Origin of the sequence: Pseudoalteromonas sp. SS15 (assembly GCF_049257195.1) — a bacterium.
Taxonomy (GTDB): Bacteria; Pseudomonadota; Gammaproteobacteria; order Enterobacterales; family Alteromonadaceae; genus Pseudoalteromonas.
Map to the genome: position 1 here is coordinate 115,344 of NZ_JBMMUD010000001.1, position 57,671 is coordinate 173,014.

Here is a 57,671-nt window from a genome sequence, read left to right on the forward strand (position 1 = left end):
ATTCACATATTCTTGCGAGTGCTTCAACCACAGGTAAAAACACTTTACCTCGCGTTGCTGCACTACTAGATAAGTCGCAGATTTCTGAAATCATTGATGTTATTGATGCAGATACTTTCAAGCGACCAATTTATGCGGGTAACGCAATCGCAACGGTTAAGTCAGCAGAAGATAAAAAGATTATTACAGTGCGAGCAAGTGCATTTGATGCACAAGGTGAGCAGTCTGCAGTTGCAGTTTCATCTGTTGAAAGTAGTGCTGATAATATTCTTTCTGAGTTTGTTTCTGTTGAGCAAACTGAATCAGAACGCCCAGAATTAAATGCTGCACCTGTCGTGATTTCAGGTGGTCGCGGTATGCAAAATGGTGAAAACTTTGCCCTACTAAATGGCATCGCAGATAAGCTAGGTGCAGCTATTGGTGCATCTCGCGCCGCAGTTGATGCAGGCTTCGTACCAAATGACATGCAGGTAGGTCAAACAGGTAAGATTGTTGCGCCTGACTTATATATTGCAGTTGGTATCAGCGGTGCAATTCAGCACTTAGCAGGTATGAAAGACTCTAAAGTCATTGTTGCCATAAACAAAGATCCAGATGCACCAATTTTCCAAGTCGCTGACTATGGTTTAGTAGCCGACTTATTTGATGTGTTGCCTGAACTAGAAAACGCATTATAAAAACAACAATAGTTTCTGGTTGTAAAGCCGCGCTCCATCTAATGGTCGCGGCTTTTTTATTTGCTATTACACATTAAATTGACTGACTAGAGCTTTTAAGTGTGAGGCTTGTTTATCCAAAGACGCACCGGCATGACTGGTTTGCTCAACAAGCGAGTTGTTTTGTTGAACACTTTGGTCGATTTGTTTAATGGCAATATTGATTTGTGACACGCCATTTGACTGCTCACTACTTGATACTGCAATGTCATTCATAAGTTTAGACAGAGTTTGAATACTACTTACGATATCGCGTAAGGTATTACCTGATTGCTCAGCAAGCATCAAACCATTTTCAACCTTGTCGGCACTGTCTTTTAGCAAACCAGAGATTTCTTTAGCAGCATCTGAGCTTCGTTGTGCTAACTGACGCACTTCTGCGGCAACCACGGCAAAGCCTCGACCTTTTTCACCTGCTCTCGCGGCTTCAACGGCGGCATTGAGCGCAAGTAGATTAGTTTGAAATGCAATACCATTGATTACTTCAATGATATTAGAAATCTCATTTGAACTGTCACTAATGGCCTTCATTGCGATAACTGTATTATTAACTAATTCACCACCTTCGATGGCTTGTAGGTCGGCATTTTGTGCGTGTTCATTTGCGGTTTGTGCATGCTTGGTATTACTGGTGACTTTATCAGTTACTTCACCCATAGAGACGGTCGTTTCTTCAATAGAAGCCGCTTGCGATTCTGTAGACGAATTCAACTCTTGTGTTGATTGACTTATTTGCGCAGATGCGTTTGCAACGGTATTTGCTGTTTCATTAATTTCACTGACCATACCGGCAAGATTTTCAATGCTTTTGTTGACTGAGTCTTTGAGACTTGCAAAGTCACCTGAGTAGTTACCGTTGATTTTTTTAGTTAAATCGCCTTGCTCTAAGGCATTCATCACGGTGATACAAGACTGTAATGGGGTAGAGATAGCATCTAGTGTGTCGTTGATTGAAGAAACTATATCTCTATAAGCTCCTTGATGTAATTCACTATTTGCGCGCTTTGATAGCTCACCTAAATTAGCGGCTTTTGCTAGCATTGAGGTATCAGATAAAAGTTGCTCAATGGCATGCACGCTGGTTTCAAAGCTATTCAATATTTTTTCAAAATCACCTTTGAATTGTGTTTTATCTAGTTCGGGTAATTGCCCAATGGCAATATTATCAAGATAATTAGACGTGAGTTGTACAGGTTTAATAATTGCATCAAGCGTTTGATTGATACCGGTGATAATAGATTTAAATTCTCCATTATGTGCGTTGCTATCTGCACGGTTTGAAAGCTTGCCTGCTAAGGCTGAGTCTACTAAATACGTCGAGTCAGAAATTAATAAGTTAATCGCTTTAGCGCTTTGTTCTAAAGATTGTTTAATCTTTAAAAAGTCGCCTCTATAGCTCCCTTCAATTTTACTTGGTATTTCACCACGTGAAATAGCAGTAAGATATTTTTCTGTTTGCTGGACGGGCGAAACGATAGCATCAAGCAAGCGATTGATACCTTGGCTCAGTGTCATCATGAAGCCGTTTAGATTATGAAGCTCTAACCTGGCGTCTAATTGGCCTGCTACTGCAGCATTAATAATGTCGTCAACTTTATTTTCTGTGTTTCTCTGTTCGGTTAGATCATTGAGTTCAACGACCACACCAATGACTTCATTAGCATTATTTAAAACAGGGCTCGCTGTAACATCGAGATAAACATGCTCGACATTCATTTCGAATTGAACTTGTTGAGTTTTAGCTTGCTCAATATGTTGTTCATAGTTACTCGACAATATCTGAATAATATTAGACCCAATCAGTGTTGAAGGAGGGTTGATTAAACCTTGATAGCGATTGAATAGGGCGTTTGTTTCATAATTTGCATAAATAATTTCATTATTTTCTTTGTAAAGTAAAACTGGGGAAGAGGCGTTGTCTAATGCTTGTTTAATTCGGCCGCTTTCTTCTGCTTGTAATTTTTGCTGGAGCATTTGTTGGGTCAATTGCTCATTGGCTTCACGAATGTTGGTTTGCATCTTATCGAGGGAAGTAAGTAAAGCGCCAATCTCATCTTTACTAGTTGAGTTGATGCTGTTTTCTAAATTACCGTCAGATATTTCAGTTGCAACTTGTGACGCTATTTTTATAGGGCGAGTGATCCATCGCTGAATTAACAATGCCATGATCACGATTACAATAAATGAAACAACCAGGGTGATTACAGTACTTTCAAAGATCGCAGTTTCTTTTTCATCACGCAGTCTTTTTACTGCATTGTCAACATATTTATCTATGGATTGATTGAGTTCTTTTAGCTGAGTTGCAGCTGCTCTATCTATACCTTTAACGGCTTTGTCACCTGCTTGCGTATTGTAATTCGCATTTTCAAAATCAGACAAACCAATACGATATAATTCGCCAAGCTTATTATGCTCAGTTTTAAATTTATTAAGTTGTGACCGGATAGCTTCTGGCAAATAGGCTTTAGCCATAAGCTCAGAAGTTAGGTTTTGTACAACCTTTTCTTGTTCTGTAAATTGCTTTAAATATTTATCGAATTGTTCAGGGTTTTCACCACGAATAAGAATATTTTTCCACTCTTGGACCTGAGTTTTGAAAGTATTTAAGATGAGGTTAACTTTTAATTGTGCACTTAGCTCTTCTTCTATTAGAACATCATATTCTTGTGCAATATATTTAACAGAGTTAATCGCGAACATTGCACTGAGAAGTACTAAGGCTAATCCACCAAAAACTGTGCTGAGTAACTTGGCTTTAACAGTCTTCATCTTCATTCCCTAAATTTATTTCAGTATTATGAAGACTAGTGAAATATAATATTAATTCAATGTTTTGTAAGGAATAATATAAAAAAAGGCCAATAAATTGGCCTTTTTTTAGTGTGATTACTTTAAATTTAGAAGAATGCTCTAACACCTAATTTAAAGTTTCTGCCAGGAAGCGGTGCTTGCTCTTTAATTACAGAGGTATGTACGAAGCCTAATTCATCTGTTAAGTTATCGATATTAAAATAAGCCATTACATCATTACCGGCGATATCAAAATCATACTGCATGCTGAAATCAACCAACGTATAAGCGTCTGTTTTACTCTCGTAGGCAGTAATTTTATTTTGACTTGCGTAATGGGTAACAGTTACATCTGCAACTAAATTCTCTAGTGCGTATTCGTATTTAACACCAATTTTATTACTCGGAATACGAGGTAAATAACTTGAGTCTTTTAGTTTTGCTGTGATTGAATCTGCAAATAGTTTAATCGTGTTTTCATCGTTTAGCTTATAGTGCGTATCTAACTCAAAACCATATAGCTCAGCATCTTGGCTATTGAATTGGTATACAGGTAACGCGCCTTCATGCTCATGGTCAGCTTCTTCAATACCATGTTCAGAAGAGTAAATTAAACCAGTATTTTCTTGATAATAATAGTTTTCAACATCGTTATAGAAAAAGTTCAGTGTGTAACCAAAATCACCAGTGAATTTTCTAAAGCTGATGTCAAAGTTCGTAGAAACTTCTTGTTGAATATCTTCTGGTTCGAAGTGGGCTTCACCATTTTCTAAATGATAACCAAGCCCTAACTCATAAGTACTTGTTGCTATATGCGTACCGTTAGAAAGTAGTTCGGCGGTTAAAGGTGAACGTTCAGAGTGTGACAAGTTAACAGCTATGTTTTGTCCTTCAGCATAATCATATACACCACCAATAGAGTAGCTCATATTTGTTTGGTTTAACTCATATGCAAGTAAACGTTTTTCGTCATGCTCTTCGTGCTCGTGCTCGTGCTCGTGCTCGTGCTCATCATGCTCTTCGTGTGCTTCCTCAGTGATAACACTAGAAAGTTTGTAATCTTCAATTCTAGCACCAAGCTCAAGGGTAAAGTCACCAAACTTTTTTTCTTCTAAGACATAAAGCGCATGACTTCTTGTTTCAGTAGCAGGCGTAAATGCCTCTGCACCTTGAGCTTCATAATCACTATCAGAGAAATGATAGCCAATAATGCCATGCCAACCAGCAAGTTTATGCTCAACACTGGTTCTTAATTCAGACGTTTTATTTTTGAAAGTTGTGCCTACAGCGCCGCCTTCAATTTCACTGTGTTGATAATCTGTAAAACCTGCTTTCACATTAATATTTTCAATGTAATCGTTGTGAAGTGCGTAATTTAAAAGTGCTTGCCAACGGTCTTGTTTTACCCGTGCAAAAACACTTTCTTCATTATGACCTTCGTCTTCATGAGATTCATGTTCATCTTCTTCATGGCCTTCATGCTCGTGTTCTTCGTGCTCGTGTTCTTCGTGTTCGTGGTCATGATGAGCATGGCTATGAGCTGGAATACCATAATCTGTATCAATTCTGCCAAATGAAAATCCTAAAGTCAGATGGTCATTGACATAGCTGGTACCAAAATTAACCTGTTGAGAGTCGATGAATGTATTTGGTACAGATTTTAGTAGTGCTTCCTGTTCATCGTGCTCTTCATGCTCTTCGTGTGCTTCATGTTCACCGTGCTCTTCATGGGCTTCGTGTTCATCATGATCACTATGTTCTTCATAAGAAGGATATTCAGGTGTGTCATAATCTTTACCGTTTCTTACCACACCGTCAAAATGGAAATTGAATCCATCATTACCTGTTTCGAATAATGCAGCATAAGTATTCGTTTTAGACACAGTATCGAAGCTATATCCAACAGCACCCGTTGACGACTCAATGATGTCTGTGGGAATACGGTTATCTACAACGTTTACAACTCCACCTATTGCACCAGAGCCATAAAGTAGGGTTGCTGGGCCACGTAATACCTCTATTTGTTCTGCTGATAAACTTTCGTTACTAGTCGCATGGTCAGGACCAATACGAGAAGCGTCGCTACTATCTAAGCCATTTTGCGTGATTTTTACTCTTGGACCATCTAAGCCACGAATAATTGGGCTAGAAGATACTGGCCCGAAGTAGCTCGCATTAATACCAGGCTGACCTTTAAGTGTTTCGCCTAGAGTTGGCTTAGCTTGCTTTTTCAATTCATCGCCAGATAAAACTGAAACAGGTGATGCCATTTCTAAATTGTTTTTATGAAGGGCAGAGGCATAGACAACGATACTTTCAACTGAACTAGGCTCTAAAGACACTAGTACGTTACCTTGATCTGCTTTGATATCAATTCGCTGGTCGATGTAGTTGTTTTTAGTGATGTGTAGCTGACTATCAGAATCAGTGTTGATGCTAAATTTGCCAAACCTATCAGTAATAACAGATTGCTTTTTACCATGAAGGTGGACCTTTGCACCAGATATAGGTTGTTTGTTTGAGTCAATCACTTTACCAGTGATTTGAGCGGCATATGCATTGCCTGCAGAAAGAGCTGTTAGAATTGCAGTCGCAAGTATAGAGTGTTTTTTCATCTTAGTACTTCATAAGTGTTCTCAGTTATGGTTATGGTATAACAACACTGTGCCTGCGATCAACGAATGTTATACTGTAGCTTTGTTGAATTATCGCATTTTTGACCTAAAGTTTGTTTATTAGGGATAGGAGCATCTGATGAGCAAACCTTTTGTATTTAAAGCAAGGTTAAAAGTGGCGGATCTTTTTCACCATGCAAATCATATTGAAGTGTTTACAACTGCTGTTGCAAAAAGAGAAACTCTAGAGCACTTTCTACTTAGGATATTAGGGTTTTGTGCACTTTCCTATAACCAACGTACTTTTTTGAATCAAAAGTCAGATAAATCGTATCCGGATGTTTGGTGTGAAAACGATGAGCAAGAGATTGTTATAGCATTATATGTATCAGAGTTAGACATAAGCGAAATCAACAGGCTATGTAAACTTTACGATAAACTTTTGATTTTAACTATCGACGGTGAGGGCTGGTACGAAGAAGTATCACCACACTTAATACAGCATCACAATATTAGTATTTTCACCCTTAAAGCAAGCTTCATAGAAGAACTAAAAACAAACCTAACCAATAGTATGCACTGGAATATTCTAATTGAACAGAATTCGATGAGTGTGAGTGATAAGTCAGGTTACTACCAAACAGAAGTAAAACAACTTTTTTAAAACTAGAGTAATGTGATTGAAATATCAGTTAAAGGTTTAGAGCAACACATTAATACTTCACCATCTCTTACAAATGCTAACGGCTCTTGGTTGTAAATCACTTCACCTGAGTTAAGTTTGGCTCTACATGCACCACAAAAGCCTTCTCTACATTGATAAGTGACTTCGATATTTGCTTTTTCGAGTGCATCAAGTATGGAAGGGCACTGAGCCGCAAATGTAAGCGGCTCAGAATGTTCTTCAATAGATATTTTGGAACTAGGTTTCGAGTTCATTATAAATCGAAATCACCGAAGTCAGATGCATCGACCTGAGAGTCGATTTGGCCGACTAGGTAAGAGCTGATCTCAGCTTCTTGCGGAGCAACTTGAACGTTGTCTGATACTAACCAGGCATTGATCCAAGGGATTGGGTTACTCTTCGTTTCAAAGATAGGCTTTAAACCAACAGCTGACATACGAGTGTTCGTAATGTATTCAACATATTGGCAAAGAATGTCTTTGTTTAAACCAATCATGGAACCGTCTTTAAACAGATATTCAGCCCATTCTTTCTCTTGCTGTGCAGCTTCTTCGAACATACGAATTGCTTCGGCTTCACATTGCGCAGCAACAATAGACATCTCAGGATCGTCTTTACCTTCTTGCATAATATTTAGAATATGCTGAGTACCAGAAAGGTGAAGGGCTTCGTCACGGGCGATAAGCTTGATGATTTTTGCGTTACCTTCCATCAGTTCACGCTCTGCAAAAGCAAATGAACAAGCGAAGCTGACATAGAAGCGGATAGCTTCTAAAATGTTTACAGACATGATGCAAAGATAAAGCAGTTTCTTAAGTTCAAATAAGTTAATTCGAACTTCTTCGCCATTAATGACATGCTTGCCTTCACCGTAAAGGTTATAAATAGAAACCTTTTCGATTAATTCGTCATAATACTTAGTAACCGCGTCAGCACGCTCATTGATTTTATCGTTGCTTACGATGTCGTCAAAGATAACTTCAGGTGACTGCGTGACGTTACGAATAATATGTGTATATGAACGGCTGTGAATTGTTTCACTGAACGCCCAAGTTTCAATCCAAGTTTCAAGCTCAGGGATTGAAACGATAGGTAATAATGCAACGTTTGGCGAACGGCCTTGAACACTATCAAGCAATGTTTGATATTTCAAGTTGCTTAAGAAAATGTGCTTTTCATGTTCAGGCAACGCTTGGAAATCTAAGCGGTCTTTAGACACATCAACTTCTTCTGGACGCCAGAAAAACGAAAGCTGCTTTTCAATTAACTTTTCAAAAATAGGGTATTTCTGCTGGTCATAACGTGACACGTTTACAGTTTGACCAAAAAACATTGGTTCTTTTAACTGGTCGTTATGATTTCTGCTAAATGTAGAATAAGACATATTTAATAATACTCGATAACGCAAAAAAATGAGTAAGCACACTGCTTACTCACGTCTTAATTAAATTTTACACGCGCCGCCTTCGCAGCCATCATCTTCAATTTCTGGTTTTAATTCGTCTTGAGAGTCTGACGCACCATCACGTGTATTGTGATAATAAAGTGTCTTAACACCCAACTTATAAGCAGTAAGCAGGTCTTTAAGAAGCAACTTCATTGGTACTTTACCACCTTCAAAGCGGCTTGGATCATAATTTGTGTTTGCAGAGATAGTTTGGTCTATAAACTTCTGCATAATACCAACAAGACCAAGGTAACCGTCATTCGATGGGATGTCCCAAAGTAGCTCATATTGATCTTTTAGCTTTTCATACTCAGGCACTACCTGCTTCAAGATACCATCTTTACTTGCCTTAACACTGATATGGCCACGAGGTGGCTCAATACCATTTGTCGCATTTGAGATCTGTGAAGAGGTCTCTGATGGCATCAGAGCAGATACTGTCGAGTTACGCATACCGTGCTCTTGAATGCTTGCGCGTAGCGCATCCCAATCAAGACGAAGTTCTTCGCTACAAATGTTATCTAGGTCACGCTTGTATGTATCAATCGGCATAATACCTTTTGAATACGTTGTCTCATTGAACTTAGGACATGCACCACGCTCTTTCGCTAGTTCATTTGAAGCTTTCATTAGATAGTATTGAATCGCTTCAAATGTGCGGTGTGTTAGGTTATTTGCACTGCCATCAGAGTATTTTACGCCATTTTTCGCAAGATAATAAGCATAGTTAATTACACCAATACCTAGCGTACGACGACCCATAGTTGCAGTGTGAGCAGCAGGAACAGGGTAGTCTTGGAAATCTAATAGATTATCCAGTGCACGAACGGCAAGCTCGGCTAACTCTTCAAGTTCATCTAGAGATTCGATTGCGCCAAGGTTAAATGCTGATAGCGTACACAGCGCGATTTCACCTTCTGGGTCATTAATATGTGAAAGCGGCTTTGTCGGCAACGCAATTTCAAGACATAAGTTAGACTGACGAATAGGTGCAACTTTTGAATCAAACGGACTATGTGTATTACAGTGGTCAACGTTTTGTAAGTAAACGCGGCCTGTACTCGCACGCTCTTGCGCAAACATAGAGAATAATTCAATCGCTTTAATGCGCTTTTTACGAATAGACTCATCTTGCTCGTACTGCGTATATAAACGCTCGAACTCTTCTTGATCTTCAAAGAATGCATCATAAAGACCTGGCACATCAGACGGGCTGAATAGTGTGATGTAGTCGTCTTTGATAAGGCGAGCGTACATCGTTTTGTTGAACTGCACACCGTAATCTAGGTGACGAACACGGTTTTCTTCAACGCCACGGTTGTTTTTAAGTACCAGTAGGTTTTCTACTTCTAAATGCCAAAGCGGGTAGAATAAGGTCGCTGCACCACCGCGCACACCACCTTGGGAACAACTTTTAACAGCCGTTTGGAAATGCTTATAAAATGGAATACAACCTGTGTGGTAAGCTTCACCGTTACGAATTGGGCTGCCTAACGCGCGAATACGACCCGCATTAATACCGATACCAGCACGTTGGCTAACGTATTTAACGATAGCTGATGAAGTCGCATTGATTGAGTCTAAGCTATCACCCGTTTCAATTAATACACAAGAGCTGAATTGACGTGTTGGTGTACGAACACCAGCCATGATAGGTGTAGGTAATGAAATCTTGAATAAAGAAACCGCATCATAGAAACGTTTGATGTAATCAAGACGAGTTTCTTTAGGGTAATCAGAGAATAAACTTGCAGCAACAAGAATGTATAAAAACTGAGCGCTCTCATAGATTTCGCCAGTTACACGGTTTTGTACAAGGTACTTACCTTCTAACTGTTTCACAGCTGCATAGCTAAAGTTTAAGTCGCGGCTATGATCTAAGTAGTTATCAAGCTCGTCAATTTCTTGCTCGGTGTAATCGATAAGAAGGTGTTGATCATAACGCTTTTGTTCAACCAGCTTTGTAATGTGATCGTATAAACGTGGCGGCTCAAACTGGCCATATGCTTTTTTGCGTAAGTGGAAAATAGCTAAACGCGCAGCAAGGTACTGGTAATCTGGAGAGTCTTTATCGATCAAATCGGCAGCAGCTTTAATGATAGTTTCATGAATATCTTCAGTACGGATCCCATCATAAAATTGAATGTGTGACTTTAATTCAACCTGAGAAACTGAAACATTATCTAGGCCTTCTGCAGCCCAAGTAATGACGCGGTGAATTTTATCGAGATCGAGCGGCTCTTTGCGGCCGTTTCTTTTACTGACAGATAACTGTTGGTTCATAGCTGTGCCTGTAATCCTTCGGATTGAATATTTAAAAAATAATTGGCGAAAAATAGCTCAGGTTTTGACCACTATATATGGTGGTTCTTCTGATTGGGATCACAAGATAGTGGGGTTCAATTTAATTTGCAATAGCAAGGTAAATGCACAAATGTGGATAAGTTTGGGATAAATAAAAAGTGTTAGTAACTATTAACCTTTTGAGGTTTGACGCAAGTAACCTCAGCAGGAAATCAATAAAAATGATGCGATTTTTAAAGAAAATAAAAAAATTTTTAGAGTGTTTTCTTAATGAGCAGCTTGTGGCGATGAAAGAGCCAAAACACTAGATATAGTGTTCTGGCGTAAATATGAGCACTAGATATGGTCTAGTACTAAAAGTGGGTTAGTTAAATTTAGATCTGCTTGCCAACTGTAGGCGTCTTCAAGACTAGGGATGTATCCCCATAACGCACAGGCAGAAGTCATACCAGCCGCTTTTGCTGCTTGAATATCTCGTTGTGCATCACCGACATAAAGGCATTCGGATGAGCTAGTGCCTAATTGTTCCGCTGCATATAATAATGGTTTAGGTGAAGGCTTAGCTTCATCTAATGTGTCTCCACAAACAATAACTTCAATTTCTTTAAGTGCTGAAATTTGTCCAACAAGAGGTAAAGTCAGGAATGTGGGCTTATTTGTCATGATAGCGACTTTTATATCATCATCATGCAAAGACTGAATTAATTCTGGTACACCGTCAAAGCAACTAGTATGCACTGCAATATTGGCTTCATAACGATCAAGTACATCTTGTCTTAAGCGAGCTAAATCAAATTCAGCGAGCCTACTACCAAAGCCAACTTCTAAAAGTGCTTTTACGCCGTCAGAAATAGCAGGGCTATATACTTCTCGAGATACAGCAGCAAGGCCATTTATTTCAAGAACGTGGTTTAAAGCTGCCCCCAAGTCGTCAGTGGTGTCGAGTAGGGTGCCATCTAAATCGAATATGACAGCCTTCATTAATCAAGTTTCTCGAAATGTAGTAAGTAATTCACACTGACATCATCAGTCAAGGTGAATGTTTTATTGATTGGGTTGTAATTGATCCCCGCACTGGCGCGAACTTTAAGACCTGCTTTTTCAGCCCAGCCGATTAAAACAGAAGGGCGAATAAACTTATCGTGCTCATGTGTACCCTCAGGTACCATTTTTAGAATTTTTTCAGCACCGACGATAGCAAGCAAATACGCTTTAATGGTTTTGTTTAACGTTGAAAAGAACACACTTGCGCCAGGCTTTGCCATTTGTGCAGCAGCTTGAATAATAGATTCAGGATCTGGGACGTGCTCAAGCATTTCCATGCATGTTACTACATCAAATTTCTCAGTATTGTTTGCGGCAAATTCTTCTGCGGGTACTTTTATATAGTCAACTTTTACACCCACTTCTAAAGCGTGCAGTTTGGCAACATTGAGTGGCTCTTGGCCTAAGTCTATACCGGTCGCTTTGGCTCCAAGTTTCGCCATGCTTTCAGTTAAAATACCGCCACCACAGCCGATATCGACAACTTGTTTATTAAATAAACCATTAGATTTGTCATTAATAAAATCGAGACGTAACGGATTAATATCATGAAGGGGTTTAAATTCTCCTTCTGTATCCCACCATCTTTCTGCGATGCTCTCAAATTTCGCAATTTCTTGTGGATCTACATTCTGATGCTCGGTCATAAAAAACTTCCTCGTGAATCTGAGCGCATTTAAATTGGATTATTTCAAAATCACACGGATTTTGCGCCTGTAATAATAATAAATCTGTGTTAGCATGGGCGTTGATATTAATAATAACTTAATCTCTAGGGCACTTGATAGTGCTAATAGAGATAGACTCTGAAGGAAAGTGCAATCAATGACTGATCTCGCCAATGAAATCCTCCCGGTCAATATCGAAGACGAGTTAAAAAATTCATACCTAGATTACGCGATGAGTGTAATCGTAGGTCGTGCATTACCAGACGTACGTGACGGTCTAAAGCCTGTTCACCGTCGTGTATTATTTGCCATGAATGAGCTTCGTAACGACTGGAATAAGCCTTATAAGAAGTCGGCTCGTGTTGTCGGTGATGTTATCGGTAAATACCACCCACATGGTGACAGTGCTGTATACGACACGATTGTTCGTATGGCTCAGCCTTTCTCTCTACGTTATATGCTGGTTGACGGTCAAGGTAACTTCGGTTCTGTTGACGGTGACTCAGCAGCTGCGATGCGTTATACCGAAGTGCGTATGGCGAAAATGTCGCATGAACTGCTTGCCGATCTTGAAAAAGAAACCGTTGACTATGTACCAAACTATGATGGTACAGAGCAAATCCCTGATGTATTACCAACTAAAGTACCTAACTTACTAGTGAATGGTTCTTCAGGTATTGCTGTAGGTATGGCAACAAACATTCCACCTCATAACTTAACTGAGGTGATCAATGGCTGTTTAGCGCTTATTCAAAACCCTGATTTAACGATTGAAGAGTTAATCGAATATATCCCAGGTCCAGATTTCCCAACTGCCGCGATCATTAACGGTAAGAAGGGCATCGAACAAGCATACAAAACGGGTCGTGGTAAGATTTACATTCGTGCGCGTGCTGAAATTGAAGTGGATGAAAAAACAGGTCGTGAGACTATTATCGTCCATGAAATTCCATATCAAGTTAACAAAGCGCGTTTAATCGAAAAAATCGCTGAGCTTGTAAAAGATAAGAAAATCGAAGGCATTAGTGCACTTCGTGACGAATCTGACAAAGACGGTATGCGTATCGTTATTGAGGTTAAGCGTGGTGAAGTGGGTGAAGTTCTATTAAATAACCTTTACGCACAAACACAAATGCAAACTGTATTCGGTATGAATATGGTTGCGCTAGATAATAACCAACCTAAGTGTTTCAACCTAAAAGAAATGCTTGATGCGTTTATTATCCACCGTCGTGAAGTTGTTACTCGTCGTACGGTATTCGATTTACGTAAAGCCCGTGATAGAGCGCATACACTTGAAGGTTTAGCAATTGCACTTGCGAATATCGACCCCATTATTGAGTTAATTCGTAAGTCTCCAACGCCTTCTGAAGCGAAACAAGCGCTTGTTGCTCGTCCTTGGGAGTTGGGTACAGTTAAAGCCATGCTTGAAAAGGCTGGTGAAGACAATGTTGCACGTCCTGATTGGTTAGCTGCTGAGCTAGGTATTCGCGATGGTCAGTACTATTTATCTGAACAACAAGCACAAGCTATTCTTGATTTACGCTTACACAAGCTAACAGGCCTTGAACACGAGAAGATCCTTGGTGAATATCAGGAGTTATTAGACCTAATTGCTGAACTGCTTTATATCCTTTCTTCACCAGATAGATTAATGGAAGTTATCCGTGATGAGCTTGTTGAAATCAAAGAGCAATATGGTGATGAGCGTCGTACTGAGATCAGTGCTGCTGCCCACGATATTAGCCTTGAAGATCTGATTAATGAAGAAGATGTTGTTGTGACACTTTCTCACGAAGGCTATGTAAAGTATCAACCATTATCTGATTACGAAGCGCAGCGTCGTGGTGGTAAAGGCAAAGCAGCTACTAAGATGAAAGATGAAGACTTCATCGAACGTTTGTTAGTTGCAAATACACATGACACCATTTTGTGTTTCTCAACAGCTGGTAGAATGTACTGGTTGAAAGTGTATCAATTACCTCTAGCTTCTCGTCAAGCACGCGGTAAGCCAATCGTTAACTTGTTACCGTTAGAAGCGGATGAGCGTATCACGACCATTTTACCAGTTCGTGAATATGAAGATGACAAGTATGTATTGATGGCAACGGCAAACGGTACTGTTAAGAAGACACCTTTAACAGCGTATAGCCGTCAACGCGCAAGCGGTATTATTGCAATCAACCTTAACGAAGGTGATAACTTGATCGGCGCTGACATCACAGATGGTAGCAACGATATCATGCTATTCACTGATCACGGTAAAGTAGTTCGATTCAACGAAAAGCTTCGTGATTCAGAAACAGGTGAAGTTAAAATTGACCCTGAAACTGGCGAAGAAATGCTGGCCTTACGTCCTATGGGCCGTACAGCAACCGGTGTTCGCGGTATTAAGATGCCTGACGGTGTTAAAGTTGTATCATTGATCGTGCCTAAGAATGACGGTGCAATCTTGACCGTTACTGAAAATGGTTATGGTAAACGTACACCACTAGAAGACTACCCAGCGAAGAGCCGTGCAACACAAGGTGTTGTATCAATTAAGGTATCGGAGCGTAACGGTAACGTAGTCGGTGCGGTGCAAGTTGAAGATAACCATGAAATCATGATTATCTCAAACCGCGGCACGCTTGTGCGTACCCGTGTTAACGAAGTTTCTACAGTAGGTCGTAACACACAAGGTGTTATTTTGATAAGAACTATTGACGAAGAACAAGTAGTTGGTTTACAACGTATCGAGGAAATCGAAGTTGATGAATTACCTGAAGACGGTTCTGAAGCAGTAGTGCAAGATAACCCAGAAGGTACACAAGAGAGTAGCGAAGATACTCCGAGTGAATAAATCTTAAAAAGCGGCTTCGGCCGCTTTTTTTAACTCTAAAAAGCGTGAAGTTATTTATAACGATAACTCAATGTGTTCACAAATATACAGTTTAGGAATGAGGAAATGACGGTATATAACTTTTGTGCTGGTCCGGCAATGTTGCCACCAGAAGTAATGAAAAAAGCACAACAAGAATTTTTAAATTGGCAGAACCTAGGTGTATCTGTCATGGAAGTGAGCCACAGAGCTCAGCCTTACCTAGAAATGGTAAAAGAGTGCGAAGCAAGCCTTCGTCGTTTAATGAATATTTCAGATGAATTTGAAGTTTTATTTATGCATGGCGGTGGTCGTGGACAATTTGCTGCTGTGCCTTTAAATCTTCACCTAGATGATGCTCCTGGTGTTTATGTTGAGAATGGTATTTGGTCTAGTGGCGCGACGACAGAAGGTGCAAAATTTACTGAAGTAGAAGGCATTAATATTCGCACTGATGTAGATGGTCAATTCGATATTCAGCCAGTTGCACAGTGGAACTTGCCAGAGAAAGCATCGTTTATTCATTATTGTCCTAACGAAACAATCGACGGTATTGAGATATACGATGTACCAAAGCACGATGCACCGATCGTGGCAGATATGTCTTCAATGATCTTGTCACGTGAAATCAATGTAGATGATTTTGATTTAATTTATGCTGGTGCTCAGAAAAATATCGGCCCTTCAGGTTTATGTATTGTTATCGTGCGTAAAACCTTGTTAAAGCGAGAAGGCTTACCACGTCCAGCTATACTTGACTATGCGATTGAAGCTAAACAAGGCAGTATGTATAACACGCCGCCAACTTTTGCTTGGTATTTAGCAAATGAAGTATTTCAATACCTAGAGTCAATCGGTGGTGTTAAAGCAATGGAAGCGCATAATAAGAAAAAAGCAGCGATCCTATATGACTATATTGACAGCTCAGACTTCTATTCTAATAAAGTTGCTACACACTGTCGCTCATTGATGAATGTCCCATTCTGGTTAAAAGATGATGCTTTAAATGATAAGTTCTTAGCTGAAGCTGAAAACGCAGGATTGTTAGCTCTTGAAGGACATAGGTTTGTTGGCGGTATGCGTGCAAGTATTTATAACGCAATGCCAGTAGAAGGTATTGAAGCTCTAGTCGCGTTTATGGATAAATTTGCACAGGAAAATAGTTAATGGAACAACTTACCTTAAAGCCAATTAAAAAGGTAAGCGGTTCAGTAACCTTACCTGGCTCAAAAAGCCTTTCAAACCGAATTTTGCTCCTTGCAGCACTTGCTGATGGTGTGACGCAAGTCACTAACTTGCTTGATAGCGATGACATAAGACACATGCTAAAAGCACTTGGACAGTTAGGTGTTAAAGTTGAACTTAACGAAGACAAGACCATTGCAACAGTGCATGGTGTTTCAGGCAAATTTAAAACGCCAGATGAACCGCTATTTTTAGGTAATGCTGGTACTGCATATCGTCCTCTGACAGCTGTTTTAGCCGCTATTGAAGGCAATTATGAGCTCATTGGCGAGCCTAGAATGGAGGAGCGCCCGATAGGTCATTTAGTTGATGCATTAGATTCTATTGATGCAGATATTACTTACCTTAAAAATAAAGATTATCCACCATTAAAAATCCTTGGTAAAAAGCTAGCAGGCGGACATGTAGGAATTGATGGCAGTATTTCAAGTCAGTTTTTGACAGCGATTTTAATGGCTGCCCCTTTATTCGGTGGAGATTTAAATATCTCTATAAAAGGTGAACTAGTTTCAAAACCCTATATCGATATTACAATAGGTGTGATGGCAAAATTTGGTGTGCATGTAGAAAATGACAATTACCAGCATTTTGTTGTTAAAGCAGGTCAAGGCTATCAGTCACCAAAGAGCATTATGGTAGAAGGGGATGCCTCATCTGCGTCTTACTTTATTGCTGCTGCAGCCATCAATGGTGGTGAAATAGAAATTAATGGCGTCGGCAAGGCAAGTGTGCAGGGAGATATTGGTTTTGCAACAGTCATGGAGCAAGTTGGCGCGAAGATCGATTGGTATGATGAAAAACTGGTCGTTCGCAAAGGCGAATTAAAGGGCGTTGATATCAATGCCAATGCAATTCCTGATGCTGCTATGACTTTAGCGACAGTGGCACTGTTTGCCAAAGGTAAAACGGCTATTAGAGATATATACAATTGGCGTGTAAAAGAAACAGATCGACTACATGCTATGGCAACTGAATTAAAAAAATTAGGTGCTGAAGTTGTTGAAGGTAATGACTTTATTGAAGTTACACCACCTGAAACATTGAACTTAGTTGATATTGATACTTATGATGATCATAGAATCGCCATGTGTTTTTCAATGGTCGCAGTGGGCGGCCAAGAAGTGATCATTAATGATCCAAAATGTACGGCGAAAACCTTCCCAACATACTTCGATGTACTTGCATCATTGAGCACTCATTAATCTCCCAAGATCTTGAAAAAGCAGGGTTATAACATTATAGCCCTGTACCTCAATTATATTATTTAACAAAAAGTTACAGCTAAAACAGGATCTATTCATAAAACATGATGTATAATGCCGCGGAATTTTTTGGTGAGCATTTCAGGAGGTTTAAATGCAGGCTGCAATGCCAGTTATCACCGTTGACGGTCCAAGTGGTTCAGGTAAAGGAACTGTTTGTCGTTTATTAGCTGAAAAATTGAATTGGGAAGTGTTAGATAGTGGGGCGATTTACCGCGTTTTAGCGCTTGCTGCAATTCATCACCACATAGAATTAGACAACGAAGAAGCATTAGTGCCTCTTGCTGCTAATCTTGATGTGCAATTTCCAATCGACCGTGAAACTAAATCATGTAAAGTGATTTTAGAAGGCGAAGACGTTAGTTTAACGATCCGAAATGAAGAAGTGGGCGCTGCTGCATCAAAAGTTGCTGCGTTACCACGAGTTCGTGAAGCTTTGTTGCGTCGCCAGCGTGCATTTAGAACCGAAGCAGGTTTAATTGCAGATGGTCGTGATATGGGCACAGTTGTATTTCCAAATGCAGAAGTTAAGATTTACCTTACAGCAAGCGCAGAAGAGCGTGCTCAACGTCGTTTCGACGAGTTGAATGGTCGTGGGTTAAATGTTACACTAAGTGGTCTTCTTGCTGATATTCAAGCGAGAGATGACAGAGATATGAATCGTAAGGTAGCGCCGCTAGTGCCTGCTGAAGATGCCATTGTAATTGATACGACAACATTAAACGCTGAACAAGTGTTTAATGAAGTTCAAAACATTCTTGAACAAGCCGTCATTAATGGTAAGTTAAAACAATCTCTTATAGCATAGATTTTTAATGTACTGACAGGAAGTCGGTGCTTGTTAAACTACCCCATGCGGCATGGTTGCCAATTGGATTATTAAATATTTAGAGACGTATAATGTCAGAAAATTTTGCGCAGTTATTTGAAGAAAGCCTAAAGGGTTTTGAAGCAGAACAAGGTTCAATCGTTAAAGGTACTGTTATCTCAATCGAGAACAACATCGTTCTTGTTGACGCTGGCCTTAAATCTGAAAGTGCAATCCCTGCTGAGCAATTCAAAAATGCTGCTGGTGAACTAGAAGTTGCTGTTGGTGATGAAGTAGACGTAGCACTAGATGCTATCGAAGATGGTTTCGGTGAAACTATCCTTTCTCGTGAGAAAGCTAAGCGTCACGAAGCTTGGATCCGTCTTGAAAAAGCATGTGAAGAGCAAGAGACTGTTACTGGTATCATCAATGGTAAAGTTAAAGGCGGTTTCACTGTTGAAGTTGATTCAATCCGTGCATTCCTACCTGGTTCACTTGTTGATGTTCGTCCAGTACGTGACACAACTCACCTTGAAGGTAAAGAGTTAGAGTTCAAAGTAATCAAGCTTGACCAGAAGCGTAACAACGTTGTTGTTTCTCGTCGTGCAGTTATCGAGTCTGAAAACTCACAAGAGCGTGATGAACTACTTGCTAACCTTGTTGAAGGTCAAGAAGTTAAAGGTATCGTTAAGAACCTTACTGACTACGGTGCATTCGTAGACCTAGGTGGTGTTGATGGTCTTCTACACATCACTGACATGGCTTGGAAGCGCGTTAAGCACCCAAGTGAAATCGTTAACGTTGGTGACGAAATCGCAGTTAAAGTACTTAAGTTCGACAAAGAGAAGACACGTGTTTCTCTAGGTCTTAAGCAACTTGGCGAAGATCCATGGGCAGCTATCGCTGGTCGTTACCCTGAAGGTGCTAAGCTTTCAGGTCGTGTAACTAACCTAACTGACTACGGTTGTTTCGTTGAAATCGAAGAAGGTGTTGAAGGTCTAGTTCACGTTTCAGAAATGGATTGGACTAACAAAAACATCCACCCTTCAAAAGTTGTTTCACTAGGTGACACTGTTGAAGTTATGGTTCTTGAAATCGACGAAGAGCGTCGTCGTATTTCTCTAGGTCTTAAGCAGTGTATTGCTAACCCATGGCAAGAATTTGCTCGCCTACAGAACAAAGGCGACCAAGTTACTGGTAAGATCAAGTCTATCACTGACTTCGGTATCTTCATCGGTCTTGAAGGTGGTATCGACGGTCTTGTACACCTATCTGACATCTCTTGGAACACTCCAGGTGAAGAAGCGGTACGTGAGTACAAGAAAGGCGACGAAATCACTGCAATCGTACTTCAAGTTGACCCAGAGCGTGAGCGTATCTCACTAGGCGTTAAGCAAATTGAAGCAGATCCTTTCAATAACTACCTAGACGCAAACAAAAAAGGTGCTATTGTTAAAGGTAAAGTGACTGAAGTTGACGCGAAAGGTGCAACTGTTGAGCTTATCGAAGGTGTTGAAGGTTACATCCGTGTAGCTGACATCGCTCAAGAGCGTGTTGAAGATGCAACAACTGTTGTTTCTGCAGGCGACGAAATCGAAGCTAAATTCGTAGGTGTTGATCGTAAGAACCGTACTATCAGCCTATCAGTTAAAGCTATGTTCGAAGCTGAAGAGAAAGAAGTTCTTGAGAAGCTTAAGAAAGAAGAGCCAGCATTCGAAAATGCAATGGCTGCAGCTTTCAAAAACGCTCAGAAAGACTAATTTCGAGTACAGATAGAAAGGGCACTTTTGCCCTTTCTTTTTATTTTGAGGAAAAATTATGACAAAGTCAGAATTGATAGAACAGTTAGCTGAACAACATATTCATATTCCTGTGAAGGACGTTGAAAATGCCGTTAAAGAGATTCTTGAACAAATGGCAGGGTCATTAGCAGATTCAGATCGCATTGAGATCCGTGGATTTGGTAGTTTTTCGCTACATTACCGTGCCCCTCGTACTGGTCGTAACCCTAAGACTGGTGAAACAGTTGAATTAGATGGTAAACACGTCCCACACTTTAAGCCTGGTAAAGAGCTTAGAGACAGAGTAAACGCAAGTATTGCAGGTTAAGGGTAGGGTAGCAGTTGGTAAAGATCGCCAAAAAAGGATTGTTGTTAGTTCTAATAGTTTTAGCTTTTGTAATAGGTTCACAAAACCCTTCAGAAGTACAAGTAAACTATATATTAGCGAGTAGCACTTTACCTCTTGCCACTATTCTCGCAATCACATTTATTATTGGGTTGTTGATTGGTTGTTTAATCGGCACTGCTTCAGTTTCTAAACTTAAATGGCAGAATTACCGTTTAAATAGAAAAGATAAAGTAAACGCTGATCAGATAAATACTCAATAATGATAGAACTGCTGTTTTTACTTCTTCCTGTTGCTGCTGCTTACGGTTATGTAATGGGTAAGAATAGTGCTAAAAATCAAGCTCATGAATACAGCAGAAAAATCACGTCCGAATATAGTAAAGGGCTAAAATTCTTACTAGACCGTGAAGAAGATCAGGGTCTTGAACACCTTATTCAACTTCTTGAAGTTTCTGCCGACTCTGTCGAGCATTACCTTACTTTAGCCAGTTTATTTCGCAAACGAGGCGAAATAGATAGAGCAATCAAAATTCATGAACTCCTTCTTAATCAGCCTAATTTAGATGAACGCATCATGTCTGATTGCAGACTAGAACTTGCGCAAGATTACATTATGGCTGGCTTATTAGACAGCGCCGAAGAGCATTTAATTATTCTAGTTAAGTCGAATAACACGCAAGCACTAGAGCCAATTATTAATTTATATTCACAAATGAGCGAATGGCAAAAAGGCGTGAATATGTTTGAAGCTCACAGTGACTTATTTAGTAAAAGAAGTCATTGTGCCGCAATCGCAAACTTCTATTGTGAAACCGCATTATCTAATCAAACGCCTAAATTAATGGAAAAGACGTTTGCACTAAACCACAAAACAATTCGCCCTATGTATGAACTTGGTTTAGATGCTTATAACAATGAAGATTATGTGAAGAGTATATATTATTGGCGAAAACTCATTTGTAGCTTTACTGATACAGCGCCAATTTATATGGAACAACTTGAGCATAGCTATAATGCACTTAATTTACAGTCTCAGTTTTATGAATTGATCAGTGAATTATTGCCAAAGGGCGGTATGCTGATAAAAATAAAACATTGCCAATCTTTATTGGAATTAAATAAAGCAAATGAAGCGATAGAATTTCTAACTGATAGTTTAAAACGTGAGCCATCAATTAGAGGTTTTAGTTACTTATTAAAACTGCTGAGTAGTAAAAACCACAAACTACAAGATGTATTAAATGAGATAGATCATTTAGTTACATCCTACATAAATACTAAACCAGAGTATCAGTGTCGTCACTGTGGTTTTACAAGCCATAAATTATATTGGCTTTGCCCTTCTTGTAAGCATTGGGAAACTATACGACCAAATAAAGGCGTTGATGGTTTTTAAGGCTTACTTAACTTTATTCGATTAGGATTATTATGTCTCAACACGATTCTAAAAAAGTATTAATTGCGCTTGATTATGACAATGAACAAGCAGCATTAGACTTTGTTAAGCAACTTTCTCCTCAAACGTGTCGCCTTAAAGTCGGTAAAGAAATGTTCACCTATTTCGGTCCTCAGTTTGTTAAACAGTTAGTTGACTTAGGTTTTGATGTATTCTTAGACCTAAAATTCCATGATATTCCTAATACAGTTGCTAAAGCTGTAACAGCTGCTGCTGAGCTAGGTGTGTGGATGGTTAACGTGCATGCAAGTGGTGGTCTAGAAATGATGCAAAAAGCAAAAGAAGCTTTAGCTAAATATGAAAATGGTCCATTACTGATTGCTGTGACTGTTCTAACAAGCATGGATCAGGCACAGTTATCACGTTTAGGTGTTGATAAAACGCCACAAGAGCAAGTTTTATATCTTGCCAAGCTTGCACAAGAAGCAGGCCTTGATGGTGTCGTATGTTCAGCTCAAGAAGCTGAAAGCTTAAAAACTGAATTGGGTGCGGATTTCAAATTAGTGACACCAGGTATTCGTCCTGTTGGTGCAGATGTTGGCGACCAAAAGCGTATTATGACACCAAAGAAAGCGGTCGAAGCGGGAAGTGATTATTTAGTAATTGGTCGACCAATTACTAAAGCTGAAGATCCTGTTAAAGCGTTAGAAGCCATTAATTTGGAAATTAACGCTTAAATTGATTGACGAAAATATAAAAGGCAGCGCAAGCTGCCTTTTTCTTAAATAGTTATTTTTACTTTTCTTTCAAAGAAATAGACTTAGCTTCGATATCAATCAAGCCTTGTTTAAACAAACCGCCGATGGCTTTTTTAAAGTTTGCTTTACTTGAGCCAAAACGTTTCTTAATTTCTTCAGGATCAGATTTATCGCCAAGAGGAATAAAGCCCTCTGAGTTTTTAAGTTCAGACAAAATCTGCTCACCAAGATCTTTAAATTTTTGCACGCCTTGCTTTTCAAGTACGACATCTATTTTGCCATCTTCTCTAACTTGTTTGATAAAGCCTTTTAATTTCTGACCGATAAACAGTCTTTTGAAAACGGTATTGAAAAACACAACACCTGTATGGCTGTCATTAATGATAACTTTAAAGCCAATATCTGTTTTAGAAGCAACGATTAAATCGACTTCTTCGTTTGGTTGATATGACGGTGTTTCTTTGTCTAAAAATTTCTTTAAGTTACTAGAAGCACAAATACGTTTGCTTGCATTATCTAAATATAATTTAACAAGATAACTATAGCCTTCACGCATTTTTGGCTTTTGTTCATTGTAAGGAGACAAAATATCTTTATCGATACCAATATCTAAGAAAGCACCAATCTTATTTATTTCTTTAACTCGTAATAAAGCGAAATCGCCTACTTGAGCAATTACATCTTTAGTCGTAGCAGTAGGGTGACCTAAATTATCTTGGTAGATGAAAACCTGAACACTATCACCTTCTTCTAAATACTCTGATACTTCAGATTTTTTCAGAAAAACTTCGCCTAGTTGACCGCCGTCTAAATAAGCCCCTTCAGCGCAAAGTTCTGTGATTTGTAAATGTTGTTTTGTGCCTAACATAATTATTCCTCAGTTGGCTTTGGCTTACGTCTTAATGGTGCTGCACCATCCACGTCGAATGGCGCAGGGATAGGCTTTTTATTTTTCTTAATCGGTTTTTTATATGGTTTTTTCTTAACCTTTTTAACCGTATCTTTTGATTTTGAGGTAATATTTTTGGCCGGTTTTGGTGGTCTGAGGCCTTTAAATTTGCCTTCTAACCCTTCAATGACTTTAAAATCAGGGATTTCATGTAAATATGACTTAATGGCAAGGTAGCTCTTCCAATCTTTAGGACCTACGAATGATACTGCAACACCTTTAAAGCCAGCACGACCGGTACGACCTATTCGGTGTACATATTCTTCAGCTTGTTTAGGAAGATCGAAATTAATAACATGCGTGACGCTTAACAAGTCAAGACCCCGTGACGCAACGTCTGTGGTCACTAATACTTTAAATAAGCCGCGACTAAAAGAATCCATAATATCTAAGCGTTTGGCTTGCGTTAAATCACCCGCAAGACCTACTGCAGAGATATCCATTTCTTTAAGTAGTTCACTAATGCGCTGCGTGTCGTTTCTTGTGGCTGTAAAAATGATGCATTGACCAACAGAGGCATCAGTAACTAAATGTTTGAGAAGTGCTTCTTTGTGATCAAGGTGATCTGCAAAATATAGTGCTTGCTCAATGTCGTCGTGTTTCTGCTGCGCATCACTCAAAATGATGCGTTTTGGTGCTTTTAAGAGCTGACGAGAAGTGACTTCAACTTGTGCATGATCTAAAGTCGCTGAAAATAGCAATGTTTGCCTTAGACGATGATCAGCTGATTGGTTGATTAAGTTTAATTGTTCTTCGAAACCTAAATCTAACATGCGATCAGCTTCATCGAAAATAAGCAGTTCTAAACCGTTCAATTGCACGGTGTTTTGAGAAAGGTGATCAGCCAAGCGACCAGGTGTAGCCACAACAATGTGTGGGTTTTTACGAAGCGCTTTCACTTGGTCATTAAAGTTCTCACCGCCAAGGATCTTTACTAAAGAAATATTGGTGCTTGCAATTAACAGTCGACATTGATTAAAAACTTGGGTCGCGAGTTCACGTGTAGGTGCAATGATAAGCGCTCTTGGATCGCGCTTACTTAGTGCTTTTTGTTTCATTATTCTGTGCACTGCAGGCAGTAAGAAAGCTAATGTCTTACCTGAACCAGTTTTAGATTGTGCAAATACATCGTGACCTGCGATTGCAGTCGGAACGGCCTGAGCCTGAATTTCAGTAGGTGAAACTATCCCTTGGTGCGAAAGTTGTTGAGCCAAGCGGCTATCAATACCTAATTCGGTAAATTGCAAAGTTACTACTCCAAATAAAGTTTAAGCAGCAATTATATCAAACAGAGTTGTGCAACACAGGGATATTTTAGCTTTATTAGTGCATTTTTTTGTTAAATCCGTACAATACCGCCTCCGGCGCCGGATTTACGATCCGGTAGTTAGCTATTAGTCGTGCTTAAGAACTAATAGCCTTATTCAAAGCTAATTAGGAATATTATGTCTGCTCAATATGTTGTATGTGCACTTTATAAATTCGTTTCATTACCAAACTTCAAAGAAATTCGTCAGCCTCTTTTAGAAGTTATGGAAGCAAATGAAGTACGTGGTACTTTGCTTCTTGCTGCTGAAGGTATTAACGGTACTGTTGCTGCAAAACGTGAAGGTATCGATACATTACTTGCTTGGTTAGATGAGCAACCAGGTTTAGATAATATTGTTTCTAAAGAGTCTTACGACGAAACGTGTCCGTTCTATAGAACAAAAGTAAAACTTAAAAAAGAAATCGTGACTATGGGTGTCGAAGGTATCGACCCGTTAAAAGTGGTTGGTTCTTACGTTAAGCCACAAGATTGGAACGCGCTTATTTCGGACCCAGATGTTGTTGTTGTTGATACTCGTAATGATTACGAAATTGAAATCGGCACGTTTAAACATGCTATTGACCCAAATACTAAGACTTTCCGTGAATTCCCTGAGTGGGCAGAGAAAAACTTAGACCCAGCTAAAAATAAAAAAGTAGCGATGTTTTGTACTGGCGGCATTCGTTGTGAAAAGTCGACTGCTTATATGAAAGAGCAGGGCTTTGATGAAGTTTACCACTTAGAAGGCGGTATTCTTAAGTACCTTGAAGAAGTACCAAAAGAAGAATCTTTATGGGAAGGTGAGTGTTTTGTATTCGATAACCGTGTAGCCGTCGATCATGACTTACAAAAAGGTCAATACGATCAGTGTCATGCTTGTCGTATGCCAATCACCGATGAAGAAAAACAAAAGCCTGAATATGAAGAGGGTGTTTCTTGTCATCACTGTATTGATAATGTAACTGAAGAGCAGCGTGCACGCTTCGCTGAGCGCCAAAAACAAATGAAATTGGCGCAAGAGCGTGGCGAAGGCCATATAGGGCATGAAGCTCAAGAAGCTTTACTACAGCGCAAGCAAGCAAAACAGCAGCAAAAAGAAGCTCAACGAAAAGCTTTAAAATCATAATTAAGAAAGCGCTCAATTGAGCGCTTTTTTGTTGCCCGAGACGGTTGTTTTATAGCCAGTATATTTGTTAGTCTTATAAAGATATTAATAATAATAAAATCATGTGACACTTTATGGGCAATCTATTTTTAAAAGAAAAAGAGAATTGGTGGGTTTGGTTATTGTGGTCCGCAATAGGGGCTGCTCTTTCTTACTATTCATCTTATGTCACGGAACAAGTTCAATATTTATTTCTTCCAGCTTCATTTTTACTTTTAGTACTTACTTGGTGGATGAACTATAGTAAACGCTATGAATTCTCTAGAGCTTTTAAAGTGTTGCTTTTTGTCGGAAGCATTTCATTTGCACCGCTTTTATATACACAAAATTATACATTAGATGAGATCACAAAATTATTTGTTGATTCAGCATTTGTACTCATAAGCTTAACTTGCGTGAGTTTAATGGGTGCATTCATAGCAAAACGACCAAAACAGTATTATTAGTAATCAAACAATTCAATGTTGGTTCTTTTTTTAAAATAGTACTTTACAAGGTTTGTAAAACTCTCTATTATTCGCGCCAACAACGGAGAGATGGCTGAGTGGTTGAAAGCACCGGTCTTGAAAACCGGCATACGTTAATAGCGTATCTAGGGTTCAAATCCCTATCTCTCCGCCACCTCATTCCCAAAACCGCCTTTAGGCGGTTTTTTTCGTTTGGAGGAAGTATGAAACTTGATTTGGTAAAGCGTTTTTCACTTTGGATCATTTTTAGTTTTTTCTATGTCAGTGGCTTGGAAATGGCATTGCAATTATCAATCGATGCACAACAAGACCCGAATCTTCTTAACACCGTTCTCTACACATTTCTGTTTAATCTATTAGTTGGTCACTTAATTGTGAAGTACGAAAAAGTATGGCCAATATTCTGCGCAATGATAGTTGGTGCTTTTGGTATTATTGGCTTTGGGTATTTTTTCACAGAGCAACTTATCGACTACAGCAAAGAGTTAAAACTTGCCTTGGTATTAAGTTTACCGTTTGCAACATTTGTTGTGATAGAACTCAAAAAATTAATGGATAAGCAGCAATCAGAGTAACCTTTATCTCAATCTGCAGTGTGTTACACTGCAACATTCTTTAAATTAAAAAAGCGAAAATTTACATGTCTGATTTATTTAATACAGGTGCAGAAAAAGCAAGCTACGGTATCGGTCTTCAAATGGGCGAGCAGCTTAAAGCTAACCCTTTCGATGGTCTTAACCTTCACTCAGTGTTTGAAGGTATGAAAGATGCGTATGCTGGTGAAGCACTTCGTGTTGAAATCCCTGAAATTCAAGCTGCATTTGAAGCAATCAATGCAGAAATTCAAAAGCGTCGCGAAGAAGAAGCTAAAGTTTTAGCTGCTGAAGGTACGGCTTTCCTAGAAGACAACGCAAAGCGTGCAGAAGTAACTGTTACTGAGTCAGGTCTACAGTACGAAGTACTAGCAACAGGTGAAGGTGACAAGCCAGCTGCAGATTCAACTGTACGTGTTCATTACCACGGTACATTAATCAACGGTACAGTTTTCGACAGCTCTGTTGAACGTGGTCAACCTGCAGAATTCCCAGTAAACGGTGTTATCAAAGGTTGGACAGAAGCACTTCAACTAATGGCGCCTGGTGCTAAATTCCGTCTATATATCCCACATGACCTAGCATACGGTGAGCGTGGTGCTGGTGCATCAATCGCACCTTTCTCAACTCTAATCTTTGATGTTGAGCTATTAGAAGTTCTTTAATTAAGAATTTATAAATTGCTATCAATTTCACACAGTGAGTTGAACTAGCTATAAAAAATCCTCGTTCTGAACGGGGATTTTTTTTGCATGAGATTATTGTTCATCTTTTCGTAACACACAAAAAAAGCGCCAATTTGGCGCTTTTTTATAAGCTAATGCAGATTAATAGTTTGCATTGCCTTTAGTACGAGGGAAGGCGATTACATCACGTACATTGCCCATACCTGTCACATAAGCTACTAAACGCTCAAAACCTAGACCAAAGCCTGAGTGAGGTACTGTGCCGTATTTACGTAGATCGCGGTACCAGCTGTAGTCTTCTTTGTGTAGACCCATCTCTTCTAAACGTGCATCTAGTACATCTAAACGTTCTTCACGTTGAGAGCCACCGATGATCTCACCAATACCTGGTGCTACTACGTCCATAGCTGCTACTGTTTTGCCATCTTCATTCTGGCGCATGTAGAATGCTTTAATGTCACGAGGGTAGTTTTTAATTACTACAGGTGCTTTAAAGTGCTCTTCAGCAAGATAACGTTCGTGCTCAGATTGTAAATCTACACCCCATTCAACTGGGAACTCAAATTTCTTACCACAGTTCTCAAGGATTGTGATTGCATCAGTATAATCAACTTGTGCGAAATCTTTTTCAACAAACTCTTCTAAACGAGAGATCGCTGTTTTCTCGATTCGTTGTGCGAAAAATTCCATATCGTCACGACGCTCATCAAGTACTGCTTTAAATACATACTTAAGCATATCTTCAGCAAGGCTCGCGATGTCTTCTAGATCGGCAAATGCAACTTCTGGTTCTACCATCCAGAACTCAGCAAGGTGACGAGACGTATTTGAGTTCTCAGCACGGAAAGTTGGACCAAATGTGTAGATTTTTGACATCGCACTTGCGTATGTTTCACCATTTAACTGACCAGATACAGTTAAGAACGCTTCTTTACCGAAGAAATCTTCAGAGTAGTCAATGTCACCTTTATCTGTAAGCGGAAGATTCTGCATATCTAATGTTGATACACGGAACATTTCACCCGCACCTTCACAGTCACTTGCAGTGATGATTGGTGTGCTGATCCACATGTAACCACGCTCGTGGAAGAAACGGTGAATGGCTTGTGATAAACAGTTGCGAACACGTGTTACAGCACCAATTACGTTTGTACGAGGACGTAAGTGCGCGTGTTCACGTAAGAATTCAATACTATGGCGCTTTGCAGCCATAGGGTAAGTATCTGGGTTTTCAACCAGACCAATAACTTCAACTGTATCAGCTTGGATTTCGAAAGCTTGGCCTTGGCCCTGAGACTCAACCAGTTTACCTGTAACGCTGACTGAACAACCAGCAGTCAAATTGGTAACTTCATCATAATTATTGAGCGAATTCGGAACAACTGCTTGAATAGGGTTAAAACAAGAACCGTCGTGTACGGCTAAGAAAGAAATACCTGCTTTAGAATCGCGGCGTGTACGGATCCAACCTTTTACTGTTACTTGGCTGTCTACCGCAACGGTGCCTTTAAGTAGCTCCGTTATCGCTATGTGGCTCATCTTCACTCCAATGATTTAGTTACTCTAATAATTATTTAAACTGTCGTACCCTTTAGTACGAGGGCATTATCTTACCTGTGATGAGCAAATAAAAAAACCATTTATGACAACTCTTTTAAGGTCAATTGCACTAAATATCACTCCATATATAAGTATCATGACTAATTTGCATAAATATGGCATCATTGGCGTATATTCAGTGATAGAAATTAGTAATTAGTTGAGAGGCAATGAAGCAAGTTTTTATTCTAAGAGGGCTCCCAGGTTCAGGTAAAAGCAATTATGCACAAAACTTAGTCGACGAACTTGTCGCAGGTGATGAAACACAATACGCGATTTGTGCAACGGACGACTACTTTTATAACGAACAAGGTGAGTATCATTTCGATAAATTCAAGCTATCAGAATTTCATAATTTGAACCTTGCTCGTTATATCAATGCGCTTGCTGAGGGCATCCCACTTGTGATCGTTGATAACACTAACATTAAAAAATGGGAGTTTGTCGCGTATGCACAAGCAGCCTATGCGTTAGGTTATCAAGTTAAAGAAGTAGTGGTTGGTGAGATCAAAGATAAATCGTTACAACATTTATATGCTAAACGTAATACACATAACGTCGCTTTAAGAACTATTAGTAAAATGGCTTATATGTTTGAGTGGTAATGTTTGTAAAAAGGCATTTATCTTTTAGATAGGCAATTTAAATATATATAAAAAAACCCGCTGAAAGCGGGTTTTTTTATTTCACTTATAGATTAAGCATTTTCTAGTGCAGTACGTGCATCTACAAATTCCATGTTGAAGCCTTCAGCAACTTCTTTACACGTAATTTGACCGTTGATCACGTTTAAGCCATTCATGAAGTGATCGTCTTCAAGAAGTGCAGCTTTATAGCCTTTGTTCGCAAGCTTGATGATGTAAGGTAATGTCGCATTGTTAAGTGCAAACGTTGAAGTACGCGGAACAGCACCTGGCATATTAGCAACACAATAGTGAACAACCTCATCAACAATGTAAGTTGGTTCAGCGTGTGTAGTTGCTTTAGAAGTCTCGATACAACCACCTTGGTCGATTGCAACGTCAACGATTGCAGAACCAGGTTTCATGTTCTTGATGTGTTCAGCAGTCACTAGTTTTGGTGCTGCCGCACCAGGGATAAGTACACCACCAATTACAAGATCAGCTTCTAGTACGTGTTTTTCAAGTGCGTCAGCAGTTGAGTATACTGCTTTAACACGGTTACCGAATTGCGCGTCTACACGACGTAGAACGTCAACGTTACGGTCAAGAACAACAACATCAGCGCCCATGCCTACAGCCATTTGTGCAGCATTGTTACCAACCATACCAGCACCGATAACAACTACTTTAGCTGGTTCAACACCAGGTACACCACCTAATAGCATACCGCGACCTGCATTTGATTTTTCAAGTGCCTGAGCGCCAGCTTGAATTGACATACGGCCAGCAACTTCTGACATAGGCGCAAGAAGTGGTAAGCCACCACGAGCGTCAGTTACAGTTTCGTATGCGATACAGATAGACTTGCTCTTAACTAGGTCTTCAGTTTGTGGAAGATCTGGTGCAAGGTGAAGGTAAGTGAATAGGATTTGACCTTCACGTAACATAGCGCGCTCAACAGCTTGAGGCTCTTTTACTTTTACAATCATGTCTGCTTTTGCAAAAACATCAGCAGCTGTTGGTAAGATTTCTGCACCAACTGCAATGTAATCTTCGTCAGTAAAACCAATGCCAATACCAGCATTTGTTTCAACAACAACTTGGTGGCCGTGGTTAATTAATTCACGAACACTTGCTGGAACCATACCAACACGGTATTCATGGTTTTTTATTTCTTTAGGTACACCGATAAGCATAATAATCGCCTCATATATAAGAACGGGATAAAATTTTCGACTATTATATTGGTCATTAGCTAGTATGTCCTACCTTTTTTGGTGTATCTTCTAGATATAAATTCTAAAAAGTATCATATGGCAGATTAAAACTCTGAAAAGCACATGTACCAACAGTTAGATCGAATAGACAGAAACATTTTAGTAGAACTTCAGAAAGATGGCAGACTTTCAAATGTAGAGTTAGCAAGGAGAATAGGACTTAGTGCAACGCCTTGTTTGGAGCGTGTAAAAAAGCTAGAGCGAGAAGGCTATATAAAAGGGTATAAAGCAGTTGTTGACCCGGCAAAGTTAGGACAGGGGCTTTTAGTTTATGTAGAAGTAACAGTAAATAAGAATAGCCCAGACGTATTCGATAAATTCAATCAGGCAGTGAGGCAACATGATGAAATAATCGAATGTCACTTAGTGTCAGGTAATTTTGACTTTTTACTCAAAACAAGAGTAACAGATATGTCTGAGTATCGAGGTGTACTTGGCGATATACTACTGCAGTTACCAAATATAAGTGAAAGTCGTACTTATGTTGTTATGGAAGAGGTGAAAGGGGAGCTCGGAGAAGTAATAAAACCCTGTGAAGCTTAGTTATTTCTTGGTATTGTTATAGTCAATACAAAAGCGTGCTTAAGCGCTTATTCAGATAAAAAAGATTTTAATATCCAAAAGTTTAGATTTACTAAAAAAGCATCAGCTGCACTCTATAAAAAATCTAAACCAAGGCAAACTAGGGGTAAACGCACTTTATGCGTCTTAATGGAATTCAAAGGCTACTTGAAACTGGTCTGATCGTCAGCACATTCACGGCATTATTCACTTTATGTGCCTTGATAAGCTTTGACCCATCTGATCCTGCTTGGTCTCAAACAGGTGAATATCTTGAAGTAAAAAATATTACAGGCACAGCTGGTGCGTGGGTTGCTGATATTTTATTAGTGAGTTTTGGCTGGATGGCCTTTTTAGTGCCTGCAGCCATTCAACTAGCTGGCTATTTGTTGTTTAAGAAACCGCACAAGTTATTTCACCTTGATTATGTCACTCTAGCCCTAAGATTGATTGGTCTAGTTTTGTTTGTGTCTTCAGCAAGTGCCATCAGTAGCATCAACTTTGATGATATCTATCATGTCTCCTCAGGTGGATTTATTGGTGACGTCGTTCGTGATGCGATGATCCCGGCTTTCAAATTCACGGGCACTTCAATCATTTTATTATGCTTTTTCTTTGCAGGTTTAACCTTAATGACGGGGGTATCTTGGGTTGAATTTGTTGACTACATCGGTGAGAAGGTTATTCAAGCTTGTCGTTTATTATTCAATAAGCTCCAAGATTTCCAAACAAGCAAGCAAGTAAAGCCTGTCTCTAGACAAGAAACTGAAGTGCAGTTAGATGAAATAACAACTCTTGAAGATATGTCAGATAAATCCGAAGTCACCCATGCTGACTCTGAACTTACTTCTCAACAATCGCTAGAACAAAAACCAATTGCGAAATTAAAAGACAGGCTATTTACAAAGAAAACAGAGTCAGAAACAAATCTAGACACTGAAAGCAAAGTAATAAAAAGTGAACCTAGCCTTGATAGCTCAAATTTGAATGAGACTAGAGCTGATGTATTTGACGAGCTAGATGACATTTTAGAGCAAGAGATTAACTTTTCAGCGATTGATGATGACGACTTTGATGCATCTAGCGCTTTACAAGGGTTAGACGATGCACCTGTTTTAGCTCACGAACCAGAAACCAGAGTTCAATCTCCAGCAAGACCGCTCAAGCCAAAAACTGACCCAGAAAAACCAGTTTTCGTGCCAGAGCCAACTGCGAAAGAAAAGTTTGAAGAATTACTGAGTGCTGAGCCGCCAAAGGATCCTCTTCCATCACTCGATTTATTAGACAGGCCAGATAAACAGAAAAATCCTATATCAAAAGAAGAATTGGATGCTGTTTCTCGTCTTGTCGAAGTGAAGCTACTGGATTTTAATATTCAAGCGAGTGTAGTGGGGGTGTACCCAGGTCCCGTTGTCACGCGATTTGAGCTCGATTTAGCACCAGGCATTAAGGTTGCGAAAATCACCGGCCTTGCAAAAGATTTAGCGCGTTCATTATCAGCGGTTAGTGTTCGTGTTGTAGAAGTAATCCCAGGTAAAACCTATGTTGGTCTTGAGCTACCAAACAAACATAGAGAAATTGTACGCTTATCTGAGGTGATTAACGCGCCTAAATTTGAACAAAACCCATCACCATTAACCATGGTGTTAGGTAAAGACATCGCGGGTCAACCGGTGGTAGCGGACTTAGGCAAAATGCCGCATCTATTAGTTGCGGGTACAACGGGTTCAGGTAAATCTGTTGGTGTAAATGTGATGATTTTGAGCTTGCTCTACAAGTCGCCGCCTGAAGATGTGCGTATGATCATGATAGACCCGAAAATGCTTGAACTTTCTGTCTATGAAGGTATTCCGCACTTACTATGTGAAGTTGTCACAGACATGAAAGAAGCGTCAAATGCACTGCGATGGTGTGTTGGCGAGATGGAACGCCGTTACAAACTCATGTCAGCACTTGGTGTTCGTAACTTAAAAGGTTACAACCAAAAAGTGCTTGCGGCCAAAGAAGCGGGTCAACCAATATTAGATCCGCTGTTCAAAGACACAGATGGTATGGCGAATGAGCCTGAAGCGCTGGATAAACTGCCAAGTATCGTTGTTGTGATTGACGAGTTTGCCGACATGATGATGATTGTAGGCAAGAAAGTTGAAGAGTTGATTGCGCGCATAGCACAAAAAGCACGTGCTGCAGGTATTCACTTAGTGCTAGCAACACAAAGACCGTCTGTTGATGTTATTACGGGTCTTATTAAAGCGAATATTCCAACTCGTATGGCTTTCCAAGTATCAAGTAAAATTGACTCTCGGACCATCTTAGATCAGCAAGGGGCGGAAAACTTACTTGGCATGGGTGACATGCTGTATTTACCACCAGGTACCAGTGTACCAATTCGTGTTCACGGCGCGTTTGTTGACGACCACGAAGTACATGCTGTTGTAAATGACTGGAAAGCACGTGGTAAGCCGAATTATATCGAAGAAATCTTATGTGGTGATGCCACTGAAGATATTTTATTACCGGGTGAAACGCCAGAAGGTGGCGACGACGAATCTGATCCACTTTATGACGAAGCCGTTAGTTTTGTTATTGAATCAGGCAAGGTGTCTGTTTCGAGTGTGCAACGTAAGCTTCGTGTCGGTTATAACCGAGCAGCACGCTTAGTTGAACAAATGGAAGCATCAGGAGTCGTAAGTTCACCAGGGCATAATGGTGCTCGAGAAGTATTAGTCCCTAAAGGGGGAGTAAATTAAATGATGAAAAAAACACTATTATCAAGTTTAGTCGGTTTGTCTTCGCTGTTTTTATCACAAGCTGCATTTGCAGATGCTGCAATTGAACTTAAAGCTAAGCTTTCTGAAATGACGACGTTTAAAGCAAGTTTTAATCAAAAAGTCACTGATGAACAAGGTGAGGTATTACAAACTGGCTCGGGTAGCTTAGCCCTAGCACAGCCTTTAAAAATTCATTGGCAACAGCAAGAGCCTGACTCAACTATGCTGGTTTCTGATGGTCATCGTGCTTATTATTACGATGAATTTGCAGAGCAAGTGACCATTATGGCCAGCCTTAACCTGATCGAAACAACGCCTTTTGTGTTATTAACTACAAATGCAAAAACACAATGGGAAAAATATCAGGTTTCTAAGACTAAAGAGAATTACAAAATCATCCCTAAATCGACAACTGATTCGCAAGTAGAATCTTTAGAGCTACAGTTTAATACTGACAAACAACTTTCAAAAATATTGGTGGTGGATTTATCAGGTCAATCAACTGAGTTTAAATTTTCTGACATCAAATTAAACGGTACTTTAGACAGTAACCTGTTTAACTTTACCATTCCTGAGCATGTTGTTATTGACGATCAAACTCAAAGTGAATAGTTTTTGTGAGTAATTTAGGATTTGATTTTGGCAACGACGTAAAGCCATTGGCAGCAAGAATGCGGCCAACACAGTTAGAAGACTACATAGGCCAATCACATATATTAGCCGCAGATAAACCCTTATATAAAGCCATACTGTCTGGTAAAGCACATAGTCTAATCGTTTGGGGTCCGCCTGGCGTCGGCAAAACCACCATTGCTGAAATAATAGCTAACCATGCCAATGCGCGCATACAGCACTTATCTGCTGTGACTTCAGGTGTAAAAGAAATTCGTGAAGCCGTGTTAGAAGCTAAACAAAACCTCAGTATGGGACAAAGAACTTTATTGTTCGTTGATGAAGTTCATCGATTTAATAAGTCTCAGCAAGATGCTTTTTTACCTTACATTGAAGATGGCACTTTTATATTCATTGGTGCTACCACTGAAAACCCAAGTTTTGCTCTGAATAACGCGATTCTATCGCGGGCACGTGTTTACACTTTAAAAGCTTTAACCGATGAAGAGCTTTTCCAGGTATTAAAACGCGCTATCTCCAAAGATGAGACACTCTCGAAGCTGAAAATCACGGTCTCAGATGCACAACTTATGCAAATTGCACAAGTCAGTAGTGGTGATGCCCGTAAAGCTTTGAATCTATTTGAGCAAGCTGTTGAACTATCTGATCAACATGGCGAAGTGGTTATTACTTCTGATGTGCTTACCCAGCTATTACCTTCTCATTTTGCAAAATATGATAAAGGCGGCGACTTATTTTACGACCTGATCTCTGCTTTTCATAAATCAGTTAGGGGGAGCGATCCAGATGCGGCACTTTATTGGTACTGTAGAATTCTAGCAGGTGGTGGTGACCCGCTTTATGTCGCTAGAAGGCTTTTAGCCATTGCCACCGAAGATATTGGTAATGCAGATCCAAGAGCGATGCAAGTGGCATTAAATGCGTGGGATATTTTTCAACGTGTAGGACCCAGTGAAGGCGAGAGAGCTATTGCCCAGGCAACAATTTATCTTGCCAGTGCTGCGAAGAGTAATTCGGTTTATATGGCGTTTAACCAAGCAAAGCAAGATGCTTCGACCGACCCAGATTACCAAGTGCCCGTTCATTTACGCAACGCACCAACAAAGCTCATGAAAGAGCTAGGTTATGGCGATGAATATCGTTATGCCCATAATGAAGAAGGAGCATTTGCCGCAGGTGAAAATTACTTTCCTGAAGAAATCAAAGACAGGCAATATTATGTGCCCTCAGAACGTGGCTTAGAAAAGCAGATAAAAGATAAGCTTGAATATTTAAAGTCATTAAATCATATGAGTGTGAACAAAAGATATTCAAATGATTAAAATGTACCTCTCAATTGCACTTGGAGGCGCACTTGGTGCGTGTTTAAGGTTTTTTATTAGTGATACAATGCTCAAACTGCTGGGTAGGGGATTCCCATTTGGCACTTTGACCGTTAATATAATCGGTTCATTATTATTGGGAGTTGTATTTGGCTTACTTGAAAAACAAGTACTCGCGGTAAGCCCTTATAAGTCACTTATTGTGATTGGTTTCTTAGGTGCATTAACAACTTTCTCTACATTCTCGATGGACTCTTTGTTGCTACTTCAACAAGGGCAAATTGTGAAGATGATTCTCAATATCACCTTAAATGTGGTGTTATGTATTTTTATGGCTTGGTTAGGCCTTAACTTAGTCATGCAAAAAGGTTAAAAGCAAAATGTTAGATTCAAAATATTTACGTCAGGATATTGCTGAAGCAGCAGCTCGACTAGCTAAACGTGGCTTTGAGCTTGATGTTGATGCGATTAATGCTTTAGAAGAGCAACGCAAAGCGCTTCAAACAAAAACACAAGAATTACAAAGCGAAAGAAACAGCCGCTCCAAAGCAATTGGTCAAGCAAAAGCAAAAGGCGAAGATATTCAGCCACTACTAGACGCTGTTGCTAACCTAGGCGACCAACTTACAGCGGCTAAGAATGAACAAGACGAAATTTTAGCTAAGCTAAATAATATCGCTTTAACTTTACCTAACTTACCGGCTGAAGATGTACCTGCAGGCAGTGATGAAAGTGAAAACGTTGAAATCATCAAATGGGGTGAACCTAAACAGTACGATTTTGAAGTTAAAGATCACGTAGATTTAGGTGAAGCGCTTGATAAAGGCTTAGACTTTGAAACGGGTGTTAAACTAACTGGCTCTCGCTTCACTGTAATGCGTGGTGGTGTTGCGCGTATGCACCGTGCACTAGTTCAGTTTATGCTTGATACACACGCTGATAAGCATGGCTACACAGAAATGTACGTGCCTTACCTTGTAAACAAAGACAGCTTGCTAGGTACAGGTCAGTTACCTAAGTTCGCAGGTGATTTATTCCACACTAAAGGTTTAATCAACGACGATGGTGAAGAGCAAGAAGGTTTCAGCTTAATTCCAACGGCTGAAGTTCCGCTTACAAACTGTGCACGTGATGAAATCTTTGATGAAAAAGAACTTCCAATCAAAATGACAGCGCACACGCCTTGTTTCAGAAGTGAAGCGGGTAGTTACGGCCGTGATACACGTGGTTTAATTCGTCAACACCAGTTTGATAAAGTAGAACTTGTTCAACTTGTAAAACCAGAAGACTCAATGGCAGCGCTTGAAGAGCTAACTGGTCACGCTGAGTATATTTTACAAGCATTAGAGCTACCGTACAGAAAAGTCGTGTTATGTACTGGTGATATGGGCTTTGGTGCAACAAAAACATACGATCTAGAAGTATGGTTACCGGCGCAAGACACGTACCGTGAAATTTCATCTTGCTCAAACATGTGGGATTTCCAAGCTCGTCGTATGCAAGCACGTTTCCGTCGTCAAGGTGAGAAGAAGCCTGAACTACTTCATACATTAAATGGTTCTGGTCTAGCTGTTGGGCGTACATTAGTAGCAATTTTAGAAAACTACCAACAAGCTGATGGTTCAATCGTGGTACCAGAAGTATTACGTCAATACATGGGCGGTTTAGAAGTCATTAAATAAGACTTCATTTAATAACTGTTTATATGATCAAGGTCGCTTTGTTGCGGCCTTTTTTGTGTCTGTAAGATACTAAAAAATAGGCACTTTATTTAAGCAAATAATTACTTTGAAATGACAATGTGAATTTTCACTTTTTTTAGAATTATAATCCTAAAATGTAATTTTTTTGATTTTAAATTTTAAATATCGCGTCTTCTGTGGTTAATTTATTCTATTTTGGGCTGGGTTAATTTTAATTATGTAAATTATATTGCAGCTATATGAAGAATATGTTTTATTAGGTTCTAAGGGTTGGCCAATCCTGCTTTTATGAAGCGTTAAAGTCATTTCTTTAACAGTCTTCGTGTTCTCGTATTTACAAAATTAGACTTTATAAAACATGCATCATTTTAATTTGAGCGTAAAGGCTAATAACATTTGAATTTTACGTTTTTATTAACTATTCATTAAATGTTGCAATGTTTTGCAGTGTTAATAAACAAAAGGTGAGGATTTACCTATGAAGAGACAAAAGCGTGATCGATTAGAAAGAGCACATTCCCAAGGATACAAAGCAGGTTTAGCAGGACGCTCAAAAGAACTTTGTCCATATCAACAATTAGAATCTAGATCAGAATGGTTAGGCGGGTGGCGAGAAGCCATTGATGACCGTAATATGTTTAAAACTTAATTTACAGAGAATTTAATACAACAAAGCCCTCAATTGAGGGCTTTGTTGTTACAGAAACTTTTAAAAAGTCTAATTAGAAAGCGCTCGTATCCTGGAACAGGCCTACTTTTAGATCTTTTGCTTCATAGATAACGCGACCATCTACTTCAACAGTACCGTCAGCAAGACCCATGAATAATTTACGCTTAATTACACGCTTCATATCTACACGGTAAGTTACTTTTTTAGCTGTTGGTAAAATTTGACCTGTGAATTTAACTTCGCCTACACCTAGTGCACGACCAAGACCTGGGCCACCAGACCAACCAAGGAAAAAGCCAACGATCTGCCACATTGCGTCTAGGCCAAGACAACCTGGCATTACAGGGTCACCTTTGAAGTGACAATCGAAGAACCAAAGGCTAGGGTCAATGTCTAACTCAGCAATAATTTGACCTTTGCCAAATTCACCACCGTTATCGTTGATCTCAATGATGCGATCCATCATTAGCATGTTGTCACTTGGTAAACGGCAGTTGCCTTCACCAAACATTTCACCACGACCACATAGGATCAATTCTTCTTTTGTGTAGCTGTTCTTTGGTTCCATAGTATTAATACTTTTTCTTCAAAATAAAAATTCAGGCTACTTTAGCTTACAGATGTACGCCAAACAACTCTGAACAGTTGATTATTGTTAATATTTTAAACATTTAAGCATTTTTATATGACAACTTGCATTAACTTGGGCGATTTTTAGAATACATTTCTTTATAATGATTCTTGTTAACTAGTTCATTTTGGATCGACATGATTTTATTCGTAGACGCTTTAACTGTTATTGATTTTTCATACTTTTGTAATAAAAGAGGGCCGGTAGGTGAAAGTTGGATTGCTGACTTAACCCTTCATGGAGACTTGAATGATGAGTCTATGGTTTTAGATTTTGCACTGGTAAAAAAACAGATTAAACGCATTATCGATGACACAATCGACCATAAACTTGCCATACCAAAAGGTTTAAATGGCACATGCAGTATTGAAAGCGAACAAGTCAAGCTTGACGCACAATTCGGTGACGAACATCACATTGCGATGTATGCACCTGAACAAGCTGTTTGCTTAATTGATGCTGAAACAGTGAATGAACAATCTGTGATAGCGTTCTTGAAACAACAAATTATGCCTAAGATGCCTGAAAACGTAAAAGACATCGATATTGAACTTCGTCCAGAACAAACTTCTAGCTTTTATTACCACTATAGCCACGGTTTAAAAAAGCATGATGGTAATTGTCAGCGCATTGTTCACGGCCACCGCTCATTGATTGGGATTAGTCTCGATAACATTCCTATGCCTCGTCTCCAAAAAGAATGGTCACGAAAATGGGAAGATATTTACCTTGGATCTGAAGAAGACTTAATCGCTAACTCAGAACTAAAACATATTAAGGCCTTAGACACTGATTACGCATTTTCTTATACGTCTACACAGGGCTATTTCGAATTAGCAATCAGTAAAGCCCGTTGTGATATTTTACCTTGTGATACAACAGTAGAGTGTATTGCTGATTACTTAGCAACAGAAATTAAAAAAGCGCACCCTGAAAATGCAGTGAAAGTAAAAGCATTTGAGGGCGTAGGCAAAGGAGCCATTGCATATGCTTAAAGCCGTGTTATTCGCTTTAGTTGGTTTGACAGCCAGTGTCAGTTCTATGGCTTTAGAGCTGAAAGGTAGTCTAACGCAAGGCGGTATGATCATTGGTAAATTAAACAAGCCTAACTCTGTGTATTTTAATGGCAAAGCATTAAAAATAACTAAAGACGGAGAGTTTGTTTTCGGTTTCGGTCGAGATGCTGATACAAAGCATACTTTAACTTGGGTTGACCAAGCAGGTAAACAGCATACCCAAGATATTGTGATCACTAAGCGTGAATATAAAATTGATCGCATTACGGGTGTCGAAAAGAAGTACGTTTCACCACCTGACTCCGTACTTGCTCGTATTAAAGATGATGCAAAACGTGTGCGAGCTGCACGAGCAGGAGAGTCTGATTTTACATATTTTAAGGACACCGTTTTACGTCCAGCCAAAGGCCGTATTTCTGGCGTTTATGGCAGTCAGCGCTTCTTTAATGGCAAACCAAGAAATCCACATTTTGGTTTAGACATTGCCAATAAAACGGGCACGCCAGTTTGGGCCCCACTTGCGGGTAAAGTCGTAATGGCAGATCCTGAACTATATTATAGCGGTGGCACGGTGATCATCGACCACGGTCATGGCATTACATCAACCTATATTCACCTTAATAAAATACACGTAAACGTGGGTGATAAGGTTAAAGTCGGTGACCATTTTGCAGATATAGGTGCGACCGGCCGTGTAACTGGCCCGCATTTAGATTGGCGTTTCAACTGGTTCAATGAACGTCTTGACCCAGCATTATTAATGACAGATAAATTAGCAAATACGAAGTAGTAACTTAAATGAATGATATTGATAAACAAGCAGTGATTGAGCAACGCATTAAAGAGTCTGTTACGTCTGTAACTAAGACAGTTTTTCCTGGGCGTACAAATCACCACAATACCTTATTCGGTGGTGATGCATTGGCTTGGATGGACGAAGTTGCCTTTATTGCCGCAACGCGTTTTTGTCGCAAGCCTCTCGTTACTATTTCTTCAGATAGAGTAGATTTTAAAGAAGCTATTCCAGCTGGGACTTTCGCAGAATTAGTAGCAACTGTGTCTCATGTTGGTAATACCAGCTTAAAAGTGGATGTTAATATCTTCCTAGAGCGTATGCACAAAGATGATAAACACTTAGCTATTTCGGGTAGTTTCACCTTTGTTGCTGTTGATGATAATCACAGGCCGACACCAGTTGTTTGTGAAAATATGCTTAAAGGCTTTAAATAGCATTTATGTAATGAGGGCTTTTTAGCCCTCATATTTCATCTGTAATTTCTTCGATAATACTAAATAACTGTTCTTCTTCCATATCTAGATGATCTATTACGTCATCCATGATGTTTTGCCATTCACCATTTATTTCGCTTGGTTTCTCTTTCAAAAAAGCACAGTGTCTCGAGAGTTTGAGAATACACAGTAAATCTAAGCCGACTTTATCCAATTCTTCTGATTGGAATAAACCATCAGTGTCATGTTGGTAGTAAATAATATTAATCATGACTTTGGGTAAGCGCCATTGCTGCGCTAGTAAAGCACCGATGGTCGCATGATTTGTCTGGTATTTTTCAAACTGCAATTTAGCAGCATCATCCCAATTGTTTTCATCTGCATAAGCCATCACAGCTTCAAAATCGTCAAAATGTTGATTCAGAATTGCTACACCAACACCGTGAAAAAGCGCAAGCATATAAGCGTGATTAGACAAAGCCGGTTTATCGAGTTTCATCGCAACTATACTGGCTATATGAGCAATATCGGTTTGAACATCCCAAAATTTAGCCATAGTTGGATCTGTACCAACAGCAGCTTTAACAGCCACGGCTTTAACCAAGGGAATTAACCGCTTTAAGCCTAAGATCATAATGGCTTGGTCGATTGATTCTATTTCTTTTGCACGTCGAAAAGCACTGGAATTTACAACCTGAAGTATTGCTGCGCAGATCCCCACATCATCTTGCAGTATTTCAGATACCCGTGAAATATTGGGTTCTGGCTTTTTTGTTTCTTCAGAAAACTTTATTAAAGCTTCTGGTCGAGGCGGGATTGAAACGCTTCTAAGAATCGCCTTTTCTTCATTGGTTAATGATATCGGCATACCATAACTCCAATCTAATTAACTATTTAAATGATAGTTTATGCTTCAGAAAAGTGGTATTGAATTGACGGGTAGGAGTGGAAAAGAATTGCGTAGTTAACTACGCAATTCATATTTAACTTATTTACATTGCTTCGTATTCTTCTTGCCAGAAGAACTTTTCTTCACCGAAAGCTGGAACAAGTCCATCAAGCCAAGTGGCTTCTTCATCGTATTTTGCAAAGAACGGACGTTGAACCCACTCAGGATTACGCGCTTGAATAAAGCGAAGTACAAATACTTTTTCACCAGCAATTTCAGTAACACCTGATACTTCAACTTTACCAGGGCCTGCACTCATTGAAGGGCCACGTACTGTTCTACTTACACCTGAAACTTGTTTGTAAGCATCACGGAAAATTTCCCAAGTTTTGTAAAGTGGTAATTCGAAGTAGCGTTTAGCACCTGTATCACGTTCAATGAACATATAGTAAGGGATCATGCCCATTTGCGTTTGTTCTTTCCACATTTCAGCCCACATATCAGAATCAACGTTTAAGTTGTTTAACAGTGGAGCCTGCGTACGGATCTGCGCGCCGGTTTTACGGATAAGTTTTATCGCTTCACGACTAATATCAGTACGTAATTCTTGTTTGTGGTTAACGTGCGCCATAATTGACACATGCTTGCCAGCATCTACAAGCTCTTTTAATAACGCTAATAAATCTTGTGCATCGGGATCAGTAACGTAACGGAATGGCCAGAATGTCAAAGACTTAGTACCAATACGAATTGTCTTGATATGATCAAAACGGGGTTCTTTTAGTGCTTCTAGGTACTTACGTAACTTAACAGTACGCATTACCATAGGGTCGCCACCTGTCATTAATAGGTCTGTCACTTCTGTGTGTTCAGCAAGGTAGTTATGCAGTAACTCTTCATCGTTATTGTTAAAACGTGTTGCTTTACCTACGAATTGCGCCCAACGGAAACAGAAAGTACAGTAAGAATGGCAATATTGACCTTGAGCAGGGAAGAACAATACAGTTTCTTTGTATTTGTGTTGGATACCTTCAACTTGCTCACCTTCAAAAGTTGGCACATTCTTATCCATTTGACCGGCAGGGTGCGGATTCAACTTTTGACGAAGTTGTGTTGCTAATTCAAAAACTTCTTCAGGTGTATGCTCGCGCTTTAATAAAGCAGCCATTTGCTCATATGACTCATCATCAAGCATGCCACGCTGAGGGAAAGTTAATTGGAATACCGGATCATTCGGTACTTTATCCCAATCAATTAGCTCTTCGATTACATAATTATTAACTCGAAATGGAAAAACATTGGCCACAACGCGCATCTCAAAGCGTAAATGCTCAGGAAGTTGATGAAGTTGTTCAATCTTATCTATTTGACGATGTTGATAAACATTGAATTTTGGTGGTACATAAGCTTCTGCTGGCTGCAATTGGACGGTTTGCTGCATATGTTTGTTTACTCTACTACTAATTACATAAAGCGCAGTAGTCTAACAAAATTATGGTTATGTTTCAGCGTTATTTATATCAGCTCGAACAAATAACGCTAAATTTTTGATTATTAGATTTAGTATTCTTCTGTGGAGATAGCTTGATAAATTGCAGAGCATAAAGCCATTATGTCGCTATCTGTACTAATATAAGGTGGCATTATATAAATTAGTTTACCAAATGGTCTGATCCAAACCTTATGTTCTCTAATAAAATACTTTTGAATTTTTGCGACATCTACAGACCGATTGACTTGTACGACACCTATCCCACCGAGCACTCTGACATCATCAACAGCATCTAGCTTTGAACATTGTTTAAGATTGGTATTCATTGTCTGTTCGATTCGATTAATTTGTGCAAGCCAATCGTTTTCTTGAAGCAATTCTAAGCTAGCATTGGCTGCAGAGCAGGCTAGGGGGTTTCCCATAAACGTTGGTCCATGCATTAACACGCCAGCTTCACCTTGACTGATCCCGACAGCGACTTCTTCTGTTGCCAATGTCGCAGAAAGAGTCATCGCGCCTCCAGTCAGGCCTTTGCCAATACACATAATATCAGGGCTGATGTTTGCGTGTTCACAAGCAAACATTTTTCCTGTTCTGCCAAAGCCAGTAGCAATTTCATCTAAAATGAGGAGTACATGATATTTATCACACAGTGCTCTGAGCTTTTTAAGATAAGACGGATGATAAAAGTTCATACCACCAGCGTTTTGTACAATGGGTTCTATGATAAAAGCGGCGACTTCATCGCTATGTTGTTCAAACGCCTGTTCTAACGTTGCAAGTTCAGCTTCATTTTCATTATCGTAAAAACCAGCTTTTGGTGCTTCGACAAAGATATGCTCAGGTAAGAAACCTTGATACATACTGTGCATAGAATTAACTGGGTCACAGACACTCATCGCTGCAAAGGTATCACCGTGATAGCCTTTTTTGGCGGTCATGAGCTTTGTTTTATTTGTTTCACCTTTACTTATCCAATATTGCAATGCCATTTTTATTGCAACTTCAACGCTTACAGAGCCGCTGTCGGCTAAAAACACTTTTTGTAAAGGCTCTGGGCTTATTGCAACCAGCTTTTTACATAGCTCTACTGCAGGAGCATGTGTGATACCACCGAACATAACGTGACACATTGTTTGTGCTTGTTGTTGTATTGCAGAGACTATTTTTGGGTGATTGTAACCATGTATGGCACTCCACCAAGAGGCCATGCCATCAATGAGTTCAGTGCCATCATCAAGATAAAGTTTGTTCTTATCAGTATGTGTAACACCGTAAACAGGTAGCGGATCACCTATAGACGTATAGGGGTGCCAAATATGTTGTTTATCGAATTTGATATCTATAGGTTGATAATTGCTCACTTGTAAACCTTTAGCTTTGCTGTGACGTTGACAATACTACGACACTCAGTAGACTAAGCCAATCACCGTCAAATCAAACGCCTAATTAATAGACAGGCGAAGAATAAAAAGAGTATCAGATTATGGCTACAGTTCGTCACGATTGGACTTACGAAGAAGTAAAAGCACTATTTAACATGCCGTTTAACGACTTGCTATTTCAAGCGGCAAGTATTCACCGTGAGAACTTTAATCCAAACGAAGTCCAGATCTCGACCTTACTTTCAATTAAAACGGGAGCTTGCCCTGAAGATTGCAAGTATTGTCCACAGTCAGCGCATTATAAAACAGATTTAGACCGTGAACGTTTAATGGAAGTAGAAAAGGTTGTTGAACAAGCGAGATTAGCGCGTGAAAAAGGCGCAACACGTTTCTGTATGGGCGCTGCATGGTCTGACCCAAAAGATAGAGACATGCCTTACATTGCTAAAATGGTGCGTGAAGTAAAAGAACTTGGTTTAGAAACTTGTATGACACTTGGCATGCTTGATAACGAAAAAGCACATGCACTTAGAGATGCGGGCCTTGATTATTACAATCATAACTTAGATACCTCGCCTGAATATTATGAGCAAATTATCACAACACGTACTTATCAAGACAGACTTGATACCTTAGACAATGTGCGTGATGCAGGCATGAAAGTGTGCTCTGGTGGTATTGTTGGTATGGGCGAGCAAGCAGGTGACCGTTACGGTTTATTAATGCAGCTTGCTAACTTACCAAAACAACCTGAAAGTGTACCAATTAACATGCTTGTAAAAGTGAAAGGTACACCACTTGAAGACGTTGAAGATCTAGACCATTTTGAATTTATTCGTACGATTGCCACTGCACGAATTATGATGCCACACAGTTATGTGCGTTTATCAGCGGGTAGAACAGCAATGAATGAGCAAATGCAATCAATGTGTTTCTTCGCAGGCGCTAACTCCATTTTCTACGGTGACAAGTTACTGACGACTGAAAACCCAGAAGCTGATGCAGATATGAATTTACTTAAAAAGCTAGGTATGAATCCAGAGAAGCGTCAAGACTACTCTGATGAGGCATACGAAGCGTCTTTAAGTTCAAAAATTGCTGATAAAGCAACGTCAGAGCTATTTTACGAAGCATAATGAATGGCGTTTGAATTTATAGAAGCAGCGCTGCAACAAAGACGAGTAGAGTCTTTGTTGCGTGCTCGTCATGTGATTGCTGATTCAAGTGACGCACGCTTTTTAACAACAAAAGATGGTAAGCAATATCTAAACTTTGCCAGCAATGATTATCTTGGTTTAGGGTCTAAGTTAGAGTTACAAGGTGGGCTAACAGGTAGCCGCTCCTCGGCTCTTGTTACAGGATACCAGCAGTGCCATAAAGATTTTGAAACCTTACTGTGCAAACATTTTGGATATGGGTCTGCTTTACTTTTTAGTACGGGGTTTAGCGCAAACAGCAGTGTTATTAAGGCTCTTTTTTCACAAAGCTCAGGCTCAAAATCCGCGCTTGATTCTGCCATTTTCCAAGACAAACTTAACCATGCCAGCTTAATTGATGGGGCTTTGCAATCTGATGCCAAGCATATCCGTTTCAACCATAATGACATGGGGCACCTACGTCAGCGTTTAGAAAAAAGCAAAGCTATAAATAAGTTGATCATTAGCGAAGGTGTGTTTTCGATGGATGGAGACAGCGCGCCACTACAGCAGTTAATGGAATTAAAACAGCAGAACAATGCTTGGCTGATGTTAGATGATGCACACAGCTTTGGTGTATTGGGCGAACATGGCCTAGGAAGTGTAGGTTTAGGTTGCAAGCCTGAAATTCTAGTTATTACTTTCGGTAAAGCAATGGCGTGTCAGGGCGCGGCTGTTTTAGCAAGCAAAACAGTCATCGACTTTTTACTTCAGTTTAATCGTGACTATATTTACTCGACGTCTATGTCGCCGCTCATGGTACAAGCTGCAGAACAACAGTTCTTACGTGTCCTTGACGCGAATGAGCAGAGACAGCACTTGTTTAATAATATTGCGTTATTCAAGCAGCTTTGTGCCGATGCAAACATTCCCGTAATGCCGTCAGACACTGCGATACAACCGGTTGTGTTAGGCAGCGCTGAAAATGCATTAAATGCGCAAGCTAAGCTTAAAGAGCAGGGGATTTGGCTAACTGCAATTCGCCCTCCTACTGTACCACATAATACGGCCAGACTTAGGATCACAATTACCGCAGCACATACTCATAATGATATCGAAAAGCTTGTATCAGCCTTAAGGGTATCAATATGATTGCAACACCCGATAAACTGTCAACGGCGAAGCAGTTTTCAAAAGCTGCAGGGCAATACAAGCAACATGCACATGTGCAAAAGCTAGCTGCCGAATTGTTATTTTCAAGATTGAAAAAACACAGTCAAGTTATGCTAGACCTTGGCGCTGGCCCTTTATTGCATCAGCATAAACTTAAACATCATAGTGACTGTCTGGTTGCGATGGATCTGAGTTTGGGCATGTTGGCTGAAACACATCCAGAAAATAACGTAAGTCGTGTTTGTGCCGATATGGATAAACTGCCTTTTACAGACAACGTATTCGATGCAGTATTTTCAAATTTTGCAATTCAGTGGAGCGCCGATCCTGAAATTTTATTTAAATCACTTTATTATGCGAGTAAAGCAGGCTCTCAAGTTCTACTATCGACGGTTTTAGATGGCTCTTTGTCTGAAATAGCACAGGCATGGAAAGCAGTGGATGATAAACAACACATTAATGATTTTTTGAATTTAACTCAGTTGATTAAAATTGCACAAAGTGTTGGATTCAAAGTGGCGTACTCAAATCAGCACTGTCTTCAAGATCACTATGACAAACCAATCAACGCCATAAAGTCGGTGAAAAATATCGGCGCAAATCATCTGACCGATTGTCAAAAAGAGCAAGGCCTATTGGGCAAAGCGGCTTATAAAAATCTATTGTCAGCTTTTCCATTACAAGACGGTAAAGCCGTTATTAGCTACCAAGTCGGTATTTTGGAGTTAACTAAATAATGAATTCATTTTTTATCACAGGTACCGATACTGAAGTCGGTAAAACCCATGTTACTTGTTTATTACTCAAGTTTTTAACCCAACATAAACGCTCAGCGATTGGTTTTAAGCCTATTGCAGCCGGAGCTGAAGAAGCATTTGGTCAATTAGTCAATGAAGACGCTTTAAACATAATGGAGTCTTCAAATGTCCATGCTAAGTATGAACAAATTAATCCAATTTGTTTCGAGCCGCCAATTGCGCCTCATATCGCAGCGCAACGTGCAAACAAAGTAATTACACAAATTGAACTTAATCATCATTATAAAGAGATTTTATCTATTGGGGCCGAGTTCACTCTTGTAGAAGGTGCTGGTGGCTGGTCTTTACCAATTAATGACACGGAATATTTGTCTGATTGGGTAAAGGCCCGTGAAATCCCCGTTATTTTAGTTGTTGGTATGAAACTCGGGTGTTTGAATCACACGTTGCTTACAATTCAAGCGCTCAAAGCTCAAGGGGTGAAATGTGTGGGCTGGATTGCCAATGAGATTGACCCTAACATGTCAGAGTTTGATGCAAACCTTGAAAGCTTGAAAGCGCGTATTGATGCGCCATTATTAGCTGTTGCACCATTTGCAAAAAGCAAAGCAAAATTGAAAATTTATAAGGCACTAACCGATCTTTTTGCAATTAACTTGTAAGTGCGTGGCTTAAGGCAAGTTTAATTTGAATGTAAAAGGTGATATCTAAATAGATATCACCTTTTATTTTGAGGTTTGTATCTAATACCAATCATCAATAATACTCAATCATTATGAGGGACTAAAACTGACGCTAACTTCGTTAGAAATTTCTTATTTAGAGCAACTAAATAGCAAAATTCCCGCCTCGTTACCGACAAGTTTTACTTGCCTCAAAATAGATCGCTTAATTAAGAGGATTGGTATAATAAGATCTCGTTTGAATTTAGATTAGAAAAATTCGAAGAATGAGATCACAAATTCGGTGCCCTTATCGGGCTCACTTAACACTTCAACTTTCGCATTATGTTGTTGCAAAATACTGTATGAAATAGATAAACCTAAACCAGTGCCTTCACCGGGCGCCTTAGTAGTAAAAAACGGCGTGAATATTTCTTTTATGTTTTCTTGAGGAATGCCTTTACCTTCATCTTTTACACGCACCATGATTTTTGTACGCTCTCTATAGCAACGTACGAACAAAGTGCCACCCTCGGCCATGGCCTGTTTTGCGTTAACAAACAGGTTTATAAAGACTTGTTGTAATTTACTTTCTATTCCTAAAATTGTGGCGCTTTCTAACAAGTCAGTTTCGATATGGTGCTTATATTTGAATTCATTACTTACCATATTAAGAGATTTGTTTATAACTTTGGTTACATCGATAGGCTCTAATTCATCGTTGTCCATCCGAGAGAAAGTACTCAAATCAGCCACAATGGCTTTGACTCGCTCTAGGCCCTCCACTGAAGATTTTAAAATTTCGTCACTGTCTTCAAATAAAAATGGCAACTCATATTCTTCATAGTTTTTATTTAAAGTTGACAGCGAGCTACTCGAAGGCTCGTCAGCAAGTGGTTGCAATGCTGATTTTATATCTTGAATATAGTCAGCCATGGTATCGAGGTTACTTAATACAAAGCCTACTGGGTTATTAATTTCATGGGCAACACCTGCAGCCAAGTAGCCTAATGAAGCGAGCTTTTCTTGCCCAACCAGTTGTAACTGTGTTTGTTCTAAAACTTTGTTTGTTTCTTCAAGGTTTATAAGCTGTTGTTGGAGCTCTTCTTCAGCTCTCTTTCTTTCTATGGCGATAGAAAGCATGCTTCTTGATGACTCAAGGGTTTGTAGCTTGGTGATATTGATATCTTGTTGATCTTGGTAGAGTAAAACTGCAACTCCAACCGTTTTTTTATCTTCGAGTGTGAGTGTGTATAAAGGGACCATGACACAAAATTGATAAAAGTCTTGTGACTCGTTACTTATGTCTTTGGTATCGATGAGTTGTGTTTCTTGTTCTTGTTGCAATAAATCGAATACTTTTTCTCTATCAAGTTGAGCAAGAAAAGACTTTAACAGTTGCAAGTGCTCATTTATGTCAGATTCGGTAGATGATTGAGTATAGTATTGAAATTGGCTGTAATTACATTGATTATCAAGTTCAATGAATAAATTATCTGGTTTAGATAAAAACGCACAGGTTCGCTCGAGATAGTTTTCAACAATCTTTTTTAGTGTGGGCTTGCTCCAGGTTTCAGCTAAAAGACCCGTCAAAAAAGACAGTTGAGTTTGTTGGTTTTCGACTTCCATACGCGTTTCATCATTTAAAACTTCTTGTTCTAATAGCTCTCGAGTATAGTTTTCAAGCTGCATTTCGGCGAGCTTTCTTGCTGCCCGCTCTCGTTTCAGTGCGCGTTCGAGTATGTCTACTTTGTTTTGTGCTTCTTCACTCATAGAAACCTTACTTCTATATGGCAAGCATCATCACCTTCATGACAACATTTCGATTGAGAAATAGAGACTTCTTCACCGAAGTGTTTAGCAGCCCCTAAAATCAGGCCCTCTGACAAATGACATAGTTTTCGTTCTGAGCGATAAATCATCGTCAGATGTTGATCATTTTGGTCTGCATAATCAAATTCAGGTAAGTTTGAATCTGCGTAAAATTTTTTTACCTCGACATGAATTAAGTTATCAACCATATAAAGAAACGCGTGCAGAGAGGGGGCTTGTTTTGCTTCATTGGGTGCCATAGGCATAAGCTTCACAAATAAAAACTCACCAAAAGTTCTAAGTAAATCAGAAGCTGGTACGTTTAATGCTTCGCAATAATAAGTAACGATGCTGAACATTTCGCTATCATCGTATTTAATTGAAGATGTGTAGATCCCTTGAGAGGGAAGGTCGAGTGTATTTAACATGGTGTCCCATGCTTCTAAGCCATGATTATTTTCTACAAACTCTTGTAGCGCGTTGAAAACACTGCCTTTCATATAAATCTCCGCATTTCGCGTTATGAGGTTGATATATTTTTAAAATAGTGTCACTTTTTACTTAACGCAATGTTTTAAAATCATTTGTAGAAACATAAGGTTTTATTAAATGTCTGATAAGTTGCCAATTTTAATTGTGGATGATGAGACACAAGTACTCAACGCTTTAAAACGCCTGTTTAGAAAGGAGTTTGAAGTGACTGTGTGTGATAAACCACTGGAAGCTGTAGAAATTTTAAAACAGCGTGAATTTGCGGTCATTATATCAGACATGAAAATGCCATTAATGAGCGGAGCAGAGCTGCTAGCTCAGGCTTTTATCATCAATCCAAATACAGCGCGTATTCTTTTAACGGGCTATTCCGACATTGACTCAACTGCTTTAGCAATTAATGAAGGCAAGATCTCAAACTATGTAAGTAAGCCTTGGCGCAACGACGACTTAAAAGAAATAGTGATGCAAGCTTGTGATCAGTATCAATTGAAGCAGTCTGTTATTCGTTTGCAAAATGAGCTGGAAGAGAAAAATCAACAATTACAAAGTTACAACGATGAACTAGAAAGTAAAGTTCAGGCTCGAACTTCATCACTTTCTCAACTTACTGACAAACTAAAAAACGTCAATCAAAAGCAGCGCAAACTTTTTCATGACGTCATTGAGATGATCAACCTAATCATTGAAGACACCACAGGCAGTGATGACGGCCATATAAAACGTGTAGCTTCTCATTGTCGGCTCGTTGCTAAGCATCTAGGTTTAGAAAAGCCGCTTATTACTCAAGCCTATTTAGCTGGTCTAATGCATGAAATTGGCAAAGTGTCATTACCTGATGAGCTTGTTAAGTGTACTGAAAATGAATTGACGAAAGATCAACTCATAGCAAAGCAGCAAAATGCCATCAAAGGTGCTGAGATTCTTCAAAAGCTGCCTAACCTGCAGGTAATAGGCAAAGGTATCTTGCATCAATATGAGCACTATAACGGCACCGGGCTACCGGAGCATTTAATCGCAGACAACATACCGACGATCAGTCGTATTCTCACCATAGTAAATGATTACGACAAGTTATTAATCGGTCGTATTACAGGTGAGAAGATGCAGCAAGATCAGGCAATGCAAACCATGAAGACCTTGGCAAATGAGTTTTATGACCCTCACATTCTAGAGATTTATTTTGAATTACTGTCTAGCGGCAAAGTATTTGAAAATCATGATATTGATGTGTGTGTCGGAGTAAGTTGTTTAGAAACAGGTATGCACCTAACACAGGATTTGTTGAACAAACAAGGTGCGGTGATTTTAACTGCTGGCACCGAAATCACACCAAGCATCATTGAAAAGTTACAAAAGTATCAAAAAGATTGGAATTATATTTTTAACGTGTTCGTGCATTAGTTTCTATTCTTAGCCACTCTCTGGTGGCTCTCAAAAAACCTTTAGTTTAAAATACGGCTAGTTTTATTTTATATGCTATTTGGAGCTCGTTATTTTAAACGTATCTAATGTCACCATGCAATTTGGTGCAAAACCACTTTTTGAAAACATTTCTGTTAAATTTGGTGATGGAAATCGCTACGGTCTCATCGGTGCCAATGGATGTGGTAAATCGACATTCATGAAGATATTAGGTTCAGAACTTGAGCCTTCTACGGGTAACGTGAGTGTAGCTCCAAATATTCGTTTAGCGAAACTTAATCAGGATCAGTTTGCCTACGAGCAATACACAGTCATTGATACGGTTATTATGGGTCATAAAGAGCTGTGGGAAATTAAAGCTGAGCGTGACCGTATCTATTCTTTACCAGAAATGAGTGAAGAAGACGGCATGAAAGTGGCAGATCTTGAAACGCAATTTGCAGAAATGGATGGTTACTCGGCTGAAGCAAAAGCCGGTGAGTTGCTTTTAGGCGTTGGTATTGGTACTGAGCAACACTATGGCTTAATGTCAGAAGTTGCACCGGGTTTCAAGTTACGTGTTCTTCTTGCACAGGTGCTATTTGCTGATCCTGATATCATGTTACTCGACGAGCCAACCAACAACTTGGATATTTATACAATCAAATGGTTAGAAGAAGTACTTAACCAGCGTGATTGCACCATGTTAATTATTTCCCACGACCGTCACTTCTTGAACTCTGTTTGTACGCACATGGCTGACATCGACTACGGTGAATTACGTGTCTATCCAGGTAATTATGATGAGTATATGTTTGCAGCGACTCAAGCGCGTGAAAAACTATTAAACGAGAATGCTAAGAAGAAAGCGCAAATTGCAGAACTTCAACAATTCGTGTCTCGCTTCTCTGCAAATGCATCAAAAGCAAAACAAGCTACGTCTCGTGCAAAACAGATTGATAAAATTCAACTTGATGAAGTTAAAGCGTCATCTCGTCAAACGCCTTTTATTCGTTTTGAACAAAGCAAGCAGCTTTTCAGAAATGCACTTGAAATTACCAATGTATCACAAGGTTATGACAGCACTTTATTCTCAGGCTTAGAAGGTTTAGTTGAAGTGGGTGAGCGTATCGCTATCATTGGTGAAAATGGTGTGGGTAAATCAACGTTACTACACACTTTAGCGGGTCGTTTAGCGCCTAAAACAGGTGAATTTAAATGGTCTGAGAATTCAAACATTGGTTATTATGCCCAAGACCATGCTGACGAGTTTGAAAAAGACCAAACTGTATTTGAGTGGATGGAGCAATGGCAACAGGAAGGTGACGACGAGCAAGTAGTTCGTGGTTTCTTAGGTCGAATGCTGTTCTCACAAAATGACATCAAAAAGTCAGTAAAAGTACTGTCTGGTGGTGAGCAAGGTCGTATGTTGTTCGGCAAATTAATGATGCACAAGCATAATATTTTGCTGATGGATGAACCTACAAACCACATGGACATGGAATCAATCGAAGCACTTAACTTAGCACTTGAGCAATACGAAGGTACCTTGTTGTTTGTGTCACATGACCGTCAGTTTGTATCATCACTTGCAACCCGTATTTGGGAAATTAAAGACGGTAAAGTTATCGACTTTAAAGGGACATATGACGAGTACCTAGCCCAACAAGAAGCGGCTAACTAACCGCTTTATACAATGGTACTTTTCAATGGTATTACCTAACTAGATAGGTATAATACCCACATAGAAACTGCAGGCTTACCCCCAATAAGAGCCTGCAGTTTGTTTTTCTATCGTTCAAAACTTCTGAGGATTTATTATGACGGTTGGCATTATCATGGGCTCAAAATCAGACTGGCCTACTATGCAACATGCAGCAGACATGCTGGACAAGTTTGGCATCGACTATGAAACAAAAGTAGTTTCGGCTCACCGTACACCTCAACTTCTAGCTGATTACGCGTCTAGCGCAGCTGATCGTGGTATAAAAATTATTATCGCTGGTGCTGGTGGCGCTGCACACCTTCCGGGTATGGCTGCGGCTTTCACAAGCTTGCCAGTTCTGGGTGTACCAGTTAAATCAAAAACTCTAAACGGTGTTGATTCATTACTTTCAATTTGCCAAATGCCAAAAGGCGTAGCGGTAGGTACGTTGGCAATCGGTGATGCGGGTGCGGCTAACGCAGGCTTACTTGCAGCTCAGATTTTAGGTTGTCAACAACCAGAAATCTTTGCAAAAGTTGAAGCTTTCCGTAAAGAACAAACAGAAACAATTTTAGCTAACCCAAATCCTGCTGAGTAATATGAACGTTTTAGTCCTTGGCGCAGGGCAACTTGCGCGAATGATGAGCTTGTCATCGAAGAACTTAGACATTCATGTTACAGCTTACGATGTTGGCTCTGAAAAAGTCATCGATCCTGTTACCTTTTTAACAGTTGATCAGTCATTACAACAAGCCATTGATTCTGCAGACGCTATTACTGCTGAGTTTGAGCACATTCCTTTAGATATTCTAAAGTTATGTGATGAAAGTGGTAAGTTTTACCCGGGCACAGAAGCCATAGCAACGGGTGGTGATAGAGCGAAAGAAAAAGCGCTGCTAGACACTGCAAATGTAGCTTGCGCGCCTTATAAAATCATCACTGAAAAACAGCATTTGCTAGACTCTATTGATGAATTGGCAATGCCTTTGGTAGTTAAAACATGCCAAGCAGGTTACGACGGAAAAGGCCAGTGGCGTGTAAAATCTCTGGATGAGGTAGAGCAAATTTGGGCTGAAATGTCTGAATTTTTAGCGAAAGATGCATCTCATCAAATTATTGCAGAGAAAATGATCCCATTTGATCGCGAAGTATCTATCATTGGTGTTCGTTCGAAAAATGGTGAAACTGCAATCTACCCACTGACTGAAAACCAACATACCAATGGGGTATTAACGCTTTCAATCGCGGGTAAAGAGAAAAATGCAATTCAAGCGCAAGCAGAGTCTGCGTTTAACGCTATCGCCAATGCATTAGAGTATGTCGGCGTATTAGCCATTGAGTTTTTCGATGTAGACGGCACTTTATTGGTCAATGAAATTGCCCCACGTGTACATAACTCGGGTCATTGGACTCAGCAGGGGTGTCATGTTAGCCAATTCGAAAACCACATGCGCGCCGTTACGGGCCTACCACTCGGTTCAACGGTTTTGAATCGCCCGACAGCGATGATCAACGTGCTAGGGCAAGCTGCTATTCCAAAAGCGGTATTGGCTGTTGCTGACACAACCAGTCACTGGTATGGCAAATCTGCAAAACCAGGCCGTAAGATGGGCCATATTAACGTTTCAGCTAATAGTCTATCTGAATTAGGCGATAAACTTGCTGATTTGGCAAAAGTACTGCCAGAGCAAGATTATCCTGGTGTTCAGGTAACTGCTGAGCAGTTAAAAGCACTGTAGTAAAAAAGCCGAGTTTAACTCGGCTTTTTTGACTCAATTTATTGTAATTCAATAAACTAAATAAGGCATTTGCAAGGTGACTAGTCAGTCTATTAAACAGTTTTCGTTTATTGGGTTATTTGTACTTTGTCTGACAGGGTTTATTGGTCCTGCATTCTCTCTTCTTCTCGGTCTTGCTTTCACACTGATTTTTGCTAACCCGTATTTATCGTTAAGTAATCAAGCTAGCAAATGGTTATTAAAATTAGCAGTAATAGGGCTAGGATTTAATGTCGACTTTAATGATGTACTTGAAGTAGGGCGAAGCTCATTTGTTCTTACCATTGTAAGTATCACAGCCATAATAGGACTTGGTGAAATATTAGGGCAGCTCTTTAAAGTAAATAAAAATACCAGTGTTTTATTGTCTTTTGGTACTGCCATTTGTGGGGGCAGCGCAATTGCGGCAATGGCCCCAGTGATAAAAGCTAAACAGCACGAGATTGCGGTGTCTCTTGCCATTGTATTTTTATTAAATGGCTTAGCTTTGTTGATTTTTCCTGCAATCGGGCATTACTTTCAGTTAACTGAAGAACAATTTGCGATCTGGGCAGCCCTCGCGATCCATGATACGAGCAGTGTGGTTGCGACTGCATCTACATACGGTCCGATCGCAGTCGGTATTGCAACAACGATTAAGCTCACTCGTGCAATGTGGATCATTCCATATACAGCATTGGCCGGTGTATTTTGGAAAAGTGAAGAAAAGGCAAGTATTCCACTATTTATTGTCGGCTTTTTATTCGCTGCGCTTATTAACACGTACCTTCCTGAATATTCGACTTTTTGGCAGTTTGGTTATGCAGGAGCAAAACATGTACTTTATGCCTGTTTATTTTTAGTCGGCTCAAGCGTGTCGCTGGCTATGTTAAAAGAAACAGGATGGCGCCCACTAGCAATGGCCACCTTACTTTGGGGCATCGTCAGTTCAGTAATATTGTTACTCATCATCGATGGAGTGATAAATTAATGCAATTTTCTTGGAACTTTTCAAAAATGGACTAGTCTTAGGTAATGAGGCGCGGATAGGCCTCATTTCATAATCGTTG

Annotated in this window: 52 protein-coding genes and 1 tRNA gene (1 of these 53 only partly in view); 36 read left to right on the plus strand and 17 right to left on the minus strand. The window is 39.6% G+C overall.

Annotated elements, in window-relative coordinates:
* Positions 1-677, plus strand: the 3' portion of a protein-coding gene (locus AAEU28_RS00505; RefSeq protein ID WP_421962500.1) for an electron transfer flavoprotein subunit alpha/FixB family protein. Its footprint begins 250 nt before the window's first position; 677 of the gene's 927 nt are visible here — the last part of the coding sequence; its start codon lies beyond the left edge, outside the window; it ends in the stop codon at positions 675-677.
* 66 nt (positions 678-743) lie between these two features.
* On the opposite strand, the gene AAEU28_RS00510 is transcribed toward AAEU28_RS00505, so the two are convergent.
* Together AAEU28_RS00510 and AAEU28_RS00515 are read right to left on the minus strand one after the other, a co-directional pair.
* Complete coding sequence (locus tag AAEU28_RS00510; RefSeq protein WP_421962501.1) at positions 744-3,488, minus strand: methyl-accepting chemotaxis protein; 2,745 nt, start codon at positions 3,486-3,488, stop codon at positions 744-746.
* Positions 3,489-3,616: 128 nt separating this feature from the next.
* Positions 3,617-6,124 carry a TonB-dependent receptor gene (locus AAEU28_RS00515; protein WP_421962502.1) on the minus strand — a complete coding sequence of 836 codons (2,508 nt, stop codon included), beginning with the start codon at positions 6,122-6,124 and terminating at the stop codon, positions 3,617-3,619.
* Between the two features lie 139 nt (positions 6,125-6,263).
* Between AAEU28_RS00515 and AAEU28_RS00520 the strand changes: the two genes are divergently transcribed.
* A complete protein-coding gene (locus tag AAEU28_RS00520; protein ID WP_421962503.1) occupies positions 6,264-6,788 on the plus strand; it encodes a YaeQ family protein in 525 nt (174 codons plus the stop codon).
* Positions 6,789-6,790: 2 nt separating this feature from the next.
* Here the strand turns inward: AAEU28_RS00520 and yfaE are convergent, their stop codons facing one another.
* The 5 genes from yfaE to ubiG all read right to left on the minus strand — a co-directional run bounded on the left by yfaE (position 6,791) and on the right by ubiG (position 12,251).
* Positions 6,791-7,063, minus strand: coding sequence for a class I ribonucleotide reductase maintenance protein YfaE (gene yfaE, locus AAEU28_RS00525; RefSeq protein WP_138482325.1), 273 nt, complete (start codon positions 7,061-7,063; stop codon positions 6,791-6,793).
* Positions 7,063-8,193 carry a class Ia ribonucleoside-diphosphate reductase subunit beta gene (gene nrdB / locus AAEU28_RS00530; RefSeq protein WP_138482323.1) on the minus strand — a complete coding sequence of 377 codons (1,131 nt, stop codon included), beginning with the start codon at positions 8,191-8,193 and terminating at the stop codon, positions 7,063-7,065. Before nrdB ends, yfaE begins: the two co-directional genes overlap by 1 nt.
* Before the next feature lie 60 nt (positions 8,194-8,253).
* Positions 8,254-10,539: a class 1a ribonucleoside-diphosphate reductase subunit alpha gene (nrdA, locus tag AAEU28_RS00535; RefSeq protein ID WP_404389492.1), complete on the minus strand. Its 2,286-nt coding sequence runs from the start codon at positions 10,537-10,539 to the stop codon at positions 8,254-8,256.
* Positions 10,540-10,896: 357 nt separating this feature from the next.
* Positions 10,897-11,541, minus strand: coding sequence for an HAD family hydrolase (locus tag AAEU28_RS00540; protein ID WP_421962504.1), 645 nt, complete (start codon positions 11,539-11,541; stop codon positions 10,897-10,899).
* Complete coding sequence (gene ubiG, locus AAEU28_RS00545) at positions 11,541-12,251, minus strand: bifunctional 2-polyprenyl-6-hydroxyphenol methylase/3-demethylubiquinol 3-O-methyltransferase UbiG (protein WP_421962505.1); 711 nt, start codon at positions 12,249-12,251, stop codon at positions 11,541-11,543. The genes AAEU28_RS00540 and ubiG overlap by 1 nt, the downstream gene beginning before the upstream one ends.
* A 178-nt stretch (positions 12,252-12,429) precedes the next feature.
* Here ubiG and gyrA point away from each other — a divergent pair, with 178 nt between their 5' ends.
* From gyrA to pyrF, 9 genes are all read left to right on the plus strand, one after another.
* Complete coding sequence (gyrA, locus tag AAEU28_RS00550) at positions 12,430-15,114, plus strand: DNA gyrase subunit A (RefSeq protein ID WP_421962506.1); 2,685 nt, start codon at positions 12,430-12,432, stop codon at positions 15,112-15,114.
* 105 nt (positions 15,115-15,219) lie between these two features.
* Positions 15,220-16,299, plus strand: a complete 1,080-nt coding sequence (serC, locus tag AAEU28_RS00555) for a 3-phosphoserine/phosphohydroxythreonine transaminase (protein WP_421962507.1) — start codon at positions 15,220-15,222, stop codon at positions 16,297-16,299.
* Positions 16,299-17,579, plus strand: a complete 1,281-nt coding sequence (gene aroA / locus AAEU28_RS00560; RefSeq protein ID WP_421962508.1) for a 3-phosphoshikimate 1-carboxyvinyltransferase — start codon at positions 16,299-16,301, stop codon at positions 17,577-17,579. Before serC ends, aroA begins: the two co-directional genes overlap by 1 nt.
* Before the next feature lie 154 nt (positions 17,580-17,733).
* Positions 17,734-18,447 carry a (d)CMP kinase gene (gene cmk, locus AAEU28_RS00565; protein WP_349287301.1) on the plus strand — a complete coding sequence of 238 codons (714 nt, stop codon included), beginning with the start codon at positions 17,734-17,736 and terminating at the stop codon, positions 18,445-18,447.
* Between the two features lie 92 nt (positions 18,448-18,539).
* On the plus strand, positions 18,540-20,207 hold the full coding sequence (gene rpsA, locus AAEU28_RS00570; RefSeq protein ID WP_058029725.1) for a 30S ribosomal protein S1: 1,668 nt from the start codon (positions 18,540-18,542) through the stop codon (positions 20,205-20,207).
* Between the two features lie 58 nt (positions 20,208-20,265).
* On the plus strand, positions 20,266-20,556 hold the full coding sequence (gene ihfB, locus AAEU28_RS00575; protein ID WP_404389479.1) for an integration host factor subunit beta: 291 nt from the start codon (positions 20,266-20,268) through the stop codon (positions 20,554-20,556).
* A 14-nt stretch (positions 20,557-20,570) separates the two neighbouring features.
* Positions 20,571-20,837, plus strand: a complete 267-nt coding sequence (locus AAEU28_RS00580; RefSeq protein ID WP_138568557.1) for a lipopolysaccharide assembly protein LapA domain-containing protein — start codon at positions 20,571-20,573, stop codon at positions 20,835-20,837.
* Positions 20,837-21,973, plus strand: a complete 1,137-nt coding sequence (locus AAEU28_RS00585) for a lipopolysaccharide assembly protein LapB (RefSeq protein WP_404389476.1) — start codon at positions 20,837-20,839, stop codon at positions 21,971-21,973. Before AAEU28_RS00580 ends, AAEU28_RS00585 begins: the two co-directional genes overlap by 1 nt.
* Positions 21,974-22,005: 32 nt before the next feature.
* Complete coding sequence (gene pyrF, locus AAEU28_RS00590; protein ID WP_404389474.1) at positions 22,006-22,710, plus strand: orotidine-5'-phosphate decarboxylase; 705 nt, start codon at positions 22,006-22,008, stop codon at positions 22,708-22,710.
* A gap of 58 nt (positions 22,711-22,768) precedes the next feature.
* On the opposite strand, the gene AAEU28_RS00595 is transcribed toward pyrF, so the two are convergent.
* Together AAEU28_RS00595 and AAEU28_RS00600 are read right to left on the minus strand one after the other, a co-directional pair.
* Positions 22,769-23,605, minus strand: coding sequence for a S1 RNA-binding domain-containing protein (locus tag AAEU28_RS00595; protein ID WP_421963085.1), 837 nt, complete (start codon positions 23,603-23,605; stop codon positions 22,769-22,771).
* Positions 23,602-24,927 (minus strand): DEAD/DEAH box helicase, encoded by a 1,326-nt coding sequence (locus AAEU28_RS00600; RefSeq protein WP_421962509.1) that lies wholly within the window; start codon positions 24,925-24,927, stop codon positions 23,602-23,604. Before AAEU28_RS00600 ends, AAEU28_RS00595 begins: the two co-directional genes overlap by 4 nt.
* Positions 24,928-25,125: 198 nt before the next feature.
* On the opposite strand from AAEU28_RS00600, the gene AAEU28_RS00605 reads away from it, so the two are divergent.
* The 5 genes from AAEU28_RS00605 to AAEU28_RS00625 all read left to right on the plus strand — a co-directional run bounded on the left by AAEU28_RS00605 (position 25,126) and on the right by AAEU28_RS00625 (position 27,879).
* Complete coding sequence (locus tag AAEU28_RS00605) at positions 25,126-26,115, plus strand: rhodanese-related sulfurtransferase (RefSeq protein WP_421962510.1); 990 nt, start codon at positions 25,126-25,128, stop codon at positions 26,113-26,115.
* Positions 26,116-26,228: 113 nt separating this feature from the next.
* Positions 26,229-26,600, plus strand: a complete 372-nt coding sequence (locus AAEU28_RS00610; RefSeq protein ID WP_138568563.1) for a hypothetical protein — start codon at positions 26,229-26,231, stop codon at positions 26,598-26,600.
* 84 nt (positions 26,601-26,684) lie between these two features.
* A tRNA-Ser gene (locus AAEU28_RS00615) sits at positions 26,685-26,775 on the plus strand.
* A 49-nt stretch (positions 26,776-26,824) separates the two neighbouring features.
* The gene (locus tag AAEU28_RS00620) at positions 26,825-27,196 is read left to right on the plus strand and encodes a hypothetical protein (protein WP_421962511.1); all 372 of its coding nucleotides are present in this window, start codon (positions 26,825-26,827) and stop codon (positions 27,194-27,196) included.
* 65 nt (positions 27,197-27,261) lie between these two features.
* Positions 27,262-27,879, plus strand: coding sequence for an FKBP-type peptidyl-prolyl cis-trans isomerase (locus AAEU28_RS00625; protein ID WP_058029735.1), 618 nt, complete (start codon positions 27,262-27,264; stop codon positions 27,877-27,879).
* Between the two features lie 162 nt (positions 27,880-28,041).
* On the opposite strand, the gene asnS is transcribed toward AAEU28_RS00625, so the two are convergent.
* A complete protein-coding gene (gene asnS / locus AAEU28_RS00630) occupies positions 28,042-29,439 on the minus strand; it encodes an asparagine--tRNA ligase (protein ID WP_421962512.1) in 1,398 nt (465 codons plus the stop codon).
* Positions 29,440-29,669: 230 nt separating this feature from the next.
* On the opposite strand from asnS, the gene AAEU28_RS00635 reads away from it, so the two are divergent.
* Entirely contained in the window at positions 29,670-30,104 is a 435-nt protein-coding gene (locus AAEU28_RS00635; RefSeq protein WP_421962513.1) for an ATP-binding protein, read from the plus strand.
* Between the two features lie 92 nt (positions 30,105-30,196).
* On the opposite strand, the gene ald is transcribed toward AAEU28_RS00635, so the two are convergent.
* Positions 30,197-31,318, minus strand: a complete 1,122-nt coding sequence (ald, locus tag AAEU28_RS00640; protein WP_421962514.1) for an alanine dehydrogenase — start codon at positions 31,316-31,318, stop codon at positions 30,197-30,199.
* A gap of 144 nt (positions 31,319-31,462) precedes the next feature.
* Between ald and lrp the strand changes: the two genes are divergently transcribed.
* The 7 genes from lrp (at position 31,463) to rmf (ending at position 39,038) form a co-directional block, all read left to right on the plus strand.
* Positions 31,463-31,942 carry a leucine-responsive transcriptional regulator Lrp gene (lrp, locus tag AAEU28_RS00645; RefSeq protein ID WP_130254308.1) on the plus strand — a complete coding sequence of 160 codons (480 nt, stop codon included), beginning with the start codon at positions 31,463-31,465 and terminating at the stop codon, positions 31,940-31,942.
* Positions 31,943-32,100: 158 nt separating this feature from the next.
* A complete protein-coding gene (locus tag AAEU28_RS00650) occupies positions 32,101-34,710 on the plus strand; it encodes a DNA translocase FtsK 4TM domain-containing protein (RefSeq protein WP_421962515.1) in 2,610 nt (869 codons plus the stop codon).
* Entirely contained in the window at positions 34,711-35,343 is a 633-nt protein-coding gene (gene lolA / locus AAEU28_RS00655) for an outer membrane lipoprotein chaperone LolA (RefSeq protein ID WP_421962516.1), read from the plus strand.
* A gap of 5 nt (positions 35,344-35,348) precedes the next feature.
* Complete coding sequence (locus tag AAEU28_RS00660; RefSeq protein WP_421962517.1) at positions 35,349-36,686, plus strand: replication-associated recombination protein A; 1,338 nt, start codon at positions 35,349-35,351, stop codon at positions 36,684-36,686.
* Entirely contained in the window at positions 36,679-37,059 is a 381-nt protein-coding gene (gene crcB, locus AAEU28_RS00665; RefSeq protein WP_058029743.1) for a fluoride efflux transporter CrcB, read from the plus strand. The genes AAEU28_RS00660 and crcB overlap by 8 nt, the downstream gene beginning before the upstream one ends.
* 7 nt (positions 37,060-37,066) lie before the next feature.
* On the plus strand, positions 37,067-38,368 hold the full coding sequence (gene serS / locus AAEU28_RS00670; protein ID WP_421962518.1) for a serine--tRNA ligase: 1,302 nt from the start codon (positions 37,067-37,069) through the stop codon (positions 38,366-38,368).
* A 499-nt stretch (positions 38,369-38,867) separates the two neighbouring features.
* Entirely contained in the window at positions 38,868-39,038 is a 171-nt protein-coding gene (gene rmf, locus AAEU28_RS00675; RefSeq protein ID WP_058029745.1) for a ribosome modulation factor, read from the plus strand.
* A 73-nt stretch (positions 39,039-39,111) separates the two neighbouring features.
* On the opposite strand, the gene fabA is transcribed toward rmf, so the two are convergent.
* Positions 39,112-39,627 (minus strand): 3-hydroxyacyl-[acyl-carrier-protein] dehydratase FabA, encoded by a 516-nt coding sequence (gene fabA / locus AAEU28_RS00680; RefSeq protein WP_349287286.1) that lies wholly within the window; start codon positions 39,625-39,627, stop codon positions 39,112-39,114.
* Positions 39,628-39,827: 200 nt separating this feature from the next.
* Between fabA and AAEU28_RS00685 the strand changes: the two genes are divergently transcribed.
* The 3 genes from AAEU28_RS00685 to AAEU28_RS00695 are packed head-to-tail and all read left to right on the plus strand — an operon-like array spanning position 39,828 to position 41,936.
* Positions 39,828-40,685: a 6-carboxytetrahydropterin synthase gene (locus AAEU28_RS00685; RefSeq protein ID WP_421962519.1), complete on the plus strand. Its 858-nt coding sequence runs from the start codon at positions 39,828-39,830 to the stop codon at positions 40,683-40,685.
* Complete coding sequence (locus tag AAEU28_RS00690) at positions 40,678-41,496, plus strand: M23 family metallopeptidase (RefSeq protein ID WP_421962520.1); 819 nt, start codon at positions 40,678-40,680, stop codon at positions 41,494-41,496. Before AAEU28_RS00685 ends, AAEU28_RS00690 begins: the two co-directional genes overlap by 8 nt.
* An 8-nt stretch (positions 41,497-41,504) precedes the next feature.
* Complete coding sequence (locus AAEU28_RS00695) at positions 41,505-41,936, plus strand: acyl-CoA thioesterase (RefSeq protein ID WP_404389441.1); 432 nt, start codon at positions 41,505-41,507, stop codon at positions 41,934-41,936.
* 28 nt (positions 41,937-41,964) lie between these two features.
* On the opposite strand, the gene AAEU28_RS00700 is transcribed toward AAEU28_RS00695, so the two are convergent.
* From AAEU28_RS00700 to bioA, 3 genes are all read right to left on the minus strand, one after another.
* Positions 41,965-42,804, minus strand: a complete 840-nt coding sequence (locus tag AAEU28_RS00700) for an HDOD domain-containing protein (protein WP_421962521.1) — start codon at positions 42,802-42,804, stop codon at positions 41,965-41,967.
* Positions 42,805-42,928: 124 nt separating this feature from the next.
* Entirely contained in the window at positions 42,929-44,266 is a 1,338-nt protein-coding gene (locus AAEU28_RS00705) for a KamA family radical SAM protein (protein ID WP_421962522.1), read from the minus strand.
* Positions 44,267-44,385: 119 nt separating this feature from the next.
* The gene (gene bioA / locus AAEU28_RS00710) at positions 44,386-45,681 is read right to left on the minus strand and encodes an adenosylmethionine--8-amino-7-oxononanoate transaminase (protein ID WP_421962523.1); all 1,296 of its coding nucleotides are present in this window, start codon (positions 45,679-45,681) and stop codon (positions 44,386-44,388) included.
* Between the two features lie 122 nt (positions 45,682-45,803).
* Here bioA and bioB point away from each other — a divergent pair, with 122 nt between their 5' ends.
* From bioB to bioD, 4 genes are read left to right on the plus strand one after another with little or no spacing between them, the layout of a single operon-like run.
* On the plus strand, positions 45,804-46,838 hold the full coding sequence (bioB, locus tag AAEU28_RS00715; protein ID WP_404389433.1) for a biotin synthase BioB: 1,035 nt from the start codon (positions 45,804-45,806) through the stop codon (positions 46,836-46,838).
* 3 nt (positions 46,839-46,841) lie between these two features.
* Entirely contained in the window at positions 46,842-47,990 is a 1,149-nt protein-coding gene (locus AAEU28_RS00720) for an aminotransferase class I/II-fold pyridoxal phosphate-dependent enzyme (RefSeq protein WP_421962524.1), read from the plus strand.
* Positions 47,987-48,748: a methyltransferase domain-containing protein gene (locus AAEU28_RS00725; RefSeq protein WP_421962525.1), complete on the plus strand. Its 762-nt coding sequence runs from the start codon at positions 47,987-47,989 to the stop codon at positions 48,746-48,748. Before AAEU28_RS00720 ends, AAEU28_RS00725 begins: the two co-directional genes overlap by 4 nt.
* A complete protein-coding gene (gene bioD / locus AAEU28_RS00730) occupies positions 48,748-49,431 on the plus strand; it encodes a dethiobiotin synthase (protein WP_421962526.1) in 684 nt (227 codons plus the stop codon). The genes AAEU28_RS00725 and bioD overlap by 1 nt, the downstream gene beginning before the upstream one ends.
* Positions 49,432-49,701: 270 nt before the next feature.
* Here bioD and AAEU28_RS00735 read toward each other — a convergent pair whose 3' ends face one another.
* The gene (locus tag AAEU28_RS00735) at positions 49,702-51,204 is read right to left on the minus strand and encodes a sensor histidine kinase (RefSeq protein ID WP_421962527.1); all 1,503 of its coding nucleotides are present in this window, start codon (positions 51,202-51,204) and stop codon (positions 49,702-49,704) included.
* Positions 51,201-51,743 carry a heme NO-binding domain-containing protein gene (locus tag AAEU28_RS00740; RefSeq protein ID WP_421962528.1) on the minus strand — a complete coding sequence of 181 codons (543 nt, stop codon included), beginning with the start codon at positions 51,741-51,743 and terminating at the stop codon, positions 51,201-51,203. The genes AAEU28_RS00735 and AAEU28_RS00740 overlap by 4 nt, the downstream gene beginning before the upstream one ends.
* A gap of 109 nt (positions 51,744-51,852) precedes the next feature.
* Between AAEU28_RS00740 and AAEU28_RS00745 the strand changes: the two genes are divergently transcribed.
* The 5 genes from AAEU28_RS00745 to AAEU28_RS00765 all read left to right on the plus strand — a co-directional run bounded on the left by AAEU28_RS00745 (position 51,853) and on the right by AAEU28_RS00765 (position 57,592).
* Entirely contained in the window at positions 51,853-53,139 is a 1,287-nt protein-coding gene (locus tag AAEU28_RS00745) for an HD domain-containing phosphohydrolase (protein WP_421962529.1), read from the plus strand.
* 79 nt (positions 53,140-53,218) lie between these two features.
* Positions 53,219-54,823: an ABC-F family ATPase gene (locus AAEU28_RS00750; protein ID WP_421962530.1), complete on the plus strand. Its 1,605-nt coding sequence runs from the start codon at positions 53,219-53,221 to the stop codon at positions 54,821-54,823.
* 136 nt (positions 54,824-54,959) lie between these two features.
* Complete coding sequence (purE, locus tag AAEU28_RS00755; RefSeq protein ID WP_130254288.1) at positions 54,960-55,442, plus strand: 5-(carboxyamino)imidazole ribonucleotide mutase; 483 nt, start codon at positions 54,960-54,962, stop codon at positions 55,440-55,442.
* 1 nt (position 55,443) lies between these two features.
* Positions 55,444-56,583 carry a 5-(carboxyamino)imidazole ribonucleotide synthase gene (locus tag AAEU28_RS00760; protein ID WP_421962531.1) on the plus strand — a complete coding sequence of 380 codons (1,140 nt, stop codon included), beginning with the start codon at positions 55,444-55,446 and terminating at the stop codon, positions 56,581-56,583.
* A 76-nt stretch (positions 56,584-56,659) separates the two neighbouring features.
* Complete coding sequence (locus AAEU28_RS00765; RefSeq protein WP_421962532.1) at positions 56,660-57,592, plus strand: YeiH family protein; 933 nt, start codon at positions 56,660-56,662, stop codon at positions 57,590-57,592.
* The last annotated feature ends 79 nt before the right edge of the window (positions 57,593-57,671 follow it).

Coding starts and splice junctions, on each gene's coding strand:
- AAEU28_RS00510 (WP_421962501.1), bottom strand. CDS start 3,488: ATGAAGACTGTTAAAGCCAAGTTACTCAGCACAGTTTTTGGTGGATTA.
- AAEU28_RS00515 (WP_421962502.1), bottom strand. CDS start 6,124: ATGAAAAAACACTCTATACTTGCGACTGCAATTCTAACAGCTCTTTCT.
- AAEU28_RS00520 (WP_421962503.1), top strand. CDS start 6,264: ATGAGCAAACCTTTTGTATTTAAAGCAAGGTTAAAAGTGGCGGATCTT.
- yfaE (WP_138482325.1), bottom strand. CDS start 7,063: ATGAACTCGAAACCTAGTTCCAAAATATCTATTGAAGAACATTCTGAG.
- nrdB (WP_138482323.1), bottom strand. CDS start 8,193: ATGTCTTATTCTACATTTAGCAGAAATCATAACGACCAGTTAAAAGAA.
- nrdA (WP_404389492.1), bottom strand. CDS start 10,539: ATGAACCAACAGTTATCTGTCAGTAAAAGAAACGGCCGCAAAGAGCCG.
- AAEU28_RS00540 (WP_421962504.1), bottom strand. CDS start 11,541: ATGAAGGCTGTCATATTCGATTTAGATGGCACCCTACTCGACACCACT.
- ubiG (WP_421962505.1), bottom strand. CDS start 12,251: ATGACCGAGCATCAGAATGTAGATCCACAAGAAATTGCGAAATTTGAG.
- gyrA (WP_421962506.1), top strand. CDS start 12,430: ATGACTGATCTCGCCAATGAAATCCTCCCGGTCAATATCGAAGACGAG.
- serC (WP_421962507.1), top strand. CDS start 15,220: ATGACGGTATATAACTTTTGTGCTGGTCCGGCAATGTTGCCACCAGAA.
- aroA (WP_421962508.1), top strand. CDS start 16,299: ATGGAACAACTTACCTTAAAGCCAATTAAAAAGGTAAGCGGTTCAGTA.
- cmk (WP_349287301.1), top strand. CDS start 17,734: ATGCAGGCTGCAATGCCAGTTATCACCGTTGACGGTCCAAGTGGTTCA.
- rpsA (WP_058029725.1), top strand. CDS start 18,540: ATGTCAGAAAATTTTGCGCAGTTATTTGAAGAAAGCCTAAAGGGTTTT.
- ihfB (WP_404389479.1), top strand. CDS start 20,266: ATGACAAAGTCAGAATTGATAGAACAGTTAGCTGAACAACATATTCAT.
- AAEU28_RS00585 (WP_404389476.1), top strand. CDS start 20,837: ATGATAGAACTGCTGTTTTTACTTCTTCCTGTTGCTGCTGCTTACGGT.
- pyrF (WP_404389474.1), top strand. CDS start 22,006: ATGTCTCAACACGATTCTAAAAAAGTATTAATTGCGCTTGATTATGAC.
- AAEU28_RS00605 (WP_421962510.1), top strand. CDS start 25,126: ATGTCTGCTCAATATGTTGTATGTGCACTTTATAAATTCGTTTCATTA.
- AAEU28_RS00610 (WP_138568563.1), top strand. CDS start 26,229: ATGGGCAATCTATTTTTAAAAGAAAAAGAGAATTGGTGGGTTTGGTTA.
- AAEU28_RS00620 (WP_421962511.1), top strand. CDS start 26,825: ATGAAACTTGATTTGGTAAAGCGTTTTTCACTTTGGATCATTTTTAGT.
- AAEU28_RS00625 (WP_058029735.1), top strand. CDS start 27,262: ATGTCTGATTTATTTAATACAGGTGCAGAAAAAGCAAGCTACGGTATC.
- asnS (WP_421962512.1), bottom strand. CDS start 29,439: ATGAGCCACATAGCGATAACGGAGCTACTTAAAGGCACCGTTGCGGTA.
- AAEU28_RS00635 (WP_421962513.1), top strand. CDS start 29,670: ATGAAGCAAGTTTTTATTCTAAGAGGGCTCCCAGGTTCAGGTAAAAGC.
- ald (WP_421962514.1), bottom strand. CDS start 31,318: ATGCTTATCGGTGTACCTAAAGAAATAAAAAACCATGAATACCGTGTT.
- lrp (WP_130254308.1), top strand. CDS start 31,463: ATGTACCAACAGTTAGATCGAATAGACAGAAACATTTTAGTAGAACTT.
- AAEU28_RS00650 (WP_421962515.1), top strand. CDS start 32,101: ATGCGTCTTAATGGAATTCAAAGGCTACTTGAAACTGGTCTGATCGTC.
- lolA (WP_421962516.1), top strand. CDS start 34,711: ATGATGAAAAAAACACTATTATCAAGTTTAGTCGGTTTGTCTTCGCTG.
- crcB (WP_058029743.1), top strand. CDS start 36,679: ATGATTAAAATGTACCTCTCAATTGCACTTGGAGGCGCACTTGGTGCG.
- serS (WP_421962518.1), top strand. CDS start 37,067: ATGTTAGATTCAAAATATTTACGTCAGGATATTGCTGAAGCAGCAGCT.
- rmf (WP_058029745.1), top strand. CDS start 38,868: ATGAAGAGACAAAAGCGTGATCGATTAGAAAGAGCACATTCCCAAGGA.
- fabA (WP_349287286.1), bottom strand. CDS start 39,627: ATGGAACCAAAGAACAGCTACACAAAAGAAGAATTGATCCTATGTGGT.
- AAEU28_RS00685 (WP_421962519.1), top strand. CDS start 39,828: ATGATTTTATTCGTAGACGCTTTAACTGTTATTGATTTTTCATACTTT.
- AAEU28_RS00690 (WP_421962520.1), top strand. CDS start 40,678: ATGCTTAAAGCCGTGTTATTCGCTTTAGTTGGTTTGACAGCCAGTGTC.
- AAEU28_RS00695 (WP_404389441.1), top strand. CDS start 41,505: ATGAATGATATTGATAAACAAGCAGTGATTGAGCAACGCATTAAAGAG.
- AAEU28_RS00700 (WP_421962521.1), bottom strand. CDS start 42,804: ATGCCGATATCATTAACCAATGAAGAAAAGGCGATTCTTAGAAGCGTT.
- AAEU28_RS00705 (WP_421962522.1), bottom strand. CDS start 44,266: ATGCAGCAAACCGTCCAATTGCAGCCAGCAGAAGCTTATGTACCACCA.
- bioB (WP_404389433.1), top strand. CDS start 45,804: ATGGCTACAGTTCGTCACGATTGGACTTACGAAGAAGTAAAAGCACTA.
- AAEU28_RS00720 (WP_421962524.1), top strand. CDS start 46,842: ATGGCGTTTGAATTTATAGAAGCAGCGCTGCAACAAAGACGAGTAGAG.
- AAEU28_RS00725 (WP_421962525.1), top strand. CDS start 47,987: ATGATTGCAACACCCGATAAACTGTCAACGGCGAAGCAGTTTTCAAAA.
- bioD (WP_421962526.1), top strand. CDS start 48,748: ATGAATTCATTTTTTATCACAGGTACCGATACTGAAGTCGGTAAAACC.
- AAEU28_RS00735 (WP_421962527.1), bottom strand. CDS start 51,204: ATGAGTGAAGAAGCACAAAACAAAGTAGACATACTCGAACGCGCACTG.
- AAEU28_RS00740 (WP_421962528.1), bottom strand. CDS start 51,743: ATGAAAGGCAGTGTTTTCAACGCGCTACAAGAGTTTGTAGAAAATAAT.
- AAEU28_RS00745 (WP_421962529.1), top strand. CDS start 51,853: ATGTCTGATAAGTTGCCAATTTTAATTGTGGATGATGAGACACAAGTA.
- purE (WP_130254288.1), top strand. CDS start 54,960: ATGACGGTTGGCATTATCATGGGCTCAAAATCAGACTGGCCTACTATG.
- AAEU28_RS00760 (WP_421962531.1), top strand. CDS start 55,444: ATGAACGTTTTAGTCCTTGGCGCAGGGCAACTTGCGCGAATGATGAGC.